The organism is Sphingobium sp. OAS761, assembly GCF_024168485.1.
GTDB lineage: Bacteria > Pseudomonadota > Alphaproteobacteria > Sphingomonadales > Sphingomonadaceae > Sphingobium.
Genome location: NZ_JALJVY010000006.1, coordinates 1 through 57,671, shown reverse-complemented (window position 1 = coordinate 57,671; position 57,671 = coordinate 1). Strand labels below are relative to the sequence as shown.

The following is a 57,671-nucleotide window of genomic DNA, read 5'->3' as shown; positions in this document are numbered from 1 at the left end:
GTTGCAGCGAGCGATCATGACAGATGCATCTGTAGAGAAGCCGGGCCACATCTTTAGCAGCCCGGCTTCCGCCACAATTCAGATCAGTGGTTGAGGAATCTCGAAGTTGAAGAACTTCGCAGCGTTCAAGCCGAGGATCTTGGCCCGCGTATCTTCCCGCAGATGGGCGAAGTCGCGTTCGATCGCAGCGCCCGAATGCGGCCAGGTGCCCTCATGATGGGGATAGTCGTTGGACCAGCAGAAGTTGTTTTCGAGGCCGTACGGCTCGACCAGCAGCGTGCCGGCCCGATCTTCCTGGAAGGAGCCGATGGCGTTCGAGCGGAAATATTCGCTCGGCAGCCCTTGCTTGAGCTTGGGGAAGCACCAGAAATGATGCTTCTTGTAAGTCTCGTCCATCAGGTCGAGCAGCGCCGGAATCCAGCCCACGCCGCCCTCCACGCAGGCGAAGCGCAGCTTGGGGAATTTGTCCAGCACGCCCGCGCTGCAGAATGCCGCGATCGGGTGGACCATCATCTCGTGCGAATAGGCCCGGTTCATGATCGCCCCGCCCGGCCCGCGCACCCGGCGGGGGTCGTCGCCCGTCGCCACATGCATGGCGATCGGGATGCCCGCTTCCTCGATGACCGCCCAGAGCGGATCATAATCCTTGTGATTATATTGCGGCTTGTCCCGGCCCGCGTCTGTCGGCAGCGCGATGATGTCGAGACCCATCTTGACGATGCGCTCGACCTCCGCGATGGCCGCTGGGATATCGGACGTGACGGCGGTCGGCACAACCTTGCAGCGCTTGCCGTATTTGGCGGTCACTTCGGCGGCCCAGTCATTATAGATGCGAAACGCCGCCATCGCCACTTCGCTCGGCGCGGCATATGCGGCCAGCGCAGGGCCGTTCGGGAAGCAGATTTCGGCGTCGATGCCGTCATAATCCATGTCGGTGAGCCGCACCTGCATGCCCGCGTCGGTATCATGCGTCATCACCGCAGCCTTGGCGCGGTACATGTCCTCGCCCTGGAAATCGGCCGATATGACCTTGAAGGGCTTGCGCCCTTCGGCAATCATATACTGGCCATCCTCGCGATTTTCCATGCGCGGCAGATAGCCGCGATATTTCTCGTCGATCCGACTCGGAATGAGATCCATCGGCGGGGTAATGTGCGAATCGACCGAGCAGATGAAATATTTCTGCTTATTCGCGTTGGGACGAGGCGTGCGCGCCCAACCCACCGGATGGGGGGTTTCCAGACGCCATTTGTTTTCGGCGTTCACTTCAAGGGTTTCGGCTGCGCTCGCCATTTCGTCTCTCCTTCTGTCCCGCTTCTCGTGCAGCGAGGACCTTCATGGAGAGCTTCACAAATTTTAGTTGACGAGTCAATCATTTTGACATGCGGACCCGCTCATTCGATCGCCTTCTCGAAACGGTGCAGCAGGTCACTCAGCATTTTCCATTCCTCCAGCGTGAACGTCTGCTCCAGCGCGTGACTGCGATGATCCGCATCCTTGAGCAGAAATTGGGCCAGATCGACGCCGGCCGGGGTCAGGCGTACCAACAGGGCGCGACCATCCTCCGGGTCCGGCAGGCGTTCGACCAGCCCCTCCCGAACCATCGCATCCAGTCGGCGGGTTATTCCGCCGGCCGTGAAGCCCAAGCCCCGTTGCAGTTCGCGCACCTTGATGAGGTGCGCCTCATTGACGCGATAGGCCAGCACCGTGATCAGGTGGGAAGTGGGATGTTGTCCCGTCAGGTCGGCGGAACTCTTGCTGCGCGAGCGTGTGAGCGCTGCAATGGCTTGCAACTGGCCGAGAACCTTGCGCCTGTAGGTCTGCGGACTGTCGTCGGGGACCGACATGCTGAGCAAAGCCGAATAGAAACGCCCTGCACTGTCGTCATCGGTGTCAGTCTTGTTCTTCGGTCTCTTAGCCATCGGTGACCGGGCTCGTTCATTCTTCATGCCGACGGCCTGCGCCGATCGACTTAAATCTGCAAGCCGCAATTGGAGTGCGGCGCATGCTGCCGGCCCCTCCTCGGCTTCAAATCTCGCGGAGCCGCCCAGCGAAGTCGGCGATCAGCGCGGCGACGTCCGCCGGCTTTTCCATCATGGGGAAATGACCCGCTTTTGGAACAACATGGATGGCGGCATGCTCGACCGTACGTGCCAGATAGTCGAGATAGGGCGACCGCTCCTCCGCCCGCGTTAAGGAGTAGCGGGACGTCACGCGATCATGATAGGTACTCTGAATAACGAGCATGGGCATGCGGGCGGCAGCCATACTGGAATAGACCTCTTGTGCTCGCGCACCGTCCCAGGATTTAAGGTCATCGGCGATCTCCTCGAACAAGGACCGCGACCGGCGGGAGATGCTCGCTCGGATCTCCGCGCGGATGTCGGCGTCGGCATAGGGACCCACGAGCAGGTCGAAGCTGGTGATGGCACGCGGCGCGGAGGAGGCCTCCTCCACCTCTGCGTACGTCAGGCGGCTGCCATCGACCAGCACGACGCCCGCGACCCTGTCGGGTGCGCGCGCCGCCGCTTCGGCCACGACGCGCGCGCCCAGGCTGTGCCCCACCAGCACGACTTTCCCCAGGTCCAGCCTTTCGACAAGCGTGTTGATGTCGTCTGCCCACTGTCCCATCGAACAGTCGTCCGCCGATCCGGGCGACTGTCCGTGGCCGCGCATATCCATGCGCACGATAGTAAAGCGCTCCACCAGATGCGGCGCGAGCCGATCCCAATTATGATGGTCGCACATCGCCCCGTGCACCATCAGCAGCACCGGTTTGCTCCGCCCTTCGATCACATGATGAACAGGGCCGAGCCGCCCCATCATTTGCTGTTCGAAGGCGCACCGTCCAGGATAAGCGTCTTGGTCTCCAGATAGGGATAAAGCCCTTCCACCCCGCCTTCACGACCGATGCCCGACTGCTTGAACCCGCCGAACGCGATCGAGGGGTCAAGAAAGAAACCGTTGTGACCAACCGAGCCGGAGCGCAATTGGCGCGCGACCCAATAGGCACGGTCGTTGTCATGGGTGAAGACCGCCGCGTTGAGGCCGAATACCGTGTCATTGGCAATGTCGATGGCATGCTGCTCGTTATCGGCCGGGATGACGCTGGCGACGGGCCCGAAAATCTCCTCGCGCGCAATCACCATGTCGTTGCTGACGTCGGCAAAGACGGTCGGCTCGACGAAGAAACCGCGGTTGAGATGCGCCGGGCGACCACCGCCCGCGGCGATCCGTGCGCCGGCCTGACGGCCTTGTTCGATGTAGCTTTCCACACGGTCGCGCTGGCGGCGCATGGCGAGCGGACCCATCTCTGTTCCTTCGGCGAACGGGTCGCCCACCCGGATCGCGGAATAGGTGGCAGCCATCGCCTCTACCAACTCGTCGTGGCGATGGCGCGGCACGACGATGCGGGTGAGTGAGGCGCACACCTGCCCCGTCAAGTTGACAGACTGCTGCGCCAGCGCCTTCGCAGCCGCACCCAGATCATAATCGTCGAGAATCACGGCGGCCGACTTGCCGCCCAGTTCCAGCGTGTAGCGTGCGATCCGCTCGCCGCAGATCGACGCGATCGTCTTGCCCGCCGCGCTCGACCCGGTGAAGCTGACCTTGTCCACGGCCGGGTTGCGTACCAGATGCTCGGACGCGGCTCGGTCGGAGGTCAACACGTTGACCACGCCGGCGGGCAGGCCAACCTTCTCACAGATCTCGGCGAGGATCAGCCCCTCGCCCGGTGCTTCGGGAGACAGCTTCACGACGATGGTGCAGCCGGCCAGCAGCGCAGGAGCGACCTTGTTGGAGGTTAGCGCGACCGGCCCGTTCCACGGAATGATCGCCGCAACCACTCCTACCGGCTCCCGCACCAGCATGCCGGTCTTGCCCGGATTCATGCTGGGCCGCACCTCCTCGAAGACAAAGCTATCCGCCAGATCGGCATAAAAATTATAGTTGAAGGCAGCATGATGAATCATGCCATCCGCCTGCGCCCGCAGTCCGCCCATCTGGCTGGTCCACACGTCACCGATATCGCCCATGCGCGCGCTGATCTCCTGAGCGATCGCGCGCAGATAATGGGCGCGCTCGGCTGGCGTCATGCGCGGCCATGGACCCTTGTCGAACGCCCGACGCGCCGCATCGACGGCGCGGTCGATGTCGGCGTTCTGCGCCTCCGCCACGGTCAGGAAGACTTCTTCCGTGGTCGGGTTGATGACATCGATCGTCGCACTGCTTGACGGGGCCACCCACTGGCCGTCGATGAAGAATCTGTCAGGGTGGGCAACGGGCGACCGCTGGAGGGTGGCTACGCTCATCAGGCTCTCCTTAGATATGATGGGGTAGTGCGCCTTTGACGCATGATTCCTCCCCGGGCGAAAATATCATACTATTAGACGGTCAGTATATTCAACCCGCAATGGCAGATACCGGTAACTCTTTTCGGCCTGCGATCGCCGGCAGCAGGATGCTAGCGGACGGGCTCATTGCCCGCGGGCTCCAGGGGAGTGGGACGGGAGCGCTGAGATAACGCTTTACCCCCTTCAGGCCAGGATGCTGAGCAGCAACGGTCCGATCCGCGCAGGAGCCGGCGAACCGGTGGCTTCGATCACGGCGCGTAACCGCAATGACTGCCCGGCATCCAGCCGCTCGCGTCGCAGATGACGGCGGCAGGTTTCGATCACCGCCGCCGGGTCGGGCGAGATGACCCGCAGCCCGCTGCGCCCGCCGCGTCCCATTTCGATCACGCCAAGCTGCTCAAGCGAGCGCAGTGCTTCACGCAGGACCGATCGTCCCACGCCGAACCGCGCGCCCAGTTCGGCTTCAGAGCCAAGATTACGGCCGACCGGCCAGCCCTGCGCAAATATCAGATCGCGTATGGCCTGCTCGACCCGCTCGGCCTTCTTGAGCGGCTTGGCTCGGGGCAGGAAGTCATAGGCACGCTGGGTGGCACCCTCGTCGAGCGGCTGCCGGTCGGCCAAGGAGGACGCCTCGAACAGCGCGGCGCAGCCTTGGACATACGCCTCGCTTATCGCGAAGGCCTTGTCGCGGTCGCCATCCAATATGGCGGTCAGCTTATCCACCAATAGATTGACCAGCCTGTGCGGCATTTCGACCCATTGTTCATCGCTCAAGGTCGAGAAGATGGACGCGTCGAGCATCATCCTGTTGAGCACGCGGACGAACAGCGTCAACGCGGGATTGCCCACGCCGTCCAGCAGCGCATGATGCAAATCCTCCGCAGCGGGAATCTGCTCCGGCGCGGAAAGGATGGAAAGGTCCGAGATCTGCCGCCGCAGCGTCACGATCTGCGCCTGCGACAGTACCGCCATCGCCTGGTCGATAACAAAATGCGTCAGCGCACGATGGATTGCGCTGAGTTCATCGACATCCACTTGAACGAACTCGAGATAGTTGCTGAAGGTCTTGCAGGCGAAATTACAGGCGTCCGCGGCGACGAACAGCCCGCCATTCTTGCCCTTGCGGGATTCCACGAGGCCTGACACCTCAAGGATGCGCACCGCTTCCCGCAAAGTGTGACGACACACGCCCATGTCCACTGCCAGCCCGGCCTCGCTCCCTATGCGATGACCAACCGGCCAGCCTTCCGCGACGACGCGATCCTCCATCTGCCGCGCGATCCGGACCGGCAGTTTCACGGCCGGGCGAAGTCGCCGACCTTCCCCGGCGGGGCCAGCCGTATCTCGGCCAGGCGCAGGGTTCGTGGCTTTCGAAGTCATTGCGTCGCGCAAAAATTCAGTCCCTTGCCCCGGCGTCAGCCGGCCGGAATCGCGATCTAGCGTCGCCTTACCCGCGGCGCAACGCCACGATCATCGGCACCAAGGAAACATGGCGCAGGCAGTCCAGTCGAGCAGGCAGGCCCTGACCATCGCCCGGGCCTCGGCATCCCCACCGCGCGCGCTGCGTTCGGCGGCGTCCAATATGTTTTCGGTATGCGCAACGTTCTCATCGATAGTCCGACTGCCGAGCATCATCTTCTCCGCTAGCTGCCGTCGCCCCGGCGCGGGTTTGCCGGGTTCGCGTCTAGTCGACCGCTTCTGCCCCCCTTGCACGGACATGACGACCTATACCCAGCACGGGCAAGGAGCTTTCCTCGTCGCGGACGACGTCTATCACCAGCTTCTGCCGCTCCGGCGGGATCAGCGTGTGTTGCAGCAGCACGCACTCGTCTTCTTCCGTTCGGACGACGCGGGTCAGATCAATCAGCGGCGTGCCGACCTCGATCTGCAACATGCCGGCGTCAGCCGCGTCGGCAATAACGGCGCCGATCGTCACCACTGCGTGTTGCCCCACGGCCCCCAGCGTGGCCAAAGCATCCACGACCATCTTCTGCCCCAGCATGTCGGGTTTAAGACATTCACCGAGTTGGCGAGGCATATAATGACTGGTGACCCGGACCGGCAATCCGTTGTGACTGCGCAAGCGAACGATACGCAGCACCGTTGTCTCGGACGGCAGGCCCAATTGGGCAGCAACGTCAGACGGCGCCGTGATGAATTCGAAGCTCTGCGTGGCGAGTTCCCCGACATCGATATCGCCGAAGTCCAGGCCGGTCGAAACGGCGGGAGTCAGTTCTTTCGACAACAGAACCCGAGTACCCACTCCGGGACACCGCTCGATCATGCCGCGCGCATGTAGCGTCTGCATGGCCCGGCGGACGGTCGCGCGGGAAACATTGTAATTTTCCGCAAGCCACTCCTCGCTCGGCAGCAGATCCCCGACGGCGTAGCGTCCAGACAAAATGCCCGTGCGCAATATCGAGAACAGCTGATGGTGCAGCGCAGCTCCTTCCTTGCGGGTAAGGCCAGTCATCCAGTTTCCTTGTTCACTTCGTGTCATATACTTACCGATGCCAGCCAAGGGCACAAGCTGGCGATTTGTTGGCTTTCCGCGTCCCGCCAACGTACCGTACTTTACATTGTACGTACATACGGATACCTCACGAGGATAGACTATAGCGCACCAGCGTCGGCGGCTCTGCTCTGCAGAAGAGGTTCAGCATGGCGAGCAACGGCCTTCCCACCTCTTATGGTCCGCCGACCCATCAAGTTTTGTGCTTCTCGATTGCCTCAGTTCGAAGAACGGGAAGGTGAATATGCTGGAAACAGGCGGAAATGTGATCGGTGGCAAAATCGTGCCGGCGGCTTCCGACGAACGGATCGACGTCTTCTCACCCGCTACCGGCGAAAAATGCGGCACGGTGGTGCGCTCAACGGCGGCCGATGTCGATGCGGCGGTGCGCGCCGCCGCTGCTGCCCAGCCGGCCTGGGCCGCGCTTCGCCCGATCGAGCGCGCCCGCGTGATGATGCGCATCGCCGATTATATCCGCGCCCATGTCAACGAATTCGCCGAGATCGAGCGGCGCGAGACCGGCAAACCGGCCTGGATGGCCCCATTTGAGATTCAGGGCTGTGCGGATTATTTTGAAATATATGCCGGCTTTTGCAATCTGCCGGCTGGCGAACGCATCGACATAGGCGAAGGCTATCACTGTTATACGCGCCATGAGCCCTATGGCGTCGTTGGTATCATCACACCCTGGAACGGGCCAATGAACCAGTTGAGCCGCGGCTTGGCTCCGGCATTGGTGGTCGGCAACGGCATAGTGTCCAAGCCGTCCGAATTCACCTCCGGCACGGCCCTCAAGCTCGCCAAGGCGGCGGTCGAGGAGTGCGGCCTGCCCGCCGGCCTCTTCAACGTTGTAACCGGCCTCGGCCACGAGGCGGGCGCGGCGCTCGTCCGCCATCCCCTCATCCGCAAGGTAGCCTTCACCGGCAGCGTAAGGGCGGGGCGGGAGATAGGCCATATCGCGGCCGACCGGATCATTCCGCTGACGCTGGAACTGGGCGGCAAGTCGCCCAACATCGTCTTTGAGGACGCCGATTTCGACGCCGCCGTCCAGGGCGCGATCCGCACCGCGTCGGCTAATGCAGGGCAGGTCTGCTCGGCCGGCATGCGCCTGCTCGTCCAGCGCTCCATCCAGGAAGAATTCGTGGAGGCGCTGGTCGCCGCCGCCGCCAAGGTCAAGATCGGCCCGGAACCCGACGCTTTAATGGGGCCGATCATGACCCGCGCCCAATATGACAAGGTTCAGGCCTTTTTCGACATCGCGGCGCAGGATGGGGCGCGGCTGGTCGCGGGTGGCCCTAATGTGCGGCAGGACAATTGGGGCGGCGGCTGGTTTCTGCCACTGACCATCTATGCCGACGTTCGCAATGACATGCGCATCGCACGGGAAGAGATATTCGGGCCGGTCCTGTCCGTGATCCCTTTCGCCACGGAGGAGGAGGCGATCGCGATCGCTAACGATACCGACTATGGCCTGAATTCCGGGATATGGACACGGGACATTTCCCGAGCCCATCGCGTCGCGGCGCGGCTGGAGGCGGGCACCGTGGGGATTAACGACTGGGGCGGCGCCGACATCGAATTGCCCTTCGGCGGATACAAGAATAGCGGCTACGGCCGCGAGAAGGGCATGGCGGCCCTGCATTATTACACCCACACAAAGTCGGTGCGCGTGAAGCTCTAGGCGGCCAAACCTCTTCTGCAAATCCCGAAATCGGAGCGCGTCATGCAAACCGACTATGACTATATCATCATCGGGTCCGGATCAGCGGGCGCGGTAATCGCCAACCGACTGACCGCGTCGGGCAAACATAATGTGCTGTTGCTCGAGGCGGGGCGCAAGGACCGATATTTCTGGATGAACGTCCCGATGGCGTTCATGCGCACCCTGCAACATGGCGGTTTCGCCTGGTACGATCCGATCCTGGCGACGCAGAGCACGGGCGGGCGCGACATGATCCTGATCCAGGGTAAGACGCTGGGCGGCGGCAGTTCGGTCAACGGGATGATCTATATTCGCGGCCAGAAGGAGGATTTCAACGGCTGGCGCGATGACGCAGGCTGCACCGGCTGGGGCTGGAACGACGTGTTGCCTTACTTCAAGAAATCGGAAAATCTCGGCCGGGGCGGCAGCGACGAATTTCACGGCCGCACCGGCGAACTCAAGCTCAGCTGGATCGACGACCTGCCGCTCACTTCGCGTAGGGCAATGGAGGCGATGCAGCAATTCGGCCTGCCCTTCAACGAGGATGTAAACAGCGGCCATCAGGACGGCGTGGGCTATCAGCTCGCCACCATCCATCGCGGTCGACGGCAATCGTCCGCGCGCGCCTTCCTCCAGCCCATCCGCCGCAGGCGCCAGAACCTCACCATTCTGACCGACGCACATGTCCGCCGCATCCTTATCGAGAACGGCCGCGCAACGGGGGTGGAGGTTGCCTTGCCCGGCGGGACCGGCCCCTTCCGCGCCAGGCGGGAGGTCGTGCTGTCTGCTGGCGCGGTCGGCTCGCCCCATATCCTCCAGCATTCCGGCATCGGCGACGCTCAGCATCTGAAAGCCATCGGCGTCGAGCCCTTGGTCCACAGCCCGATGGTCGGTGAGAATTTGCAGGATCATATGTTCGCGCATGTAAAGTTCGGCGTCGCGGGCCGCCGCTACAGCCTCAATCACAAGCTGCGCTCAACGCCGCGCATGGCCGTGGAGCTGGCCAAATGGATCGTCACGGGCGGCGGCCTGCTCGGCGCATCGAGCGCGCATTTCTGCGCATTCATCAAATCGAATGACAGCTTGCCGCGCGCCGATCTTCAGCTGGCGATGCGGCCCTTTTCATTGCTGCCCATGCCCGGCTATGTGACGACCGACACTTTCCCGGGCATGATGATATCGGCGATCCAGACGCGCCCTTACAGCCGCGGCAATGTACGCATCCAGTCGAATGATCCAGCCAAGCGCGCGCGGGTCGACATGAACTATCTGTCCGACGAACGCGACATGCAGATATTGATCGGAGGGCTACGGCAGATCCGGAAGATCGCGGCGATGCCGGCGCTGGAAGGGATCGTCACGGGTGAACTGGAACCGGGCTCCGGCAGGATCAGCGATGAGGATCTGGCCGCCTATATCCGCGACACCACCTCTACCGTCGCGCATCCGGTCGGCACCGTCCGCATGGGCGGCAATGCGCAGGATCCGCTGACCCCGCGCCTCAAGCTGCGGGGGGTGGAGGGCCTGCGCGTCGCGGACGCGTCGGTGATGCCTCGCATCACTTCGGGCAATACCAATGCCCCCGCGATCATGATCGGCGAAAAGGCGGCCGACATGATATTGGAAGACGCGGCCTGAGCACAGGAGGAGGAGCAGGAGATGAGCGGGCAGAAGGACGGATTCCAGCGCTGGCAGGTCGGCGACGTGCGTGTCACCAGCATCATCGAGATGGAAACGACGGTTTCCTGCATCCCGGAAAACGGCCTAATCCCGTCCGCGACGCCCGAAGGGTTGCGCCGGCATGCCTGGCTTTACCCCCATTTCGTCAATCAGGCGGACGAGCTGCTCTTCGCCATCCAGGCGCTGATCGTCGAAGCGCCGGGCAAGACGCTGGTCGTGGACACCTGCATCGGCAATGACAAGAATCGGGCGGCGCTGGGCACGATGCTCGCCACCTCCTTTCTCCAGGATATCGAGCGCGCAGGCTTCGCGCGCGATCGGATCGACGCAGTGATCTGCACCCATCTGCATTTCGACCATATCGGCTGGAACACTATGCTGGTCGAAGGCCGGTGGGTCCCGACCTTCCCCCAGGCGCGTTATCTGTTCGGGCGGCTGGAATATGACCATTGGACCGCGCATGGCGACGAGCATGATCGTGTACATTTCGCTGACTCGGTACTGCCGGTGGTGGAGGCGGGCCTTGTCGACCTGGTGGAGATGGATCACTGCATCTGCGACGAAATACGGCTGGTGCCCACGCCCGGGCACACGCCAGGCCATGTCAGCGTAATGATCGAATCACGGGGGCAGCGCGCCGTAATCACCGGGGACATGGCCCATCACCCCTGCCAGATGGCGGAACCCGACTGGTACACGCCGTTCGATTTCGACCCGGAAGCAGCGGCCAGCACCCGCCGCACGACATTCGAACAATGGGCGCGCGAGGAGATGCTCGTCATCGGCACCCATTTCGCCGCGCCGACCGTCGGCCGGATCCGGCATGAGGGGCAGGCCTTCCGGCTCGATCCGCCCGTGAGATGACCGGGAGCTACGGCTGAGCCTGCACTTCGTCCAGGACCTTCCAAAAGAAATCAACGATCGGCGTGGGGCCGCCCTCCGCGCGGCCGAGGTCGCGCAGCATAGCCGCGACGGGCATCAGATGCCGGCGCCGCACGCGCTCCCGACGCAATTGCCGACAGCAGGCCTGCGCGACCATGGCGGGATCGGGTGCCACGACCCGCAGGCCGCTGCGCCAGCCCCAACCCATCTCCACCACGCCCAACTGCTCAAGCGAGCGAAGCGCCTCCCGCAGCACCCATCGCCCTACCCGGAATCGATCCAGCAGATCAGCTTCCGAACCAAGGCCGGCGCCGGGGGGCAGGGTCTGCCCGAAGATCATCTCGCGGATCGCGCGCTCGACATGGTCGGCCTTTTTCGTCGGGCGGGAGGGCGGAAAAAAGCCATAGGCCCGGTCGGTCGCCGTTTCGGTGATCGACTTGCGCAGGTGCAGCTGACTGTTTTCGAACAGCAAGACATACTGCTCCATCACCCTGTCGTTGGCAGCATGGGCGCTCGTCAGGTCGCCGTCCAGCGCGGATCGCCCCAGGCTTTTCGTCGCGTCGATCACTGTCGCGAAAGCGCCATACCACTCCGCATCGTCCAGGTCCGAATAGATCGCCGCGTTGGAGGTGATCCGCATCAGCGCGCCAAGGAACAGGGCGAGAACCGGGTTGTCCGACCCGTCGATCAGGGCCCGGTGGATCGCGCCGGCCTCCTCCAGCTGGCGCGCGAGCGGGAGAGCCGCGATGGCATCCAGCCTTGCTTGGATATCCTGACGGCCGGCTGCCGTGAGTTGGGCAACCGATAGGTCGAGCGCCTGCCGCGCCAGTGCGGCCGTCACGGCAGCGAACTCGTCGCGACCGACATGGATGAACTCGAAATAATTGCTGACCATCTTGCACACGAAATCATGCGCGCTCGACGCAACGAACAGGCCTCCTCCCCCGCCCTTGCGCGTTTCAACGAAGCCCGAGGCCTCGAGAATCCGCACGGCTTCGCGCAACGTCCAGCGCGACACGCCGAAATCGATCGCCAGTTCAGCTTCCCGGCCGATCTGGAACCCGATCGGCCATTGCCCCGCCAAAATCCGATCCTCGATCGTCCGGGCGACATGCGCCGCGAGACGGGGACGGCGCAGTGGCCGCTTCGCCTCCTCTGATGCTCCGCGTCTCTCGACCTGCAACTTAGTTGCCATCTATTCTCCGATACGCAGCCTGCAAAGCGCGGCGGGATGCATTGCACAAGGTTTGAGCGCCTTCGCTAACGGATGAGGACCGCCGACGCCAGCGATGAGAGGCGGGACGCCTCCAGGATGCCGACTCTCACAGCTCGAGCGGCCGAGGCGAAACATCGCGCGCGCTCGATGAAAAGCGGATTTTGTGGGTAGCGCGCGACATAATTCATGACCGTCCGGCACTTTCGCGCCGGCATCTCGATATTCGCGAAGCCCTTTGACACGTCGTGCGGAACCGAGAGCGTGCCGACTTCCGATCAACGGGCCGCTGTCCCCTCGCCGACGGTTTCTAGAATCAGGTCGCGCAGCCAGCGGTTGCCCGGATCGTTGGTCTGCGTTTCGTCCCAGATCAGCGACGGGTCCGACGTAACGACCGGCGTGAACTGGGTCAGGACGGCAGTGCCGAATTCCTGACCGCCTATCACGGCCAGGCGCTCCGGCATGAGGGCCAGCAGGTCCGTCTTGCCCACGACGTCAAGCGCCACGCGCCATTGATGGAGATAGAGCCGGGGCACTGGCGATGCGCGATGCGGCGCGGCCGCTGGCAGCATCGACTGCACGTCGGCGGCTGCGCGGCGCCGGATGCCGCCTTCCTGCCACAAACCCTTGGCGCTGACCGGGCCCTCGCCTGCGTCCAGTTCCACGCGCGGCAGCGCAAGCACCTCCTCGATCGACCGCAGAGAAAAGGCTGTCGGATGCTCGCGCCGCGCGTACCAGACGTAGGGATGGCCGAACAGGCGGTGCGAACGCACACGTTTGGGCAGATGCTCGAACGTGCCGATCGCCATGTCGATCATGCCATTTTCAAGCCATTCCCCCACATTGCTGCTCATGTTCCATACGCGCAAGCCGATGTTCGCGGCACGGTGCGTAAGGGACGCGATGATCGGCGGCAGCACCATTTCGCCGATATAGGATCCCGCCACGATCCGGAACTCACGCGTGCTGGTCGCTGGATCGAAAAGCGGCGGACGGCAGGCAGCGCGCCATTGCGACAGCAACGCGTGCATCGATGCCGCCAACTGCTGCGCCCGCGCAGTCGGCACCAGCCCTTCGGACGAACGCAGGAACAACTGGTCGTTGAGCGCGTGGCGCAGCCGGCCCAGCGCCTGGCTGACGGCAGACTGGGTCAGCCCCAAGCGCACGGCGGCGCGGCCCACCCGCCGCTCCTCATACAGCGCCTCGAACACAGGCATCAGGTTGAAGTCAATATCCGACATTAGTCACACTGAATTCCATTTTCAGAAATATTAATTCGATTAATGCTCTGCTTCAAGGCATCTTCCGTCAGCGATACAGAATTGCACGCGAGGAGAGGCGATATGGCGAAGGTCGAGATGCTCCCTGAGCGGGTGGTCGCGGGCGCATACCGCACCGACTCGATGGAGGGGCAGGTATCGCCCGGGGAATGGGCGTTGCGGCAGGAACTGGCAGCGCTGTACCGGCTGGCTGCGATGCACGGCTGGGACGATCTCATCTTCACTCATTTTTCCGCGCGGGTGCCGGGCGCGGATGATCATTTCCTCATCAACCCCTATGGCTGGATGTTCGAGGAAATCACCGCTTCCAGCCTGGTGAAGGTCGACGTGCAGGGCAACAAGGTCGATGACAATCCCGCGCCGGTCAATCCGGCCGGTTTCGCCATCCATAGCGCCATCCACATGGCTTTGCCCGACGCGCATTGCATCATGCACCTGCATACCGATGACGGCACCGGCGTATCCGCGCAGGACGACGGCTTGTTGCCGATCACCCAGCAGGCGATGATCGTGGTGAATGACCTTGCCTATTATGAATATGGCGGTCCAGGGCAGCATGCCGACGAAGGCAAGGAGATGGCCGCCGCGATCGGCGGGAAGCATTTCGCGATCCTGCGCAATCACGGCACGCTGACGGTCGGGCGAACGTGCGCCGACGCCTTCATGCGCATGTATTTTCTGGAACGCGCCTGCTCGATGCAGATCCGGGCGCAGGCAGGAGGAAAAGTGCGCAGCGTCAATCAGGGGATCGTCGGACTGATGGGGAACACGCGGGCTACGTTCGACGGGCCGCTCGGCCAACTCGCCTGGCCCGGGCTGCTACGCAAGCTTGACCGGATCGATCCCAGCTACCGGCGATGAAACGGTGGTGTGACAGGAGGCGTTGATGGCAAAAATAGCGGTAAGGCAGCTTCCCGAAATTCCGGCCGAACCGGCGGTCGTGCTGAGCGACGAACGGCCCGGCCGCGGCGTCCTCACCCGAACGGCCTTTCCGGATAGCGCCCCCATTCAGCTGCGGATGCACATGATGCCGGGCGACGCGATGTTCCGGTGGGAGAACAGCGCGCGCGGCCACCTCGCCTATATCTGGTCCGGATCGGTGCAAGCGGGTGCCCGGAAATTGGGTGCGGGCAGCGTGCTGCTGATCGAACATCGCGCTTCGGCGGAGATAAAGGCGGAGAAAGAAGGCGCGGAAATTATCGTTTTCAATGTCAATCCCGACAGCGAACCAATGCCGGAGCGAGCCGGCGGCCACGTCCACATATTAGGAGCGGGTCAGGAGCCGCGCGTCGAGCGGATGAGGGGCAATGAGAGCGTCGGCGCGGCCCTGTTCGCAGATTCGCGCTGCCCGACCTGCGAGCTTTGGCTGCATGAAAACAGTTTACACGCGCCCGGCTATCCGGTGCATCCTCACTATCATTCCGAAAATGAGGTCATCATGGTGACGGCAGGGGAGATTGTGCTCGGCCGCCGTCGCTATGGTCGGGGAACCGCGATCGCGGTCGAGCGGGAGGCAGTCTATAGTTTTCACGCCGGCCAGAACGGGCTGCGCTTTATCAATTTCCGCGCCGGGCGCCCCTCCTATGCACGGGCGGGAGATGAACATCCGGTCGATGAGTTGGCCTTCTATACCGAGCTTGCCCGGCCGGACTATCAGGACGTCTGAAGCGATATTCGAGGCATTGGGAGAGAATGAAATGGCTACGATAGCAGAGCAGCCCGCGCCGGCGGCGATGCGCGATACCGATTATCTGACCACCCGCATGGCCGTAGAGGTGCCTGAATTAGGCGGGGATGTGCGCTGCTGGACCGGCGGTTCCGACGTGCCGCCGCTCTTCATCGAGCGGCAGGGCGAGGCGCTGAATGCGCTCGACGTCTTTCTTGACTGGGTACGCGATCATCGGGCCACGCTCGACGCGCTGATGATCGAGCATGGCGGCGTTATGCTGCGCGGCTTTCCCGTCGGCTCGGCAGATGATTTCAACCGTCTTATGGCGCTCTTTCCGCGTTATGAGCCCGGCTATGTTGCCGGCATGTCGCCGCGCAAGACGGTGACGGGGCAGGTGCTGGAATCGACACGCTTGGACGAAAAGTTCAAGATCAATTTGCACAGTGAGATGGCCTATATGAAGCGCTATCCGCCGCGCATCGCGCTGTTCAGCAAGACGACCGCGCCAGTCGGCGGCGAGACGATCATTGGATCGATGCGGCTGTTCATGCGCCGCTTCCCCGACTGGCTGATGCAACGGCTGGAAGGGCGCAAAGTGCACATCGTGCGCAACTATGCCCCTGCCGGCAGCACCAAGAATGCCGCATCGGTCGACCATCCCGACAAGATCGGTTGGGACGACGCCTTCTTCACCGAAAGCCGGGAAGAGGTGGAGGCGCATTGCGCGAAGCTGGGCATGGAACCGATCTGGCACGCGGACGGCAGTCTGACCCTCCGCGAGGAAACAGATGTTTTCACCGTTCATCCGATAACCGGCGAGCGCATCTATCGGACCAATCTCCACACCAACACCAATTTCGATCGTAACCCCGCCTTCGCCGGCATCGTCGCCGCCGTGCGCGCCGCGCAGAAATATCCCTCCGGCCATTATCTCGATACGGGCGAAAAATTCACCGAGGAGGAGATCGAAGCGGTTTTCAAACTCTATGACGATGTCGAACTCGCCTGGCCTTGGCAGGATGGCGATGTCGCAATCCTCGACAACCTGCTCTGCGCACATGGCCGCAATCCCTTTTCGGGGCCGCGCGAGGTGATGGTTTCGTTGCTGGATCGCTGAAAAACTGCCAAATCGACGGCTATTGATCCCCGTCCGGGAGGGTGGGGATTTTTCTTGCGCCGACGATGAATATGATACACATGCAGAAAGAGTATCATATTTGGCGCCAAAAGAGCGCTGGCGTATTTATAGGCAGATGGAGGGGTGCGGTGATCAAGCTCGTCATGTTGGTTCGGCGTAAGCAGGGCATGGACGTTCAGGCTTTTCGCGATCATTATGAGAATGTTCACGCGCCGCTCGCCCAATCGCTTTTCCCCAGCCTGCGGGCCTATGTTCGCAATTATCCCGAGTCCACGCTTGCCGGGGAAGCACCGGCCTTCGATGCGATCACCGAGTTGTGGTTCGATGATGAGGCCGGCTGGCAGGCATCGATCGCGGTGGCCCAGTCGGAACAGGGCAAGCTGCTGCAAGCAGATGAAGAGAGCTTCATGGATCGCGCGACCGTTACTGCCATGCTGGTCAAGGAGCACATCTCGGACATCACCTCGTTGTAAAGCCTGTTCCGAATTCGAATTTAATTCATCATCCTTCTGACGGAGAGAGCCGGATGGAAATCAACAGCGAGACCGTGGCGGTCGTCACCGGCGGCGCCAACGGCATCGGGCTGGCGCTGGGTGAAGCATTGATCGGTCGGGGCGCCCGCGTGGCGCTGGCGGACATCAATGGCGAGCGGGCGAAGAGTGTCGCCGCTGCGCTGGGAGAGCGGGCAGGCGGTTATGCCTGCGACGTAACGGATCCGGCGTCGCTCGCCACACTGGCCGATGCTGTGGTCGGGGATTTCGGTGGCGTCGACCTGCTATTCGTCAATGCCGGCATCGCCCTGGGGGGTACGGTGATCGACATTGCGCCCGAGGAGGTTCAGTGGCTCTACGATGTCAACGTGATCGGCGCCGTCTCCACCGTGCGCGCCTTTTATCCGGCTCTGGAGGCGCGATCGGCGGAGAAGGGCGCCGCCCGCATCGTTTTTACCGGATCGGAAAATTCGGTTGGCCTGCCTGCGCTGGGCCCTGCATCCGTTTATACATCGACCAAGCATGCGATCCTCGGCATCGCTGATGCGCTGCGCCGTGATTTGCAGGAGACGAAGGTCACGGTCGCCATCTTCTGCCCCGGCCTGACGGCGACTCGTTTGTGGGATGCGCGTGCGCTGCGACACGATCGCTACGGCGGGCCGGTCAAGATGCCCGAAGAAGAAGGCGCTGCAATGGACGCGCACCTCAAGGCCGCCGGACAAGACCCGGCGCTCACCGCGCGCATCTGCCTTGACGGTGTTGCGCAGGATGAGTTCATGATCATCACCGATCCGGTGATCCGGACCTTTGCCGAACGCCGGCATGGCGAAGTCGGCGAGGCGCTGGACCGGCTCGACACGCGGCTTGCCGACTATGGCATCGCTTCAGCAGACGGAAATTGATCCCATGGATTATACCAAACTCGGCACCACCGGTCTTACCGTTTCGCGCATCTGCCTTGGCTGCATGAGCTTCGGCAAGGGGCAGTTCCATTCTGGTTGGACGCTGGACGAGGAACAGAGCCTCCCCTTCTTCCAGCGCGCGTTCGAGGGGGGCGTCAACTTCATCGACACGTCCGACGGCTATGCCGAGGGGCAGAGCGAAATCGTCGTAGGCAAGGCCATCAAAGAGTTCGGCCGGCGCGAGGATCTGGTACTCGCCACCAAATTCTTCGCGCCGACAGGCCCCGGCCGCAATGAATGGGGCGCGTCACGCAAGCATATCATGCAGGCGGTAGAGGGCAGCCTGAAACGGCTGGGCACGGACTATATCGACCTCTACCAACAGCATGCCTGGGATGGCACGACGCCCCTGGACGAAACGCTGCGCGCGTTCGAGGATCTGGTGCGGTCGGGCAAAGTCCTGCACATCGGCGCGTCCAACTACAAGGCATGGCAGCTTGCCAAGGCCTTGCAGATCCAGGCGCTTAACGGCTGGACGCGCTATTCGACCATGCAGGTGCAATATAATCTCGTCTATCGCGAGGAAGAGCGGGAGATGATCCCGCTCTGCCAGGATCAGGGGCTGGGCGTGCTCGCCTGGTCGGCGCTGGCACGCGGCTTCCTTGCCGGCAACCGCAAGCGCGAGGGCGGCGGTGAAACGGCGCGTGCGCAGGCCGACAAGACGGCAGAGCAGATTTACTTTCGTGAGGAAGATTTCGCATTGCAGGCGCTGCTGGCCGAGATCGCGCAGACGCATGGCGTATCGCCGATGCAGATCGCGCTCGCCTGGTTCGCGACCCGGCAGAGCGGCGTGATCCCCATCATCGGCGTGACCAAGATGGCGCAACTCGAGGAATCGCTCGCTGCCGTCGCCATCAGGCTGACCGATGCCGAGCGCGACCTGCTGGACGCCGCCTATGCGACGCGGCCGGTCTTCACCTTCGGGCAGTAGGAGCGGCGGACCATGGGAATTGAGCTGCTTCGCTTCACTTGCGGGTCCTTTCAGGCGCCGCTGACCTTTTTCCTGGGTGGCGAGGATCAAAGTTTGCTGACCTCGCCCGTTCCAGCCTATCTGATCCGTCATCCCGACAAGGGGATGGCGATCTTCGACACGGGCCTTCATCACCGCTTCCGGAGGGAGATTGACGCGCAGCTCGGGCCGGAGGAGGTCGGCTTCGATTTCCGGGAGGGCGACGAATTGGCCGCCCGTCTGCGCGCGGCCGGCATCGATCCGGCCGACATCCGCTGGGTCATCAACTCGCATCTCCACGCCGACCATTGCGGCGGCAACGGCGCCTTTCCCAACGCGACCATCGTCATCCAGCGGAAGGAGCTGGATTTCGCACGGGCGCATATCGACGGCATGCTCTACGCTGACGACGACTTCGAGACGGGGCAATCTTTCCTGGCGGTCGATGGCGAGTATGACCTGTGGGGCGACGGATCGCTGATCCTTTTCCCCACCTACGGCCATACGCCCGGTCATCAGTCGGCGCGGGTGCGTTTGGCGGACGGTGATGTCGTGCTGACGTCAGACTGCTGCTATCTCGCCCGGAACCTGGACGAGCTCGTCATATCTCCCGGCAATTTCGACCGGGAGATGAGCCTCGACGTGCTGCGGCGTCTCCGCTCGATGCGCGAGCGGGGAACGCGCATGCTGTTCGGCCATGATCCCGACCAATGGCAGGGAGTCTCCCAGGGCACGGTCCTCCGGTGAGTATCCGCGCTTTTGTGTTCGGTTTTGCCCCCCATATACTCCGAATGCCTGTCAAACTCTGCTTGCATGGCCAACCGAAATGCGGCAGGTGAAAACGAAGAGTAATATATTAAAAAGACCGCAGCCCTTTCAACAGAACACGGTGGTTCACGCGCTCCCTCTACGCCCGGCGGATGGCCGCGCGAGCGCCGTGCGAGCTGCTGGCGTTGAGGAGAAGAGACTATCATGACGAAAATCTGTTTTAAGGAATATGACGGCACCGAGCATGTCGTTGATGCGAAGGATGGCGAGTCCGTGATGCGCGTCGCGATCGAAAATGGCGTACCGGGGCTTCAGGCCGAATGCGGCGGCAATCTCTCCTGCTCGACCTGTCACGGCTATCTGGACCAAAAATTCTACGACCTGCTGCCCAAGCCGGACGAGAATGAGGAGATGCTGCTGGACGGGACGATCGCTCCCGAGCCGACCAGCCGCCTGACCTGCCAGATCATCGTAACGCCGGAACTTGATGGCATGACCGTTCGCTGGCCCGAGTCGCAATATTGATCCTGGCATTACCGATCGCGACGATCGCAGAGCGGCTATGGCCGTGAGGGCGTCCGCATCGGCCTGCGCCTAAAAATGTCCATCCGCCACTGCAAGATAGCGAGATCGGTTGGAGGATGGCGGCAACGTCATTCTCCCAGGCATCTATTCCACCGAGGTCGAGCATCATGACATTGCAAACCCTGCCCCCCTATCGCGACCGCGCCCTGATCGGCGGCGAATGGATCAGCGGTACCGCCACAACCGATGTTCACGACCCCGCGACCGGCGCAATCATTGCACAGGTGCCGGCGCTGGGCGCCGAGGAGGCCGATCGCGCCATCGCAGCGGCGGAGCGAGCGCAGATCGCGTGGCGCGCGCGCCCGGCGATCGAGCGGGCGGACCTGCTGCATGCCTGGCATGCACTGGTCCTATGCCACAAGGACGCGCTCGCCGCGATATTGACAGCCGAGCAGGGCAAACCACTGGCGGAGGCAGCGGGCGAGATCGCCTATGCCGCCAGCTTCGTGCGCTGGTTCGCGGAAGAGGCGCGCCGCATCGACGGGGAGATCATCCCCGCCCCCCGCTCCAATCAGCGCGTGCTGGTCTGGAAAGAGCCGGTCGGCGTCGTTGCCGCGATTACTCCGTGGAATTTCCCCGCCGCCATGGTCACGCGCAAAGTTGCGCCGGCCCTTGCGGCGGGCTGCGCAGTCATCCTGAAGCCGGCTCCCGAAACCCCGCTGACCGCGCTCGCGCTGGCTGGGCTGGCCGAAGAAGCGGGCATCCCGGCCGGCCTGTTCAACGTCGTGACAGGCGATGCACAGGCGATCGGCGGCGCCTTCATGAAAAGCCCCGTGGTGCGCAAACTATCCTTCACCGGTTCGACCGCGGTCGGGCAGATGCTCTATGCGCAGGCGGCGCCCACGCTCAAGCGTCTATCGCTGGAACTGGGCGGCAACGCCCCCTTCCTGGTGTTCGAGGATGCTGACATCGAAGCTGCGGCGGATGGCGCTATTCTCGGCAAGTTCCGCAATGCCGGCCAGACCTGCGTCTGCGTCAACCGCTTCCTGGTCCATGACAAGGTACATGACGCGTTCGTCGAGGCGCTGGCGGCACGCATGGACCGGCTGGTCGTTGGCCCCGGGACCCATCCCCAATCCACCATCGGCCCGCTGATCAACCAGCGCGCCGTGACGAAGGTGGAGCAGCATGTGGCCGATGCGGTCGCCCGCGGCGGTAAGCTCGTCACCGGCGGCGCGCTCGACCATGATCTTTTCTTCACGCCCACGCTGATCGCCGATGTCCCCGCCGACGCCATCATCGCGCGGGAAGAGACGTTCGGTCCGGTCGCCGGCATCATCCGCTTTTCGGACGAAGCCGACGCGATCCGCATGGCGAACGACACCGAGTTTGGCCTCGCCGCCTATGTCTACACCCGCGACATCGGGCGGGCGATGCGCGTCTCGGGGGCTCTGGAATATGGCATGATTGGACTTAATGAGGCCGCCATTTCCACAGAGGTCGCTCCGTTCGGCGGCATCAAGGCTTCCGGCCAGGGTCGGGAGGGTTCACGGCACGGCATCCAGGAATATCTGGAACTCAAATATGTGATGATGGGTGGATTGTGAACCGGCCAGCGCGCGTCGCGCGGGCTTGCGCCACAAGTCACATAATTCTATTAAAAGTGCTATATTAAGACATCGGACCGGCGATGGGCAAACGGTCAGCATGTCCGCTTCCGGGTTTGTTCTGTTTCCTGCAACGCATGACAGTCTGCCGCAAATCACAAGAATTCTATCTTAGAGAGGATCCTACCAGTGCCGACAATCGACACATTCCGGGCCGAAGCCACCGGTGACAAGGAACTGACCTACAAGCTGCGCGGTCTCGACGCGACCGTGCGGATCGGCCCCGATGCCGAAGCCTTCGATCTGGAGATCGTGGGCGGTGAGATCAAGGATGTGCGCCCCGCGTCAGGCGATGCAGACGTTGTCATCTCCGCACCTGATGCCTTCTGGGCGCAGGCGCTGTCCAAGCCGCTCGCCGAGCCAGGTTATGAGACGGTGACGATGAGCTTTTCGCATGGGCTCAAGATTGAGGGCAACTTTGCGGCGCACGTTGCCGCTTATCAGGCCGCATGGCAGCGTCTTTACCTCGTCTTCCGCAAGGCGGTCTGCGGCCTCAACGAGCGCCGCGCGGAACCCGCTCCCTTCCGCGACACCGACACCGCAGTTGGCCGTTATGGCTATATCCAGGCGAACGGCGTGGAAGCTCGCGTCTATTATGAGACCGCTGGCACCGGCCCGACGCCGCTGCTGCTTCAGCACACTGCGGGCGCAGATAGCCGCCAATATCGTTACCTGCTCGCCCATCCCGAGATGCAGAAGCGCTTCACCATGATCGCCTATGACCTGCCCTATCATGGCAAGTCGCTGCCGCCGATCGGCGTGCGCTGGTGGGAGCAGCCCTACAAGACGACGCGCGAGGAGCTGATGAACTGGGTCGTCGCCCTCGCCGATTATCTCAAGCTCGACCAACCCTTCTTCGCCGGCTGCTCGGTCGGCGGGCAACTCGCGCTCGATCTTGCCGCCTATCACAAGGACCGCTTCGGCGCTTTCATCTCGCTCAACGGCTGGTACGACAATCCGATCCCGCCCGACGCGATCAACAATGACATCTTTCGCACGCCGTCCGTCTCGGAAGATTATCCGATGTCGATCATCCTGGGGGGCACGACCCCCGTCGCGCCCGAGGCGCTGGCGCAGGAAGTTTATTGGATCTACCGCAGCAATTTCCCGGGCGTCTATGCCGGCGACAACGACTATTTCATGCATGGGCATGATCTGAAGCAATGCGGCCACATGATCGACGCGCATGCCAAGCCGCTGGTGGTGATCGAGGGTCAATATGACTCCGCTGCCTATGACGAGGTGCACGGCGGCCCGGCGATCGAGCGCAACGTCCCCGGGTCCGAAGTGATCGTCGCCCACGGCCTGGGCCACTTCGCTCCCTCCGACGATCCGGTGGCCTTCGCCGACATGCTGATCCCGGTGCTCGACCGGGTGCTGGCACGCGTTCAAAGCAAGTAACACAGGGCAAGTGAGGCAGGAACATGACGGACCGGTCGCCGACATTCGATTTCGATCATCAGTCGATCGACTTCAAGGACAATTGGATTGACACTGCCCGCCGGTTGCACGCCATGGATTATCCCATGGCGTGGACCGACGCCCATGACGGCTATTGGGTACTCGCCGACTGGGAAGAGGCGAAGCGCGTCACGACGGATTATGAGAATTTTTCGTCCGACAATGATGTGCACAAGGAACGCGAAGGTTATCGCGGCGTCTCCATCCCGCAGCAGACCTTCCCACTGATGCTGAGCGAGAGCGACCCGCCCTTGTCTACCGCGCGGCGGCGACTGGAAATGCCCTTCTTCACGCCCAAGTCGCTGCGTACCTGGGGGGCGAAGGCAGAGGAATTCTTCAGGGAGGCCCTGAAGAACTGCGAGGGGCGCGACGAGGTCGATCTGGTCAATGACATCGTCATCCCGACAACTGCGCGCACCACGCTCAACCTTGTCGGATTTGAGGCGGACAATTGGCAGGACGCGGCGATGTCTTCGCACCGCGCCATCTATCTGCCGCCCGATCATCCCGACTATCCGCATACGGAAATAGCCAATACGCGGGTGATGTTCTCCCGCTATCTTGCTGACCGGCGCGCGAACCCGACGGGCGACATCATTTCCGCTCTTGCCCATGGGCATGTGAACGGACAACCGCTCAGCGACCCCGAAGCGGAAAGCATGATGTACGCCCTCGTCTTCGCCGGCTTCGACACCACGACCAGCGCGGTCGTGAACGCCCTGATCTGGCTGGCGAGCCGGCCCGGCGCCCGCGAAACGCTGATCACCAGTCCGCAGGCCATGTCGCTGGGCATCGAGGAATTTCTCCGCTTTTTCCCGCCGACGCCCGGTGTCGGGCGCAATGCGCGGCATGATGTGGAAATCGGCGGGCGCAAGGTGCGCGCGGGTGATCGCATCTTTTGCTGGCTGGGCGGAGCCAACCGCGACCCCAAGAAATTCTCCGATCCCGACACGCTCGATCTGACGCGCGCCAATGCGGGCGACCATCTGTCCTTCAGCGCCGGCCCGCACCGCTGCCTGGGCGCGCCGCTGGCCAAGCTGGAGATCACCGCCATGCTGGGGACCTTCATCCGCGAAATGCCCGACTATACCATCGACGAGGATCGCGCCGTCCGCTTCCCGCGAACGGGAACCATCCTGGGTTATTCCAGCGTGCCGGTCCGACTGAATGCGGGAGTGGCGGCATGAGCGTCGTTGCCGCTGCGCAGCGCTTGCGGGCGTCGCGAGACCGCGCCCGCGACTGGCTGCTCGAAAGGGTCTGCTCCAACGGCCGCCCGGCCGACGCCGACAAGGGCAATGGCTGGTCGCGCTTTCCCTGGACCTTCGCTCTGCTGGGCGAAACCGCAGCGGGCGCCTCCGTGCTGGAATGGGCCAATCGTGAAGGCCTTGGGGAGAATGGCGATTTCTCCGCCGGCGTCGCTTATGGCCAGGGGCGGTTCAGCGCCTATCCGATCGGCCACCTCACCATGGGCGCGCTGTTGCTGGAACGGCACGACGTCGCCGCGCGGCTGTTCAACCGGATTGGCGCGCTGGAGCAGAATGGCGGCATGCCCGTCGATGTGCCCGGCGGCCCCTATGCCGACCTCACCGATCTGCTCTCGACCGCGCAGGTGGGCATGGCGGCAATATTGGGCGGACGCATGGATCTGGCGAAGCGCATCCGCGACTGGACGCTCGCCTGCCTGGCCGAACAGCCAGCGCTTCCTAACATCCTCTATACGCTGCGCTCGCCCCAAGGGCTTGTGACTGAGCCCCCGGCCGATCTCGGCTGGGTCGCCGCAGTTAAGTTCCAGGAAGCGCGACAGGCTTATTTCTACCCCGGCATTGCTGCCGGCTTCCTCGGGCTCTATGCGATGCGCACGGGCGACAAGGACGCGTTGGCCGGCGGCCACGCCTATCTCGGCATCAACCTTGCCGGCACACAGGCGCAGTTTGACGATCTCGCATCGGTGCAGGCGTGTAAGTTCGGCTGGGGCGTGGCGCTGATGCAGATCGCCGATCCGACGCACGACTATTCCGATACACTCGTGCAGATGGCCGACTGGTTCATCGCCCGCCAGCGTTCCGACGGCAGTTGGGGGCCCTCCACCTTCGTGTCGCCCGAACCCTCGCAGGTCGAGCTGATGACCAAGACGGCCGAGCATGCGATGGAGGTGACGGCGATTCTTGCGGCGCTCGCCGTTGTAGACGCCCGCGCGTAGCCGACAGGGAAGCGAGCATGAAGGCCTTACCGTAATCAAGCCGGAAACCGACTTCGCGGGCGCGGGATGAGGATGGCGGCCGGGTCTGCGCATCCGCCATTGCAAGGCTGACTGTGGCCCTTTTCCATGTTGCGCTGGACCGCGCCACAGTCAGCCTTGCAAATGCCCCGCGACTTCACCGAGCAAGTCGAAGGTCTCGTCCAGAGTTTTTCCGAAATTTCCCCGGCCGCTCATGTTGTTCTTCAACGAAGCCACTCTGAAGGCGGCATAGCCGGCGGCAGCCACCAGCCGCGCAACCGGATCGCCGTGCGGCTTGCCGAGCCTGTCGGCCAGTCTGTCGGCAATCTCCGCCTCCCACCGCTCTTGCCGCAGGAGCATCAGGCCTCGTAGAGCGGGCGTCTCCGCGATCAGCCAGCCGAGCAATTCCATCCGGCGGCGTTGCGCCGTATCCTGGACGTCCAGCGTCCTGAAACCGTTGCGCAAGGCCAGCATCGGCCCCTCGCTCTTGGGCCGACACCGGATCTCGTCGAAAATGATCGTACCCATTTCCTCGAACTGGGAGAGGATCAGTTCTTCCTTTGTCGGGAAGTAGCGGAAAAAAGTGCGCCGCGAGACGCCGGCGTCTCGCGCGATGTCCTCTATGGTCGTTGCTTCGAACCCATCCTTGACGAAACGCGCCATGCCCGCATCCTGCAAGGCTTGCGCCGTCTCGCGCTTCTGCTGCGAACGGGTCCGAGGCACCCCCGCTATCTTCCTGTTCGCCGGTCTGGCTGGGATCCCCGGGGAAAGTTGCTCGGCTTGGCTGGACATGGGATCACTGTAGAGCGGTCATTGGTAAAATATCAAATGACACCCTGCTTCAGGTGGGCGAGCGACCTTGTTTGACGCAGGGTTGACTCGCATCATTTGTCCAGCATCAATATCTGCCGGACAAGTGGCAGCAATGTCGTCAGTTCCGCTTCGCCGCCGTTCGGTCGTCCTCTGCGCATTTCTGCTTCGGCAATGGCATCCAACATCTCATGGGCCTCATCCGGCTGGAGATTTTCGCGCTCCAGGTGCCGACGGCAGGCAGAGATGATTTCATCTGGATCGGGGGACGCGACTTTCACCCCACCCCCGATTCCCCTCTCGACCCTGATAGCGCCCATACGCTCCAGACCTCTCAGCGCTTCCCGCAATACCGGGCGCCCGACATCGAAACGCTCCATCAGTTCGGGAAGAGTGCCCAGTTGCGCGCCCACCGGCCACCCCGCATCCAGAATCATCTCCCGCAAGTGGCGCGCGACGCTCTCCGCTTTCTTCATCGGCCTGCCCGCCGGAAAAAGTTCGTACGCGCGAACCGCTGCCTGCGTATGTCCCGGCAAACGGAGCGAGTTCGCCGAGGCCCGGAACAGCTTTTCGCATGCGGACACGAAAAGGGTCGAGGCGACATGGGCATCCGCAACCGCCGCCCCCACCAGTGCCGTCGCGATATCCCGCTCGGCGATAGCGACCGGAATGAAGGCTTCCCGATACGCCTCATCCGCCAGCGTTGAATACCAGCACGCTTGCATCGTGGCCAAGGTCACCGAACCCGATATCAACTTGAGGGCGGAATTGCCTGCCACCCGCAACAACAAAGGACGGATGGGTGCGAGCGACCTGATGGTTTCTGGCCTTACCGGCGATTCCACGCTGGCGAGAATTTCCTTCAACTCCCGGCGATCTGCTGCCTTCATGCGGGATGCCGCGCGGTCGATCATGACCTTGTCGGACGCGGCCAGCAGGATCGACAACTCGGCGGCGGGCGCACCCATGAAGTCAATATAGTTGCTGAGACGTGTTATCACCATGGTGGACGGCAGGGAGGCGACGAACATCCCGCCGCCATTTCCACGCCGGGATTCGATAAGACCACCTTCCTCCAGAAGGCACAGCGCCTCCCGCATGGCCCATCGCCCTACTCCGGCCGATGTGGCAAGATCGGCTTCGCGACCGATGGGATGACCCACCGGCCAGCCTTCGGAGATGATCCGCTCCTCAAGATTTCGCGCGACTGTTTCTGCGAGTTTCGACGTCCTGGAGGACCTCGCGCCTCCATGATCCGGTTTCCGAATCTTGTCGATTGACGTCACCAAACTTCCTCGCTCCCGCACGCAAAGAGGCTGAGCTTAGGCATTGTCCGCGATTTCTCCAAGCTCAACGAAAGGCCAGGGCAAGCCGCTTGACATCCTACCTCCTCAAATATAATCCCATTTATATAAGTACCGATCGGGAGGGGTGTCCACGATGAACAACCATCCGGCCATTGCACCGGGTCGGGCCGCGGTCATCACCGGCGGCGCGAACGGCATCGGTCTCGCCGTGGCCTTGCGCTGTGCCGCTGCGGGTATGCGCTTGTGCCTGGCCGATATCAGCGAAGGGCTGGCGGACGCGGCCGATGCAGTCGCCAGGGCAGGTGCGCCTGATGTCATGTATCGGACGATCGACGTCGCGGACGTCGCTCAGGTCTGTGACCTCCGCGATGCCGTGTTCGAGCGGTTCGGGGAAGTCGGACTGCTGATGAACAACGCGGCCATCGGCGTCGGCGGCGACCTGTTCTCCGGCCCCGGCAGCTGGGACGGGATCCTCGGCGTCAATCTCAACGGCGTTCTCAACGGCGTGCAGGCCTTCGTGCAGCCCATGGTGGACCAGGGCACGCCCGCCGCCATCGTGAACACCGGATCAAAACAGGGCTTCACCTCGCCGCCGGGCAACACGGCCTACAACGTCACCAAGGCCGCGGTCAGGACATTGACGGAGGGACTGGCCCACAGTTTGCGCCAGATCGAAGGATGCCGGGTCTCGGCCCACCTCCTCGTGCCCGGCTTCACCTACTCCGCCATGATGTCCCGCCATTTCGCGGAAAAGCCCGCCGCCGCATGGACCTGCGATCAGGTTGCCGAAGCCCTGTTGGCAGGTCTGGCGCAGCGCGATTTTTACATCTGGTGCCAGGACAATGAAACGTCCCGCGCGATCGATGAGCGCCGCCTGCAATGGGCGCAGGACGACGTCATCCGCAATCGCCCGGCGCTCTCGCGCTGGCACCCCGATTTCCAGGAAGAATTTGAGGCATTCTGCGCAAGCGGCGGATCGCCTGAGTAGGAGAGAATGAATGGATACGATCACTGAGCTCGATCTTCTCGACCCGGCAAGTTTCGTGCGCGGTCCGCCGCACGACTATTTCGACCATCTTCGGCGCAACGATCCGTGCCATGAACTTCGTGCGCCCTATGGGGACCGTTTCTGGGCGCTGACCCGCGCGGCCGACATTCGTGCGGTCAGCATGGATACCGAGCGGTTCACGTCTGGCCTCGGCTTCCTCTACCCGGCTGCCCTCGCTTCTTCTCTCCGGGCGGCAGGGCAGGACAATGAACATTTCCGGGGCCAGCTGGTCAACAACCTGATGTGGCATGACGGGGCGCATCACGCGCGGCTGCGCGGCTTCCTTGCCAGCGCTTTCTCGCCACGCGTCGTGGCGCGGTTCGAGCACTGGATCCGCGAGATCTGCGTCCGGATCGTCCGGGAAGTGCAGGACAAGCAGACCTTCGATGCGATCCCCCAGATTGCGGCGGAACTGCCCGCGCAGGTCGTGGCCAGCGTCCTCGGCGTACCCGAAGAAGACCGTCACCTGATCGTCTCCTGGGCGAACGACATGTTTGGCCGGATGGATCCCGAGATCGGGTTCGAAAAGGGCGCGCTGGCTCACCAGGGCGTCATCGACTATCTCCACAAGCTGCGGGAGATCAAACTGGCCGAACCCGCCGCCGACATGGCTACGGAGCTTCTCTCCGCCCATCATCAGGGCGATCCCATCACGCTGGACGAATATGTCGAATCGGGGCTCATGATCCTGATCGCCGGATTTGAAACGACGCACACCCTTATCGCTCAGTCCCTCCTGCTGATGGCCACCGACGAGGATGCCCGGCAGCAAGTGGAGACCGGGCCGCTGAAGATCGTCGTCGAGGAACTGCTGCGCATCGCGTCGCCGGTGATGCACATGGGGCGTACCGCGCGCCAGGATGTCGAACTTCACGGCAAGACGATCCGCGAGGGCGAGTTCGTCATGCTGTGGTACACCGCCGGCAACCGCGATCCCGAAGTGTACGAGAACCCGCACAAATTCGACATCTCCCGGCGCCGCGCGGGTCATTCCGCCTTTGGCGCGGGCGGTCCGCACTATTGCATCGGATCGCATCTCGCCAAGCTGGAGGTAGAGATCCTCTTCGAGGAATTCCGCAAGGTCGGGCTGCGGCTCGATCTCAACGGAGAGTGGAAGCACGCCATCACCGTCTCGATCAACGCGATCAGCCGACTTCCCATGAAAGTCGTCTGACGTTCTGCCGACGCCCGCCGATCGAGGAGCGGGCGTCGGCTCAGGCTTAGCTTATCGCACCTGGCCGCATCGGAACTTCCAGATACCCCGCCACCGCCCCGTAGGTCGGAAAACGGGTGACCCTGTCGAGATCGATCCGATAGTCCGGCATGCGCGTCAGCACGGCGCGGATCATGGTGCGCAGCTCGATCTTGGCGAGCGGCGCACCCAGGCAGCGATGCCCACCACCACTGAATGCGAGATGATCGGACGCCTTGGGACGGTCGAGTTGAACCGTCTCAGGATCGGGAAATTTCGCCGGATCGCGGTTGGCGCCTGCGAACCAGATAAAGATGCGTTCGCCCGCGCGGAGTTGGCGGCCGCCAATCTCCATGTCGCGCATCACCGTCCGTCCAATCCCCTGCGCAGGCGGCCAGACGCGCAGCCATTCCTCAATGGCATTGTCGAGAAGCTTGGGATCGTCGAGGAGTTGCCGGCGGATTTCGGGACGATCCTGCAGCCAGATCAGGGCGTTGATGACCGACGCGGTCGTCGTGTCGAACCCTCCGAAGACGAGTGCGGTCATCATGCTCTCGGCCTCTTCGAACGACAGCGGCTGGCCCAGCACCTCGCCCTGCGCCAGCGCCGATGCGATATCGTCTTTCGGCTCGGCGCGGCGCTCGGCTACCATCGTGCGGAACCCGGCCTGTATGCGCTGGATCATCTCGATGGGATAACCGGGGTCCGTCTCCTTTGTATGTGACACCAGGTGCACCGAATAGGCTACTTCGCTCCAACTCTCGCGATAGCCGACCAGGTGAAAGGTCGCGCGGGCAGTGATCGGCAGGATCACATCCCGCAGCATGTCCGCCTCTTCCTTCGCTCGAATTCCCTTCAGCGCTTCATCCATGAAGCGATCGATCATCGGACCATATTCGCGCAATGCCTTGGGCGTGAAAAACGGCATCTCGATCCGACGACGCGCCGTGTGAAAGGGTGGATCGGACTCGCTGAGCATCAACGGATAGGAATGCTGCGGAATGCGTGATCCCTTGCCGCCGCGACGTTCATGCTTGACATCATTATCCGCCGAAAAAGCCTCCCAATCCTCCAGCGCCTTCTTCGCTTCAGCCCATGCACCCAGAATCCAGTAGCCGCCATTGGCCTCCGACCAGGCCAGCGGGAAGTCCATTGCGTGTAATTCTCGGACCAGATCTTCCCAGTTTTGCGCGTAGCGCGACCCATGATGGTCGAAATTCCAAAGGGGGCGTTCCACGAACGTCATCTCTCACTCTCCATGGGGCATCACCCGGCAGACGATCCACCGGCCACTTATTATTTGACACGGTGTGCCATAAACTGACCTTCGTCAACGCCCTGATACTGATTTAGGCGTCAATGCGTGGATATACGGAATCCTAGACGAGGCCAGCACGCACCGGTTCGCCAGATTGCCATGCTCTCGAAAAATTGACTGCTCGCATCGCTCGTATTTCCATGCATCCACTCCATCCGCGCCAGACGCCTGCGATCTCAATCCTCTGTACGAAGGACGGGCGGTAGGTTCGCCCTAATCCGATCAGCAGTGGCAAGGCGGCAGCGCGTCGGCCCGTTCCCGGATCGCGTGCGGATCGGCCTCGGACATGATCTCGATAGCCTTCCGCAGCGTGCAGCTGCTATTTGATATAGAGATGGATGAATTCATCGGAGCTGATGCGGACGAGCGCGGGATAATTGATGATCGTATCGCACCGGGCGTCGTTCGGGTTCGATGCTGCGAACAGGCACTTTCCCCTCCCCCTCCGCGCAGCCGCGAGACCGGGCAGTTCCAGAATTCGAACGACATCGCGAAAAATCTAGGTCGACAATGATATTGCACCTTGCGCCAATTGAGATTACTGTAAGAGGAGCATAATATCAGACGAGGCGGGAGAGGTGTTTAGGATTGGGCGGCCCGTTCTATGGGCGCCGAGCTATGCTTCCGAAGGTCAACCTACTCCACGCCACCCGGCGGTTGCTTGCCTGTGCCGATGCGGGCGGGATGCAGTTGTCTGTGTCGCTCAACTCAGAATGTTAAAATGTCGAAAGGGAGGAAAATATGAAGAAAAAAGTTCTTAAGGTCCGGTCCAGCCTGCTGACCATCGCGATGTGCGGCGTTGCCTTTCCGGCCTTCGCCCAAGACGAAGCTGCCCTTCCCCAGCAACCTTCCTCCCAAGAGGCTCGGTCCTCGGTCGGCCTCGATGAGATCGTTGTCACAGCGCGGCGGCGCGAGGAGTCAATTCAGACTGCGCCGGTGGCCGTCACCGCATTGAGCGGCGATACCCTGAAGCAAAAGAACGTGGTCAACTTGGCCGATCTTGCCGGGAGTACGCCCAGCGTTTCCATCCGCAGGCAGTCAAACAATCCGGATTCGGCGATCATCACGATCCGCGGCCAGCAGCAGAACGAAACCAACATCACCGTCGATCCCGCTGTGGGCGTGTACATCGGCGACATGTACGTCGCGCGCGCTTACGGCGTCCTCGGCGACCTGCTCGATGTCGAGCGGGTCGAAGTCCTGAGGGGGCCGCAAGGTTCGCTGTTCGGTCGCAACACCATCGGCGGCGCGATCAAGATCACGGCGGTCAAGCCCGACGTCAGCGGAGGGTACACAGGTTTCGTGAATGCCGGCGTCGGCAATTACAACGCGGCATCCATCTCTGGCGCGGTAACCATACCCATCATCGAGGATAAGCTCGCCCTCCGCTACGCCGGTTCATACCGCAAGCGCAACGGCTATACGACCGGCTATCTGGTCGCGGAACCCAATCTCACCCCGATCGACTCGTTTGACATGAACGATTACAGCCGCCAGACGCACCGGCTCTCGCTCGCGTGGCGGCCGGTGGACGGGCTTCGCGTTGACGTTAGCGGGTTCCTTTATAGGGGCACCAGCAACGGGGCGCTGGTTGCGAATCTGAGCGGCGATATCGCCACGCTCGACCTGAGTACTTTCGCAACCTCGTTCCGCAACTCGCCGCAGCGGGCTGCCGACTTCTACTCAGCGCTTATTCCGGTTACCATTCGTAACGGCGGTGTGCCTTCGACGGAGGCGCTGACCAAATATGTCCAGGGGACAATCGAGTACGATCTTTCCGACGAAATCACCGCGAAGCTGGCCGTTTCGTACGCCAAGTCGCATGCGACCACGAACAACAACAACACCAGCGGCATCGTCACGGATTCCCTGGCCCTGTTCCAGTTCACGCCGACCACATTGCAGGCGCAGAACCAGCGGTCGGCGGAGTTCCAACTGCTCGGTACGAGCTTCGACTCGCGCCTCAACTGGATCTTGGGTGCCTATTATTTCAAGGAAAAGGGCTTTGAAACCAATACCGGCATCACCAAGGTTTTCGGCGATCCCGGCGGCTCGGTCACCTTCGACGCAAACAGCGTGAACTCGTCAAAGTCGCTCTTCGGTTATGCCGAGTTTGCCGTTACCGATGCGCTTTCGATCAATGCCGGCGGTCGGTACACTTGGGATACCAAGTCGCTGCAGGGGCGTAACCGATGGAGCTTCGCCACGGCGGGCAATCCGCTCATCGGCTTGGCTCCTCACCTCGAGCGCTCGTGCATCTACTCGCCGGGCCCCGACATCACCACTTCGACCACGACCGACGGACCGTGCCTGCTCGATCGGACCGACAAGTTCGATTACTTCACCTATGATGTCGGCATCAACTACAAGATCTCGTCGGATATCTTCTTCTACGCCAAGACCAACAACGGCGTTCGCAGTGGCGGCCAGCAGGCCCGCGCGGTGAACTTCAATTCGGCGACCGCCTTCTTCCCGGACAAGGTCAAGAACTACGAAGCCGGTATCAAGGCGGACCTGTTCAACCGCACGTTCCGCACGAATGCTGCGGTGTTCCATGTCGACTACACCAACGTTCAGCAGCAGGTCATCCTGGCGCCACCGGTCGTCCCGACCACGACGACCCAGGTGATCAACAACCCGGGCAAGGCGAAGGTTGACGGTTTCGAAGTCGAAAGCACGGCCCGCCCGATCGACGGGCTGACGCTTCGCGGGTCGGTATCCTACGTGAAGACCAAGTTCCCCAATCCGAACCGCGTGCAGTTCTTCACTCCTGAGTGGCAGTACGCGCTCGGAGCGACCTACGACCTGGCCATAGGGGAATCGAACACGCTTCGTCTCAATGCCGACTACAGCCATGTGAGCAGCTTCTACATGTCCCCGAACAAGGCGGATCGGAAGCTGCCCGGTTATGGAACGCTGAGCCTGCGGGCCAGCTACCTGATCGGCGAGCATCTGGACATTTCGCTGTTCGCGACGAACGTGACCGACAAGAAGTACTATGCTGCCGGTATCATCAGCGGAAACCTGGCCCCGGCAACGATCGGGGAGCCGCGGATGTACGGCGCCGAGGCAACCTACCGCTTCTGATCCCAGTGTAATTGAACGGCGCGTCTGTCCTGGCGACGGGCGCGCCGTTTCCCTTTTGTATTTACCCGGCATTATGGAGCAAGAGCACCAAGGGAGACGGCATGTGTTTAGCGCGCTGCTCGGGGTGGCGACGGGGCTAAGCGAGCACTTCCATTTACCGCTCGCCAAATCCGCTGAGGGGTGGCTCACTGGCTCCGGGCAGTGGGAGCGAGCGTTGCGGCAATCCGGGCTTTTCGGGTTATCGGACCATATGAAGCGGCGGACGGCGATCCGCTGCAGGTGTTGGCACGGGTGGTGGATTTCGAGGCGTTTCGTCCAACGCTGGTTGCCGCGTGAACCTATGCGGACGGAAGCAAGGGCGGCCGCCCACCCTACGTTCCGGTGGTGATGCTGAAAGTGCTTGGGCTGGCAGCGCAGAACAACGTCTTCGATGCGAACATGATCAGGACCTTCCGGGCGCGGCTCACCAATGCCGGCGCGCTCGACCCACTATTTGCCGATTTTGACCGCAAGTTGAAGGCGCGGGGTTATGCCTGCCCCATCGAGGCGCCGGTCAGGCCGGAGCCGACTGCGGCCCCGGCCTGAAGGTAGCGGGAAGCCGCGCCCGGCCATGGACTGGCGCCGCAGCATATGGCTAAAGCTGGCCGCATTTTCGTTGAGCAGCTGGGCGAAGCGGTAGAGAATATCGCGGCGAACGTCAGCCGTGACCTTGCGCCATGCGGGGAAGGCTCGCTTGGTCGACTGCACCGCCTCGCCGATTTCTTGCGTACCGCCCGAAGCGGTCGATCGCCACTCACCATTGATCAGGATCGTGTCACGAGACAACCCGCCTTCGGTTACCACCGCCATGGCGATGTCGGCGACCGAATGGCGCTGCATCGCCACGTCGGTCCAGGTAACGTTGACATCGGGCGCCTTCATCAGCGCGCTTGCCGGGAATTTCGCCGTTGCGATGAACTTCGTCCGCGCGATCTTCAAACGTCCGAATGCGGCGCATTCGGCGATATATTTCAAGAAGCGTGTCCCGTGAAATATTTCGCCGCACGAATATCTCTCCGCTCAAACAATTAACGCTTTACCCCGCGCTGCGCGTGCGCACCCTCCCTGTCAAGAAGGTGGATTTTCTGTCAAGTGAATGGATCGAGAGCCCGTCAGACGACAGGTCAGTAGTTGGTCGCTGGCGTTCTGCAACGGTGCGAACCTATCGGCCATGGCCGGAAAAATATTCCGTGCGAACTCCAGCGCCGCTGCCCGAGCAATGCCCGAACGTGCGTCAGTTCAGTATGACTTTATCATTGAAGCCGATGCTGCTTATTCATCCGTATCTCGGCCCGCCTTGACCGTCGTCTCCTGTTTCGGTCCCAGTCGCTGCTGTCTTTTTCGAGGGCTTTACCCCTCCCCATATATGGCGCTGGCGATATGATCGCTGACGACGGGAGCGGCGATCACCTTTTCGGCGGTCAAGCGTTCGATGTCGGCGGTGCCATAGCCCAGCTCGGCCAGCAGTTCTTCATTATGCTCGCCCAGTTCCGGCGCCTGTGTGAAGGATGTTGGCGCCTGGCCGTTCACGATCGCGGGCTGAACGACGTAGGTGAAGGGCTTGCCGTCCGCTTCCCCTTCGACGAACATCGGCCGGCTGGCGATTTGCGGGTCGTTGCGCACCTCTTCTATGCCGTTGTTGATCGGCCCGATGGGGATACGATGTTCGATCGCCATGGCCAACCAGTCGGCCTGGTCGCGCGTCCACATGACCTTTTGAAGTTCGCGCCGCAGCGATTCGCCACGTTCCTGATCCTTGAGATCTGGACGATCGACGAGATCGCAGAAGAGATGCCAGAACTTCTTCTCCTCCGGGCAGATCAGCACATATTTGCCGTCGCGCGTCTGATAGGCCTGATACCGAGCGATCGGACGCATATTGTCAGGATTCTGCCACCAGCCGATGCGCGCTGGCCGATTATTTTCCACAGTGGCGCCCGCCCAGGCGCTGGCGACGACGGCATGGGCCGACGACACATCGATATAGCAGCCTTCGCCGGTGCGTTCGCGGTGAGCAAGACCCGCCGCGATGTGGAACGCAGCATAGATTGCTCCCATCGTCGTGCCCTCGCCGCCCCCCGCCATCGAATTGACGCGCCGCAGATATGTCTCATCCGGCCAGACCAGTCCGTCGTCGCACATCTTCATCGGGATGGCTCCACCCATTGCGTCCATCATCTGCCCGTGGCTAGGCACCTCTCGGAATGGGCCGGTCGCGCCGAAACCGGTATTCTGGCAATAGACGATGTCAGGCTTGAGCGCTTTCAACTGGGCATAGCCAAGGCCCAGCTTGTCGTTGCGGTCGGCGACCGCGTTTGTAACGAAGGCGTCAGCCGTCGCCAGCAGACGGCGGAACACCTCTCGCCCCGCTTCCTGCTTCATGTCCAGCGCCAGGCTGCGCTTGCCCTTGCTCGCCTGGAGGTGAAGGTGTCGCGTATCCGGCAGGCGCAGATAGTCCCCCAGGAAAGGACTTTCTATTTTGATGACGTCCGCGCCCAGGTCTACCAGCATCATGCCGGTCGCAGCCCCGTTCAGCAGCATGGACGATTCGATGATCCGGTAACCCGAAAGCAGCATGTCCAACCCTTCTTCTTGTCTTGTGCCGCCCGGAGCGACGAAATTCAATGCGGCAGACGAATAGCTGCCGCCCACCGGCCCTGCACGGTTTTAGGTATCTCTATTGATTTGTCCATCGGATTGAGGAAGGAGGAGTGCGGCAGACTGGAAGGAGCAAAAATAATGGCGATCTTGGAGGGAAAGACAATCCTCGTCACCGGCGGCGGTCGCGGCATCGGCCGTGAATGCGCGCTCGCCGCGGCGAAATATGGCGCGAAGGTGCTGGTGAACGATCTGGGCGGCGGCATGGCCAGCACGGAAGATGGTTCGATCGGCCCGGCGGAGGAAGTTGTCAACGAAATCCGCGCCGCCGGCGGCACTGCTGCGGCGAATGGCGGCAATGTTGCGAAGATCGAGGATGTGGCTCAAATGGTCGAGCAGGCCAAGGATGAGCTGGGCGGCCTGCATGGCGTCATCAACCCCGCCGGCATCCTGCGCGATCTGACGCTACACAAGATGACCGAGGCGGACTGGGATTCCGTTCTCGCCGTCCACCTGCGCGGCTCGTTCAACATCGTGAAGACCACGATCGAGCATTTTCGCGAGCAGCGCGAGGGCAGCTATGTGCTGTTCGGTTCTACCGCAGGCCTGATCGGCAATGTGGCGCAGGCCAACTACGCCGCTGCCAAAATGGGCATTGTCGGCCTGTCGCGGGTTGTCGCGATCGAGGGCCAGTCGCGCAATATCCGCAGCAACGTGCTCGCCCCCTTCGCCTGGACCCGCATGATGGACAGCGTCGTGCCCCAGAATGACGAACAGGCCGCGCGCCTCGACCGCATGAAGAAGACGATGCGCGCCGACCAGGTCGCCGAATTCGCGGTCGCGCTCTGCGCGCCGGGTGCGGACATTTCCGGCCAGATCTACGCCGTGCGCGGCGACGAGATACTGCTCTTCAGCCAGCCCCGCCCGATCCGCTCGGTATCGCGCATCGGCGGCTGGGATGTGAACTCGATCCTGGAAGCGGGCCTGCCCTCGCTCAAACCCTCGAACATCGAACTGTGCGTGCCGGCGGCGGTCTTCCCCTACGACCCGATCGGCTGATCGCCAGTCCGTCGGGGGAAGCCGGGAAGGGCGCCGTCGATGCGGCGCCCTTTTCATTGGCCGCTTATTCGGCGTTCACCCGGATTACGACCTTACCCACCGCGTCCTGCTGCTGCATCGATGCGAAGGCGGAGCGCCAGTCGTCAAAGTCGAACGAGGCGTGGACGTGCGGCTGAATCGCCTTTTCCTCAGCGAACCGCTTCAATTCCTGGCTGACCAATCGGCGCCGGTCGGGGAAGCGTCGGCCATATTCACCCGCGCGCACGCCCACGACCGAGAAGCATTTGATCATGGTGAGGTTAGTAGGCAGGCTGGTGATCCGATTACCCACGAAACCGACGACCAGAATACGGCCGCAGAAGTTAATACAGCGCACGCTTTCATCGAACACGTCGCCATTCACCGGATCGAAGATCACGTCCGCGCCGGCGCCGCCGGTCGCTTCCTTCACCCTGTCTTTGAAGCCGTCGCGGCTGTTGATGAGCAGGCTGGGCGTATAAAGCTCATCCACCTTGGCGAGCTTGTGATCCTCGATGCCGGTGGCTATCACGCGGGCACCCAGCGCCCGCGCCAAGTCCGTCGCGGCCAGGCCCATGCCACCCGCGGCACCGTGGATCAACGCGGTCTCGCCCGCCTGGATGCGCGCCCGTTCCACCAGCGCCACATAGGCGGTCAGATAAGCCGCGCCAAAGGCCGCCGCTTCATCGTTGGAAAGACCCGCGGGCATGGGATCTACGGTCGCCTCGGGAAGCACGACATAGTCGGCGAACGCGCCCACGCCGATGCCCGTCACCCTATCCCCCACCTTGATTCGCGACACGCCCTCGCCCACGGCCGCGACCTCGCCCGAACAATCGCCGCCCAAGGTAAAGGGCATGTCCGGCTTCATCTGATAGAGGCCGCGCGTCATCAGCAGATCCGGAAAGTTGAGACTTGCCGAAAAGACGCGGATCAGCACCTGCCCCGCCCCGGGCTCCGGCACCGCCACTTCGTTGATTCCCACGCCGGACAGATCGTCCGACAAACTGTTTACCTGCAGAGCCTTCATCGCACCCTTCTTTCTGTGCTTGCTGTTCTGGCTACGCGCTTTCCGCACGCGAAGCTATTGACCTCTATTCAGATACCTTTATCGTCCTTGTGCGAAGGTGCAATGGCCAGATTTTCAGCGGCCAGATTCGAGCGGGATGACTGAGAGACATGCGTTGCTATGATTTGACCGACCCGGAAAGCCGTGTCGTAGGGAAAGTGCTGCGAGATCAGGCGGCACATATCGGGGATGTTGTCTGGCTGCATTCGGATGACCGCAAGGTTACGTTTGCGCAGGCCGAGGCCATCGTGAACCAATATGCGCGCGGGCTGATCGCGGCCGGTGTCGAGAAGGGCGAATCAGTCGCCATGCTGGTCGATCCGTCGATCGAAGCGATGCTGCTGGCGATGGCGGTGACGCGGACCGGCGCGCTCTTCACGACGATCAACACCGACTTCCATACCGGCTTTCTGGAGGATGCGCTTCGCGAGGCGCTGTCGACCAAGCTGATCGTCGACCCGCAATATCTGCCGCGCCTCGACAAGCTGCCGACGCTCGCAGGCCTGGAAAAGGTCTTCACCATCGGCGCGGCCCCCGCGATCGAGGTGATCGAGCACACGAATATCGAAGACTGGCTCTCCCTCAGCAGCGACCCGGTCGAGGAACAGTCGGGCTGGCTCGATCCGGTGCAATGCTGGTGGTCGTCGGGCACGACCGGCAAGCCCAAGGGCATCCTGCACAGCCACAGTTCGGTGCTGGTGCAGTGCACCGCCTACAACCGCGAATATCTCGACGGCGAGGTGCTCTACGCCTGCACGCCGCTCTATCTGGGCAGCGCCTGGTCCGGCTCGCTATGGACCTCGCTGGTCTATGGCGTCACCGCCGCGATCGACGCGCGCTTCTCGGTCAGCCGCTTCTGGGACCGCATCCGCCATTACAAGGCGACGCAGGCCTTCACGCTGGGCGCGATGCACATCCTGCTCTACAAGCAGCCGCCCACGCCGGGCGACACCGACCACAGTCTGCGCCGCTTCGTCGCCATCCCCATGCCCAGCGATCTGATCCCGAAGTTCAAGAAGCGTTTCGGCATCGCCGCCATGTCGCAGGGCTATGGCACCAGCGAGACCTTCCGCGTGTTCGATTCGCCGGACGACAATAGTGACAAGACCGGTGCCCTCATCGGGACGCCCGTCCCTCGCTACGAAGTTGCGCTGCTCGACGCCAACGACCTGCCCGTGCCGGCCGGCACCGGCGGCGAGATCTGCGTGCGGCCGAAAGAGCCGGGCCACCTGTTCCTGGGCTATTTCAACGATCCGCAGCGTACGCTCGATAGCTGGACCAACCTGTGGCACCACACCGGCGACATGGCGGTGCTGAACGAGGACGGCCAATATTATTTTGCCGACCGCAAGAAGGATTATATCCGCTATAAGGGCCGCAGTCTGTCCATGTTCGAGATCGAGCAGGTGGTGGACAAGCATGAGGAAGTGGCGGACGTGGCCGCCTATGGTATCCAGTCCGAGGAACTGGAGTCAGAGGCAGAACTGATGATCGCCGTCGTCCGCCGCCCCGGCGCAAGCGTGACAGTCGAGCAGTTGGCCCGCTTCATCAATGATGAAGCACCCTATTTCTACGTGCCCCGCTTCATCCGCTTCATCGACGAGCTGCCACGCAACGCGCATGGCCGCATCCAGAAGAACGAATTGCGCGACGAGGGCGTGACCGCGGATAGCTGGGACCGCGAATCGACCGACTTCGTCGTCACCCGCGGTTGAGTGGAGCCGCGACGATGGACCATGAACTCGTACGGAACTTCGCTTCCGAAATCGTGACGCAGACCTATGGCGAGAAGGACGCCATGCTCTATGCCCTTGGCGTGGGTGCCGGCGCCGATCCCGCCGACCGCCCCTTCGTCTATGAAAAGGGGCTGAAGGCGCTGCCGACCTTTGCGGTGACGCTCGGGCGCGAAAAGCCTTGGCTGACGGACGCCAAATATGGCCTCAACATCGTCAAGATGCTGGCCGCCGAACAGAGTACGGAAATCCACCGTCCTCTGGAGGCGGCCGCGACGATCAAGAGCCAGATGACGGTCGAGATGCTGCACGACAAGGGCGAAGGTCGCGGCGCGTTGATGACGATGAAGCGCGCCTTGTCCGACGCGGAGACGGGCGAGCCGATCGCGGACGTGCGCATCACCGTGTTCCTGCGCGGCGACGGCGGCTATGGCGGCCCATCGGACCCGGCGCCCGCGCCGCACAAGCTGCCGGATCGCTCACCTGACTTCATCGATGCCTATCAGACGTCCGTCGACCAGGCGGTGGTCTATCGCCTGGCTTCGGGCGACTATAACCCGATCCACATCGACGAGGGCGTTGCTGCCGCCGCCGGCTTGCCCGGTCCGATCCTGCATGGTCTCTGCAGCTATGGCATCGCCTGCCGACATGTGTTGCGCGCGGCCTGCGACAATGATCCGGCGGCGATCCAGCGTTTCGACGCGCGCTTTACCAGCCCGGTCTACCCCGGTGACCTGATCGTGACGGAGATGTGGAAAGAGGAAGACCATGTCTCCTTCCGCTGCCGCGTCCCCAAGCGGAACGCAATCGTGCTGAACAACGGCTCTGCCAAACTGCGCTGAGTCGGCTGCCGAGGCAAACGGCCGCCCAAAGGCGGCCCCCGCCTTCACCATTCTAGCGGCAGATAATCGACGCCGAAAACCGATCCGCCATAAGTCACGGCCCTGTCGCCCTGTGCGATGCGGAAGGGAGGCAGATTGTCGAGCCATGCATCCAGCACAATCTTCAGTTCGCGCCGCGCAAGGTGCGAACCCAGGCAATTATGCGCGCCCGACCCGAAGGCGATATGCCGCATTACATCGCGACGCTCAAAGTCGACCTTCGTCGGATCCGCGAACTGGTTGGGATCGCGGTTACCGAACATAGTCGGAAGCGACACATAATCACCCTTGCGCATCTGGACGCCGTGGAATTCGACATCCTTCGTCACGAAGCGGCCCGACACTACCATGGAATTGGCGCGCAGCATTTCTTCCATCGCCTTGGGCCGCAGGTCCGGATTCGCGCGCAACTCCTCCTGACGATCGGGATTTTCCGCCAAAAACTTGAAGAAGAAGCCAAGGCCAGCCGCAACCGTATCGAGGCCCGCACCATATAGCACATAGGCCATGCCCAACTGCTCCTGGTCGGTCAGCGCACGGCCCTCAAATTCCGAATTGGCGATATAGCTCACCACATCATCCTTCGGATCTGCCTTCCGCGCCTTCAACGTGTCGACCAGATAGTCCTTGATCGCCCGCGCCGCGTTCGCCCGTTCCTCAATCACCGTACCGTGCAGAAGCTGCTTTTCCCATTCCAGAAACAGCGGCGCGTCTTCCAGCGGCAGGCCCATCAGACGCAGGAACACGGTGGTCGGCACCGGCAATGCAACGGCTTCCTGGAAATCGCATTTGCCCAGCGGCTTCACCTTCTCCACCATATCGGCGACGAATTCGGTGATGCCTTCCTCCAGCATGCTCATCCGGCTGGGCGAGAAAACCTTGTTCAGAAACATGCGATAGGGGCGGTGCAGCGGCGGATCGACCTCCAGCGGTAACATCGGCCAATCTTCGCCCAGCAGCTGGGAAAAGCCCGAATAGCGATCGCTGGAAAAGATTTCCGGCGTCTGGAAGGCTTCGACGATCAGCGGATAGCTTTTGACGACCCACGTACCCCGACCGCGACGACCGCGCGGCGCATAGATGATCGGCCGTTCGTCCCGGGTCCCATCCATCGCCTGAGGCGGATTGCTGGTCACGCCTTCGATCGAATCGAAAGCCCAGTCCTGCACCAGATCGGCCGGGACATGATCGGGTATCTGGGTGGAAGTCGCGACGTTCATTGCCATCTCCGAATTATTGAGTTTACTCTAAGTCTTCTGCGCTTCAGCTGCAACCTGTCATCACGAACCCAGCATGGTTCGTCCGCCATCGACCGCGAAAGTCTGGCCGGTCATATAACGGCCACCCGGCCCGGCGAGCAGGCGCACCAGCGGCAGCAGATCACGCTCTACATTGCCCAGCCGCCCACCCAGTGGTGAGAAACGCTTCCTGTCCTCTTCCAGTTTCCGGCGTTCCTTCGGATCGAGCTGCGCCAGATAGCGCTCAGCCACGTCCGTGCCCATGGTCGGGGCAATAGCATTGACTGTGATATCGTAAGGCCCCCATGCGGCGGCGACGGCCCGGGTCCAGGCGAGCACGGCGCCCTTGGCCGCGGAATAAGCGGGGCGATCGGCCATGCCGCGAATCCCCGCGAAAGAGCCTAAATTGATGATGGCGCCGCCATTGTTCTTCATCAGGCGGAAGGCGGCTTGATTGGTGAGGAAAGTGCCCTTCGCATTCACCGATAGAACCAGATCCCAAACCTCCTCGGGCAGGTCCTCGGGTGTGTAGCCCGGCTTGTCCATCCCGGCAGAATGGACCAGTGCGTCCAGCCCGCCCATCCAGTCCGCCCCGCCCTTGAAAGCGGCGGCGACCTGCGCGGCGTCGGTGACATCACATCGGCGGTAGCGCGCCTGGCCGGACGGCAGTGCGGCGACGAGCGCCTTACCAAGATCGTCGCGTTTATCCAACACCAGCACCTGTGCTCCGGCTTCGACGAAGCCCTGCGCCACGACCGCACCGATGCCGCGTGCCCCGCCGGTCACTATGGTGCAATATCCCGCCAGCTCTCCGCTCATATCCTCTCCAGCCAAGCACGCGCATTGCCTCTATTCGCCCGATCCGAAAGTCTCTAATTGAACTTACTCAAATGGCAAGTGTCGCCGGGCACCGCCGCAGGCATGAAGGAGAGACATATGAAAAAAACGACGGCCCTGATCTGCGGCGCGGGCGGCGGCGGCATCGGCATCGCCACCTCCTTGACGCTGGCGCGCGAGGGGGTGGACGTCGTCGCGGTGGATCATAGCCAGGCGTTGGTGGACGAAACGATCCGTCAGGTAACCGCGGTGGGCGCTACGTGCCACGGCATCGTCGCGGACCTGCGCGACCCTGCCCAGCGCAGCACGATCATCGCGCGGGCGGTGGAGATGGCAGGGACCATCCACGCCGTGGCCAATATCGCGGGCGGAATGGCGCCGACGCAATGGGGCCGGTTCGAAGGTACGCCGGACGAGGTGTGGCGCACGGTGATGGCACTCAATCTCGATTATGTGTTCACCATCTGCCGCGATGCCGCAGCTCATATGATCGAGCGGAAGATCGCCGGCGCCTTCGTCAACATCGCCTCGGTCAGCGCCCTTCCCTCTGCCACCTTCCACGCGCCATATGGCGCAGCGAAGGCCGGAGTCGTCGCGCTCACCCGCTCCATGGCGGCGGAACTGGGCAAATATGGCATTCGCGCCAATGTCGTAGCGCCCGGCGCCACCAAGACATCTCGCGCCGTCGGCCTGCTCGGCGAGCAGATGGAGGCGCGCTATAGTGAGTGGAATCCGCTCGGCCGCATCACATCTCCTCAGGAAGTGGCGGAGAGCATCGCCTTTCTTCTGTCGAGCAAGGCGACTGGCATCACCGGGGCGTTGCTGACAGTCGACAGCGGCATGACATCCCGCTGCGCGTTGGGCGGCGTCGAATATTTCGACGGCCGCTCCAACTGGTAGCCCCCTGCCAGCGTGAACGCATCTGCGCGCCTTCCGGTACGGCCGATTGATAGCGCACGGGATGCTGATGACCGCGACGGGGCAATCTAGCCGGCTCCGCGCGAGCCGGAATCCAGGTCCCAGTCGGCACACAATGGCGTGCAAGAACCTTAATTTATCAATGAACTAAGTTGTGAAAAAGGCGCGGGCCGAGAGGCCCGCGCCTTTACGCTGATGCTTGGCTAGCCGGCCCGCCCGTTACTCTGCTGTGACGGCGTAGATGGAGCCGTCTGGGTGGTGATATTCACCGGTGGAGTAGGATTTGCCCATGATGGACATGAGCAGTTCGTTGCCACGGAACGCCAGCATGGTGGAGGCACCCTGGAAATTGTCGGCGAACACGTGGGTCTTGCCGTCCTTGTCGGTGCGCAGCAGGCGCGCCTTGTAGGGCACCGGCTCGTCCCAGGTGGTGACATGGTTGAGGTCGACCCCGCCCTCGTCCACCCAGAAGAGGTCGCCTGCGAACCTGCCGAAGCTTTCGGGCGCCTTGACTGCGTCGATCAGCGCGGGAACCTTGTCGAGCGGGATCGGGGTGGGATCGATCTTGCCGTTGCGATCCATGAGATAATGGAGCCACTGGGGCTTTTCGGTCGCCTTGAAGTCGACATCGTCGATATAGGAGGCGCCCATCTTGCCCAGCACGATATATTCTCCGGCATATTCGCCCCACCAGGCCGGCGCGACCTGGATGTCGAGCGGCATCATCGGCGCGGGCGTTACCGGCGGTGTCAGCGTCACCCAGGGTTCAATGTGCCCCTTGTTGTCCACCGTGTAGATGGTGCAGTTCATCATCGACATGCAGAAAAACTTGCCCTCCTGCGGGCTGCCATAGGGGCCAAAGCCGCCGGTCAGACCGGCGCCGGGAATGCCGTCATTGAGCGTACCGGCATGGGGGATCTCGGCGAACACCTCCATCTTGCTGTCGCCCTGGGCATATTTGAACACATAATGCTGGTTGCGCGCGCCGACGCGGCCTGGCCCCGCCTGGCCGACCAGCATCACCTGATCCTTGTACGCCCCGAACTCAGGGGGAATGCGGATCGGACAGAGCGGCATATAGGTGCCCATATTCTCAGGCCGCACCAGATATTCCACGCTGTTGTCGGCGTGCAGCTTCATGATCGAGCCATGACCCTTGGTTTCGTCCCAGCCATAGGTCTGCTGGCCGCCGATGTCGCCATAGATGATCGAGCCGTCGGGCTCCAACCAGTCCTGGTTGGGGCAGAAGATCAGCTGCGGGTCATAGGTCTGCTCGCCAACAGGCACGATCTCGCGCGCGCTGTAGCCCGCTTCCTTGACGTCCATCTTGAACGCACGTTCTTCCTTCAGCCAGCCATAGTCCACCGTCTCAGCCATTCTTGCTCTCCCTATGAAGATATCGGTTCGAAATTGGTCAGCCGGCCCCATTCAGCCGGTGCGGGCGGCCAGCCCCTCGGGAAATAGCCCGGCCAGCGTTCCCGCTTCCCAGCTCTCGTCGTCCTGCCCGGTGCGCTGCGCGATCAGCGCGAAGCCGTCACCCGTGCCGTCCAGCCGGAGCGGCGGACGTCCCGCGTCGATCGCGTCGGCAATGCGCGACGCCACCTGCTGCGCTGTCGCCGGTGCCTTGCGGCTCGCCGCGATCCGCGCGCGCGCACGCTCCTCCAGCAAGGCATAGGCGTCCATCGAGACGTCGGTGCGATTGTCCCCGAAACTGCTTTCCACCGCGCCCAGCACGACGGTGCAGGCCGCGATGCCCAGCGGCGCCAGCTCGATCCGCAGCGCGTCGGTATAGGCATCGAGCGCCGCCTTGGTCGCCGCATAATGGCCGAGCAATCCGGTCGAGCGCTTCGCCGCGGCCGAGGAGATATTGTAGATCGCCCCGCGCCCTCGCGCCCGCATGCCCGGCAGCAGCGCCTTGGCCATACGGATCGGGCCCAGCACATTGGTCGAGAAGAGCCGTTCGAGGTCGGCGATCGCCGGCGCCTCCACCGCCCCCCAGATGCTGAAGCCCGCATTGTTGATGAGGATATCGACATCGCCCGCCACCTGCGCCGCCGCCGCGACCGAGGCATCGTCGGTCACGTCGAGCGACAGGGCAAGCGCGACCGGCAGGTCGGCCAGCGTTTCCGCCCGCCGCGCGGTCGCGACCACATCATGGCCGCGCTGGCTCAGTTCCATGACCAGCGCCCGACCGATCCCGCTGGAACATCCGGTGACGAGAATGCGCGCCACGGCTTCAATCCTTCACATAGAGAGTGACGACACCGGCAGAGCCCATGCCGATATTGTGCTGAAGCGCGACGCGCGCGCCCTCGACCTGCCGAGCGCCGGCCTCGCCGCGCAGCTGCTGCACCAGCTCCGTGCACTGTGCCAGACCCGTCGCACCCAGAGGATGGCCCTTGGACATCAGCCCCCCCGACGGATTGACGACGACCTTGCCGCCATAGCTGTTGTCCCCGTCCGCGATGAACCTCGACGCCTCGCCCTCGCCGCACAGGCCAAGCGCCTCATAGTTGATGACCTCGTTGGTCGTGAAACAGTCGTGCAGCTCCACCACGTCCACATCCTGCGGACCCACGCCCGCCTGCGCGAAGGCGCTCGCGGCCGCCCGCTGCGTGATGCCGCGGCCCACAAGATCGATCGCGCTGTCGAACGCCTCGGGTCCGTCCGTCCCCATCGCCTGCCCCGCAATCCGCACCATACGGGTCAGACCCCGTTCGCGCGCAAACCTCTCGCTTACCACGATAGCCGCCGCCGCGCCGCAGGTCGGCGGGCATGCCATCAGCCGCGTCAGATAGTCGCCCCAGATCACCGGCGATTCCATGACCTCTTCCACCGTGATCGGCTTGGTGAACAGCGCCATCGGATTGTTCGCCGCATGGGTCCGCGTCTTGACCGCCACCTTCGCGAAGATATCCGCTTTCGCGTCGTACCTGCTGAGATATTCCTGACCCGCAGCCCCGAAGAAACCCGGCGCCGACATCGCCTCGTCCACAGGATAGCCCAGCTCATTGAACCGCGCCACGATCCGGTCCACCGGCGACACCCGGAAATCCTCGTTCACCAGCGCCCCCGGCTTCATCTCCTCAAAACCAAAGGCCAGCGCCACGTCCACCGCGCCAGACGCCACCGCCTGGTTCGCCAGCAGCAACGCAGACGACCCCGTCGCGCACGCATTGCGCACATTGATCACTGGTATGCCCGTCATCCCCACTTCATACAGCGCCCGCTGCCCGCAGGTCGTCGCCCCGTAACAATAGCCCGCATAAGCCTGCGCAACATCCTCAAGACCGAGGCCCGCGTCCCTCAACGCCACACGGATCGCCTCCGACGCCATCACAGGATAGGCCTCCTGAGCCCCAGGCTTGCTGAAACGCACCATCCCCACTCCAGCCACCAATGCAGACATCGCTCACTCCTGCTCCGAATTTTGCCGCGATATAGCTATCTCTATTGCTTGCGTCCAGTAAGACCATGCAATTCGTGTCTGGTCGCACACGCGCCTCCATATGGATGTTGATCGACCGCAAACCAGTTTCCCGCCTAAAAGAGATCACTTTTTTCTTGATCGCGCTTCCGATGCGCGACATGGCAAGACGCAGGAAGGTGGAGGGAGCCCGAATGGAAAAGCTGGTTCTGGAGAATCAAGGCGCGACTATCGTCGGCGATTTCCTGCCACGCCCTGGCGCCCCGCTCATTATCTTCTCCCATGGCGGCGGGCAGACGCGCCACAGCTGGCGCGGCGCCGCCGAGTCGCTGTGGGCCAGGGGGTTCGAGACCATTTCGCTGGACCTGCGCGGCCATGGCGAGAGCAGCTGGCCGGACGAGGCCCATTACGGGTTGGACCTGTTTGCCGATGACATTGTCCAGATTGCACGCCTTTATGGCGAGGGCCGACCGGTGGGGCTGGTCGGCGCCTCGTTCGGCGGCATGATGTCGCTGCTGGCGGGCGCGGCACCCGATTCGCCGGTCGGCGCGGTCGCCATGGTCGATGTCGTGCCGCGCGTCGAGCCGAACGGCGCGTCGCGCATCCGCGGCTTCATGCTGGCCCATGCCGAAGGATTCGAATCGCTGGAGCAGGCGGCAGTGGCAATCGCCAACTATAAGGGCGAGCCAGCGCCCACGGACACGGCGGGGCTGGAGAAGAATCTGCGCCAGCGTGACGATGGCCGCTGGTACTGGCACTGGGACCCGAAATTCCTGACCAGCATTCCGCGAGGCGAACAGCGCATTATCGACCTGGAATGCGCCGCCGCATCCTTCGGCAAGCCGCTGCTGCTGGTCCACGGCCTGCAAAGTGATGTCGTCGGGGAAGCGGGGGTGGAGGCGCTGCGCGCGCTCGCGCCGCAACTCGAATATGTGGACGTGGCGCATGCGGGGCATATGGTGGTGAACGACCGCAACGACGCCTTCATCGAGGCGATATCCGTATTTTTGTCTGCCCATTTCAATGCGGTAACAGGATATACTATATGAGCGAGACAGTTTCCGCACCCTGGTTCGAGGCAGCGGCGGGCGAACGGCTGGGGCGATGGCTGGCCGCGCGCTTCCCCGAGGCCGACGCCGACAGGGCTACGCTGGTGTCGCTGGCCGGCGGTACGAGCGGATCGGTGATGCTGGTCACGGCGGGCGCCTGGAAGGCCGTGCTGCGCACGGTAGCCTGGCCGGCGCGGCCCGACAGTCTCAACGCCCTGCGGCGGGAGGCGCGCGTGCTGGAGGCGCTCAAAGGGTCGACCGTGCCGCACCCCGCCTTCCTTGGCTATTGCGACGATGAAGGCGTGATCGGCGCGCCCTTCTGTCTCACCGGCTTCGTCGAAGGCTGGATGGGATCGGGCGATCCCCCTGCCGGTCAGGGCTGGACCGAGGAGGAGCGGCACAAGACGGCCTATGCGATGATCGAGGGGCTAGCCGCCCTGTCGAAGGTGGATGTCGCGGCGGTCGGCCTCACCGATTTCGGTAAGCCCGACAATTTCCTGGAGCGCCAGGTCGACCGCTGGCAGGCACAGATGGAAAAGCACCGCGCCCATCCCGACTATGGCGACCGGCAGCTGCCCGGTTGGGACGAGCTGGCGCAATGGCTGCGCGACAATCGACCGGAAACCCAGCGCATCACCATCATCCATGGCGATCTCAGCTTCTCCAACGTGATGTTCGCCAACGACCTGCCGCCGCGCCTCGCGGCGATGATCGACTGGGAGATCGCGACGATCGGCGATCCACTGCTCGATCTCGGCCGGGCGCTTTATCCCTTCCCGTCGGAAAGCGGCGCGCCGGGCTACAGCCTCGCGGTCGATCTTTCCGCCTATCCGACCCGCGAAAGCCTGGCGCGGCGTTATGCGGAATTGAGCGGGCTCAATGTGCAGGATCTGCGCTATTATATGGCCTTGTCCATGTTCAAGCTCGCCGCCCTGATCGAATTCAACCACGTCAAGAGCCTGCACGAGGAGGCCGGGTCCATGGCCCATCGCCTCGCCGCGTTCATCCCGCGCCTGGTGGCAGGCGCGCTGGAAATCACGCGACAGGCTTGAAACCCATTTCCAAGGAGATAGCAGATGATTGATTTCTCGCTCGAACCGGAGTTCGAGGAAACGCTTGAGTGGATCAGGACCTTCGTCAGGAACGAGGTCGAGCCGATGGACGTGGTGCACGGCTACAGCACCAACGCGCCGTATGTGACGACCAACACCGGGTCGATGAAGCTCCTCAAGATCCTGCAGCAGAAGGTCCGCGACAAGGGCATCTGGGCGCCGCATCTGACACCGGAGATGGGCGGCCAGGGCTTCGGCCAGGCCAAGCTGTGCTTCATCAACGAGATTCTGGGCCGCTCCAACTGGGCCCCGCGCGTGTTCGGCGCCAATGCGCCCGACAGCGGCAATGGCGAGATCCTGGCCCATTTCGGCACGCCCGAGCAGAAGGAGCGGTTCCTGAAACCCCTGCTCAACGGCGAGATCATCAGCTGCTATTCGATGACAGAGCCCGATGGCGGTTCCGACCCGACCAATTTCAAGACGCGCGCGGTGCGTGACGGCGACGACTGGGTCATCAACGGCTATAAGTGGTTCTCCTCCAACGCCCGCTATGCCAGCTTCCTGATCGTCCCGGTCATCACCGATCCAGATGCCGAGCCGCACAAGCGCATGACCATGTTCCTGGTCCCCGGCGACACGCCCGGCATCGACTTCGTGCGCAATGTCGGCCTGTGGGGCGAGACGGGCGACATGTGCACCCATGGCTATATCCACTATAATAACGTCCGCGTGCCCAACAATTGCGTGCTGGGCAATCCGGGCGAAGGCTTCAAGGTCGCCCAGTCGCGCCTGGGCGGCGGCCGCATCCACCATGCGATGCGAACGGTGGGCCTGTGCCAGAAAGCGCTGGAAATGGCGTGCGAACGCGCCGTCAGCCGCGAGGTGAAGGAAGGCCGTCTCGCCGATCTCGGCGTCGTGCGCGACCAGATCGGCGGCTGGTGGGCCGAGCTTCAGCAGTTCCGCCTGCTGGTGCTGCACACCGCCTGGCTGTACGATCAGGGGCCGGCCAAGCAGCGCGAGGCCTATATCCAGACCGCGGCGGTCAAGGTGAAGACCGCCGAAGTGTGCGAGAAGATCATCTGGGGCGTCGCGCACCTTCACGGCTCTTGGGGTGCGTCGAACGAGACCCGCTTCGGCCCGATGATCGGCGCGGCCTTTCGTATGGGCATTGTCGACGGTCCGACCGAGGTGCATCGCGCCGTTCTCGGCAAGCAGATCCTCAAGCGCGTCCAGCCGGTCGAGGGCCTCCTGCCGTCAGATCATGTGCCGACGCTGCTCAAGGCGGCCTATGAGAAGTACGGCGAATATTTCGCCGAAGATCCGGTTCGCTGAAGGGATTGCCGTCGCGTTGACGAAGGTTGACGCGGAAGAATATCGTGGCCGGAACCAAAATGGGGCGGATCAGTCGATCCGCCCCTTCCTGCTTTCAGGCCCCATGCGACGGGGCACTTCGCTGCCACCAGCTCATTTCTGGGTTGAGGGCCCGCCATCGAGCACGATTGTCGTCCCGTTCTGATAGGCGGAGGCGCCGTTCGCGAAATAGCTATGAAAATCTACCTGAGGATAAATTTACCTGAAAGGCTGCAAAGGAAAGACACGGGATTGCATCATGGGGCCGCCACGGCGTCGCCCCGGACTTGTCAGGACGCGCTGTCAGACCGGCTCGGGCGCAAACTGACTCTCACCAAGTCGCGCCTGCCTACCATGGCGGCGGCATGGCGCTGTTGCTGATGGTGGCCGCCATCCGGCTGCTGTCCTGAGCATCATCGCGGTCGCAGATGGCGGAACGGCAGCGAAGCGACCAACGATCCCCCGCTCTCCGCGCTTGCCAATTAGCCGACGAAGGCGCGTTCCATCACATAAGTGCCTGGTTCGGAGTTCGACCCTTCGACAAGCCCGTTGGATTCGAGCAGCGCGCCCATGTCCTTGTTGAACGCCATCGACCCGCACAGCATGAAGCGGAAGGAACCACGGTCTTCCTCCACCACGCCCACCTCGTTGCGAAAGATGCCGTCGCGGATCAAATCCGTGATTCGGCCCTTGCGATGGAATTCGCCCCGCGTGACGGTAGGATAGTAAGTAAAGCGGTCCTTCAGCATCTCGCCGAAAATCTCGTCCGCACGGATTTCCTCCTCCAGGAATTGGCGATAGGCGAGTTCCTCGGCTTGGCGCACCGTATGCGTGACGATGATCTTCTCGAACTTCTCGTGCGTCTCGGGATCGCGCAGCACCGAGAGGAAGGGTGCGAGACCCGTGCCCGTGCCCACCATGCAGAGCGTCTTGCCGGGCAGCAGTGCGTCCAGCACCAGCGTACCGGTCGGCTTCTTGCCCAGGAAGATATGATCACCTTCCTTGAGATGTTGGAGGCGGGAAGTCAGCGCGCCCTCCTCCACCTTGACAGAGAAGAATTCCAGATGCTCTTCCCAGCTAGGGCTGGCAATCGAATAGGCGCGCATCAACGGGCGGCCGTTCGCGCCCAGCAGGCCGATCATGATGAATTCACCGGAGCGGAAGCGGAAGGTCGACGGCCGCTCGATGCGGAAACTAAACAGGCCGGCGGTCCAGTGATGGACCCATGTCACCTTGGCGAGGTGCAGCCCCTTGTCGTCGGCAACGGCCTGAAGGCCGGCCTGATCCATATCATGCAGTTCGTTGCTCATCGTGACCTCGGTAGATTGAGAACGCGGTCGGCGATGATCTCCTTCTGGATTTCCGTCGCCCCGCCGGCGATGGTCAGCACCCATGACCACATATGATCGAACGTCCATTCGTTGCTGTGACGCGTGCCGTCATAGTCGAGGAAGGGCTGGCCGGAGAGGTCCGCCACGACTTCCATCAGTTGCTTGTTCACCTGGCTGACGAGCAACTTGACCATCGACCCTTCTGGGCCCGGCTGGCCTTTGCGATCGATGTTGGACACGTTCATGATCGCCATGGCGCGCAAGCCCATCGCGTCGGCCTTGAGATCGGCGAGCTTGCGGGCGATCTCCTTGTCCTCGATCGCGCGATTGCCGTCAGCGGTGACCGTCTTGCGCGCCAGTTCGATCGCGCGTTCCACCTTGCCGGCCATGGAAATCTGATCGCGCAGAAAGGTGTTGCCGCGTTCGAAGGCGAGGGTCGACATGGCGACCGACCAGCCGCCACCTACTTCGCCCACGACATTCTTCAGCGGAATGCGGACATTGTCATAGAAAGTGGCGTTGATGTCGCTCTCACCCATCATGGTCGAGATCGGCTGGACAGTGATGCCCGGCGTCGACATGTCGCAGATGATCCAGGTCAGGCCCTTATGCCGTTCCGACCCCGGCTCGGTGCGGATCAACAGTTCCTGAAACTCCGCCGTCGCGGCGCCCGAAGTCCACGTCTTCTGGCCGTTCACGACCAGATAGTCGCCGTCGATCTCGCCCCGCGTCTTGAGCGCGGCAAGGTCGGACCCCGCGCCCGGCTCGGAAAAGCCCTGGCACCAGATGGTCTCGCCTTTAAGGATATTCTCCAGATAGGCGGCCTTATGCTCTTCGGTACCGCGCGTGATGATCGTCGGGCCGGCGTGGGTCAAGGCGATGGTGAAGCGTTCATAACCGGGCGCGCGAGCGCGTTCGCATTCCTCCCACCAGATGAGCGTGCGGACGCCGTTGAGGCCGAGCCCCCCATATTCCTTCGGCCAGTTCACCCCGGCCCAGCCACCGTCATAGAGGCGGCGCTGCCATGCCTTGTCGAAGGCGGCGCCGGCCTGCACTTCGGCCGGGCGCGGTTCGGTAGGAACGTTCGCGGCCAGCCAGGCGCGCGCGGCCCTGCGGAACTCCAGGTCCTCGGGTGTATAATCCAGATCCATGGTCAGTCCTTCAGATCGTCAGCAGCGGTTCGTCGAGCAGGGCGTCGAGCAACGGTTTGCGGCCGCCGAACCAGGGAGCCAGCATCAGCGCCCGCTTCATAAAATGGTGGGCGGGCAGATCGTTCGTGATGCCGATGCCGCCGTGCAACTGGATGTTGATATCCGCGTTGCGGGTGGCGGCGCGGTGCGCGACGACCTTCGCCGAGGAAAGTTGCAGCGCCACATCGTCACGCCCATCGCGCAGAGCCAGCGCGGCGACATAAAGCAGGGACTTGGCATGCTCGCTGCGCGCCGCGCCCTCAGCAATCGGGTGACGAACCGCCTGGTAAGCGCCGATCTTGCGTCCGAACGTCTCACGGATGCCGGCATATTCCTGCACCATGGCGACGGCGCCTTCGGCAAGCCCGGTCAGATAGGCGGCGGTCAACAGAAGGCCGTTATGCACCGTCGCTGCGGCCGGAACGCGGGCGAGCACCGATAGCCCAGCCAGATCGCGCCGGGCGACCGGCGTAAAGGCGTCGAGCCAGGGCAGCTCTTGAAGACCGGCGGCGGATGCGTCGAGCAACAGCGCCTCATCGCCGACAATGGCGAGCACGGCCTGCGCGTCCTGCACGTTGTAGATGCGTGCTGTCCCGTTCACTCCATCGGCCGTAGCGCTCAGCGGTGCTTCCGCGACAGCCAGTGCTGCGCCCCCTTCGCCCGAAAGGAGGGCATCGCGAAGACCATTCAGGCCCGCCTCGTGGGCGAGCTTGGCCGCCAGGATCGCAGGGATGATCGCCGTCGGACCGATCACCCTGCCGATCTCGCGGAGAATGAACGCTTCCTCGACCACTGTCATGCCGACGCCGCCACCATCCTCTGCAAGGCCAATGCCCATCCAGCCAAGCTGCGCCATCGACTGCCGCTGAAGGCGAGCCTTGTCGGCATCATAATGAGCGTCGAACAGCCGGGACAAAGGCAGTTCGTTGATGATGAAGTCGGCAGCCAGATCGATGATCTGCTGCTGGTCGTCAGTCGGGATCAAATCCATTAAGCCGGTCCTGCTCCTATCGCCGCCCCGCGCCTTGCCGCACAGGCATGGCCGCCTTCCGGACGGCATGCGATTAAGTCCCTATAGGCTGTCGGGACTGAATTCAATATACTCTTTTGACTTGCCGCTTGGCAGGACAATGATAGTAAGCGGGCGCAGACAAATTGCAGGACCAGGAGATCGCGATGTCCGAAACGCCGCCTTTGCTCGTCGAACGGCATGGATATGTGCTGAAGCTGACGTTGAACCGGCCCGATCGGCTCAACGCGCTGAACCGCCCGATGCAATATGCGCTGGAAGAACAATATGCATTGGCCGCGTCAGACCCGGGCGTGCGCGTCATCGTCATCACCGGAGGGGGACGTGCCTTCTGTTCCGGCGCGGATGTAGGCGGGCTCAAGGAAGCGGCCGAGACGACCAATGATCCATCCAAGGTGATCGTTCCCAAATTCACCAGCCGGATGGCCGGAATCTGGAAGCCGGTGATCGTGGCGGTGAACGGCGTTTGTGCGGGAGCGGGCCTGCATTTCGTGGCGGACGGCGACATCGTGATCGCGTCCGAGTCGTCGAGCTTCGTCGACTCCCATGTCAATGTAGGCCAGGTGACTGCGCTGGAGCCGATCGGCCTGCTGCGCAAGATGAGCGCGAGCGCAGTGTTGCGCATGGTCATATTGGGCAAGGCCGAAAGGCTGAACGCGCAGCAGGCGCTGGCAGCCGGCCTGGTATCGGAAGTGGTGCCTGCCGATCAGTTGATCGACCGGGCGATGGCCCTTGCGGAAATCGTTGCGGGGGTGTCACCCGCAGCTGTCCAGGGATCGCTCAAGGCGGTTTGGGAATCCTACGAGAAGCCCCTGGCCGAAGCCTATGCCAACGGCTTCGACATATTGATTCGTCACCGCAGCCATCCCGACGCGGTCGAGGGCACGGCGGCCTTCCTTGAAAAGCGCCAGCCCTCATGGACGGTACTCGGCGAAAACAGGGAAAGCTGAAGCAGGGGCGCCATCAACCTAAACGAAGAGAAGCGGCGGTCCGTCAGTGCGAAACGATAGCCAAAGCTAGAAAGACTGAAACAACCATGACCTATGTCGTGACCGACAACTGCATCCGTTGCAAATATATGGACTGCGTAGAGGTATGTCCGGTGGACTGTTTCTATGAGGGCGAGAACATGCTGGTCATCAACCCCAGCGAGTGCATCGACTGCGGCGTGTGCGAACCCGAGTGTCCTGCAGAAGCGATCATGCCTGATACCGAAAGCGGTCTGGAGGCTTGGCTGGCGCTGAACGCCACATATTCCACCGAATGGCCCAACATCACTGCCAAAGGCAGCGCGCCTGCTGATGCCGATGAAATGAACGGTGTGGATGACAAGCTGAAGAAGTTTTTTTCGACAGAGCCTGGTAACGCCTGAGTGCTGAAATTGCGCTCATAAGGGCGCGGTACCAGAGATTGTGCCGGTTCCCGCACCAAGCTTCGTTCGCATGACCAGCATGCGCTTCTTGACGTGCCCGAAACCCTCTCGTTACAGTGAGCGGTTAAAGGAGTAACAATGGCATCGATCTCTTCCACCGTCCGACGTGTCGCACAGCAAATCCGCGGGGACATATTGGCCGTACCGCCCGAGCATATGCTGGGGTCCGAGGATGATCTGCTGGCCCGCTATCGGGTAAGCCGGCCGACGCTGCGCCAAGCGGCATCGCTGCTCGCACAGGAGCAATTGCTGACCGTCAAGCGCGGCGTTGGCGGCGGCTATTTTTCGCGCAGACCTGACACCAGCGGTGTGGCACATTCGGCGGCCGTTTATTTGATGGCGCACTCCACGTCGATGCGCGAAATTCTGCAAGCGGTTAGCCCGATCAAGGCAGAGCTCGCCATTCTGGCCAGTCGTAATCGTGATCCGGAACTGCATGCCGCTCTGCGGGAATTTGCGGAGCAGGACATTCCCGACGACGGCAATCTCTATAAGGCGTTCTTGCGCTCCGAACGGAGTTTCAGTCAAATTCTCTCGGTTATGGCTGGCAACAAGGTGCTCGCCCTGTTCCTCGACACGCTTTATGATTTTTGCGCGGAAATGCCGCCTGAACAGGATGTGTATCGCAATCATCCGTCTCGCATTCGGCAATATTGGACCACGCGGGCGGAAATGGTCCGCGCCATCTTGGCCGGGGATGAAGAGATTGCTGCCGTGTTTGCGAAGCGCTGTGCGGAGATGGTGACCCGTTGGACCCCCGAAGACTCAGGTAATACGGACGTGGTGCCCCTCTTCCCTGGTGTGCTTGCCCCGCAGCTTACAGAATAATCATGCTGAGGAGCCGGCCCGACGCGTCCGTTTAAGGCGCTGACCAGCCTTTCTATCTCTGCCGTGTCAGCAAGTTCTGGCGCGCCACTGTCGATAGACGAAGACCCAGCAGTTCGGCGTGGGGGCCGATCACGACGGCACATGCGCGATCCTATGCTTCGCACCACCTCGGGGTCGGCAACGACTTTCTGGAGAAAAGGCATAGACGCGTCCGTCGTGCAGGCCGCCAGCGCGCCCTCCAGAATTGATGCGCCTTGACGTGCTCCCCTGAAATGTGACCGATTTTGAGTAGAGTCCGACGCGAAGGAGTCGGACGGATATGAAGCGGAGCAGGTTCAGCGAAGAGCAGATCATTGCGATC

At 62.5% G+C, this 57,671-nt stretch carries 51 protein-coding genes; 29 read left to right on the top strand and 22 right to left on the bottom strand.

All coding sequences use genetic code 11. The features are described from left to right. Positions 1 to 78 precede the first annotated feature (78 nt). From J3E64_RS09440 to J3E64_RS09415, 6 genes are all read right to left on the bottom strand, one after another. Positions 79 to 1,293 carry an amidohydrolase family protein gene (locus tag J3E64_RS09440; protein WP_253342446.1) on the bottom strand — a complete coding sequence of 405 codons (1,215 nt, stop codon included), beginning with the start codon at positions 1,291 to 1,293 and terminating at the stop codon, positions 79 to 81. 101 nt (positions 1,294 to 1,394) lie between these two features. Then, positions 1,395 to 1,922: a MarR family winged helix-turn-helix transcriptional regulator gene (locus J3E64_RS20660; RefSeq protein WP_301287213.1), complete on the bottom strand. Its 528-nt coding sequence runs from the start codon at positions 1,920 to 1,922 to the stop codon at positions 1,395 to 1,397. Positions 1,923 to 2,028: 106 nt separating this feature from the next. Next, positions 2,029 to 2,826 (bottom strand): alpha/beta fold hydrolase, encoded by a 798-nt coding sequence (locus J3E64_RS09430; protein WP_253342444.1) that lies wholly within the window; start codon positions 2,824 to 2,826, stop codon positions 2,029 to 2,031. Next, the gene (locus tag J3E64_RS09425) at positions 2,823 to 4,310 is read right to left on the bottom strand and encodes an aldehyde dehydrogenase (protein ID WP_253342442.1); all 1,488 of its coding nucleotides are present in this window, start codon (positions 4,308 to 4,310) and stop codon (positions 2,823 to 2,825) included. Before J3E64_RS09425 ends, J3E64_RS09430 begins: the two co-directional genes overlap by 4 nt. A gap of 225 nt (positions 4,311 to 4,535) precedes the next feature. After that, a complete protein-coding gene (locus J3E64_RS09420; RefSeq protein WP_253342440.1) occupies positions 4,536 to 5,651 on the bottom strand; it encodes a GntR family transcriptional regulator in 1,116 nt (371 codons plus the stop codon). A gap of 385 nt (positions 5,652 to 6,036) precedes the next feature. After that, the gene (locus J3E64_RS09415; protein WP_253342438.1) at positions 6,037 to 6,873 is read right to left on the bottom strand and encodes a GntR family transcriptional regulator; all 837 of its coding nucleotides are present in this window, start codon (positions 6,871 to 6,873) and stop codon (positions 6,037 to 6,039) included. A 235-nt stretch (positions 6,874 to 7,108) separates the two neighbouring features. Here J3E64_RS09415 and J3E64_RS09410 point away from each other — a divergent pair, with 235 nt between their 5' ends. The 3 genes from J3E64_RS09410 to J3E64_RS09400 are packed head-to-tail and all read left to right on the top strand — an operon-like array spanning position 7,109 to position 11,110. Further along, positions 7,109 to 8,545: an aldehyde dehydrogenase gene (locus J3E64_RS09410; protein WP_253342436.1), complete on the top strand. Its 1,437-nt coding sequence runs from the start codon at positions 7,109 to 7,111 to the stop codon at positions 8,543 to 8,545. Between the two features lie 42 nt (positions 8,546 to 8,587). Next, positions 8,588 to 10,204 carry a GMC family oxidoreductase gene (locus J3E64_RS09405; RefSeq protein ID WP_253342434.1) on the top strand — a complete coding sequence of 539 codons (1,617 nt, stop codon included), beginning with the start codon at positions 8,588 to 8,590 and terminating at the stop codon, positions 10,202 to 10,204. A gap of 21 nt (positions 10,205 to 10,225) precedes the next feature. Beyond that, a complete protein-coding gene (locus J3E64_RS09400; protein ID WP_253342433.1) occupies positions 10,226 to 11,110 on the top strand; it encodes an MBL fold metallo-hydrolase in 885 nt (294 codons plus the stop codon). A 7-nt stretch (positions 11,111 to 11,117) separates the two neighbouring features. On the opposite strand, the gene J3E64_RS09395 is transcribed toward J3E64_RS09400, so the two are convergent. Continuing rightward, complete coding sequence (locus tag J3E64_RS09395) at positions 11,118 to 12,323, bottom strand: FadR/GntR family transcriptional regulator (RefSeq protein WP_253342431.1); 1,206 nt, start codon at positions 12,321 to 12,323, stop codon at positions 11,118 to 11,120. A gap of 296 nt (positions 12,324 to 12,619) precedes the next feature. Next, positions 12,620 to 13,582, bottom strand: coding sequence for a LysR family transcriptional regulator (locus J3E64_RS09390; RefSeq protein ID WP_253342429.1), 963 nt, complete (start codon positions 13,580 to 13,582; stop codon positions 12,620 to 12,622). A gap of 102 nt (positions 13,583 to 13,684) precedes the next feature. On the opposite strand from J3E64_RS09390, the gene J3E64_RS09385 reads away from it, so the two are divergent. From J3E64_RS09385 to J3E64_RS09330, 12 genes are all read left to right on the top strand, one after another. Continuing rightward, a complete protein-coding gene (locus J3E64_RS09385; RefSeq protein WP_253342427.1) occupies positions 13,685 to 14,482 on the top strand; it encodes a class II aldolase/adducin family protein in 798 nt (265 codons plus the stop codon). A 25-nt stretch (positions 14,483 to 14,507) separates the two neighbouring features. Next, positions 14,508 to 15,287, top strand: a complete 780-nt coding sequence (locus J3E64_RS09380) for a hypothetical protein (protein ID WP_253342425.1) — start codon at positions 14,508 to 14,510, stop codon at positions 15,285 to 15,287. Positions 15,288 to 15,318: 31 nt separating this feature from the next. Beyond that, on the top strand, positions 15,319 to 16,407 hold the full coding sequence (locus tag J3E64_RS09375; RefSeq protein ID WP_253342423.1) for a TauD/TfdA family dioxygenase: 1,089 nt from the start codon (positions 15,319 to 15,321) through the stop codon (positions 16,405 to 16,407). A 149-nt stretch (positions 16,408 to 16,556) separates the two neighbouring features. Further along, positions 16,557 to 16,901, top strand: coding sequence for an EthD domain-containing protein (locus J3E64_RS09370; protein WP_253342421.1), 345 nt, complete (start codon positions 16,557 to 16,559; stop codon positions 16,899 to 16,901). A 53-nt stretch (positions 16,902 to 16,954) separates the two neighbouring features. Next, positions 16,955 to 17,821, top strand: coding sequence for an SDR family oxidoreductase (locus J3E64_RS09365; protein WP_253342419.1), 867 nt, complete (start codon positions 16,955 to 16,957; stop codon positions 17,819 to 17,821). A 4-nt stretch (positions 17,822 to 17,825) separates the two neighbouring features. After that, the gene (locus J3E64_RS09360) at positions 17,826 to 18,812 is read left to right on the top strand and encodes an aldo/keto reductase (protein WP_253342417.1); all 987 of its coding nucleotides are present in this window, start codon (positions 17,826 to 17,828) and stop codon (positions 18,810 to 18,812) included. Between the two features lie 12 nt (positions 18,813 to 18,824). Further along, positions 18,825 to 19,577, top strand: a complete 753-nt coding sequence (locus J3E64_RS09355; RefSeq protein ID WP_253342415.1) for an N-acyl homoserine lactonase family protein — start codon at positions 18,825 to 18,827, stop codon at positions 19,575 to 19,577. A gap of 225 nt (positions 19,578 to 19,802) precedes the next feature. Continuing rightward, the gene (locus J3E64_RS09350; RefSeq protein ID WP_253342413.1) at positions 19,803 to 20,123 is read left to right on the top strand and encodes a 2Fe-2S iron-sulfur cluster-binding protein; all 321 of its coding nucleotides are present in this window, start codon (positions 19,803 to 19,805) and stop codon (positions 20,121 to 20,123) included. A gap of 167 nt (positions 20,124 to 20,290) precedes the next feature. Further along, positions 20,291 to 21,730 (top strand): NAD-dependent succinate-semialdehyde dehydrogenase, encoded by a 1,440-nt coding sequence (locus J3E64_RS09345; RefSeq protein ID WP_253342411.1) that lies wholly within the window; start codon positions 20,291 to 20,293, stop codon positions 21,728 to 21,730. A 189-nt stretch (positions 21,731 to 21,919) separates the two neighbouring features. Continuing rightward, the gene (locus J3E64_RS09340; RefSeq protein WP_253342409.1) at positions 21,920 to 23,191 is read left to right on the top strand and encodes an alpha/beta fold hydrolase; all 1,272 of its coding nucleotides are present in this window, start codon (positions 21,920 to 21,922) and stop codon (positions 23,189 to 23,191) included. 23 nt (positions 23,192 to 23,214) lie between these two features. Then, on the top strand, positions 23,215 to 24,438 hold the full coding sequence (locus tag J3E64_RS09335) for a cytochrome P450 (RefSeq protein WP_253342407.1): 1,224 nt from the start codon (positions 23,215 to 23,217) through the stop codon (positions 24,436 to 24,438). Then, positions 24,435 to 25,451 carry a hypothetical protein gene (locus J3E64_RS09330; protein ID WP_253342405.1) on the top strand — a complete coding sequence of 339 codons (1,017 nt, stop codon included), beginning with the start codon at positions 24,435 to 24,437 and terminating at the stop codon, positions 25,449 to 25,451. The genes J3E64_RS09335 and J3E64_RS09330 overlap by 4 nt, the downstream gene beginning before the upstream one ends. 150 nt (positions 25,452 to 25,601) lie before the next feature. Here J3E64_RS09330 and J3E64_RS09325 read toward each other — a convergent pair whose 3' ends face one another. Both J3E64_RS09325 and J3E64_RS09320 read right to left on the bottom strand, forming a co-directional pair. Continuing rightward, entirely contained in the window at positions 25,602 to 26,192 is a 591-nt protein-coding gene (locus J3E64_RS09325) for a TetR family transcriptional regulator (protein WP_253342403.1), read from the bottom strand. A gap of 161 nt (positions 26,193 to 26,353) precedes the next feature. Beyond that, entirely contained in the window at positions 26,354 to 27,565 is a 1,212-nt protein-coding gene (locus J3E64_RS09320) for a FadR/GntR family transcriptional regulator (RefSeq protein WP_367398616.1), read from the bottom strand. Positions 27,566 to 27,719: 154 nt separating this feature from the next. On the opposite strand from J3E64_RS09320, the gene J3E64_RS09315 reads away from it, so the two are divergent. Continuing rightward, a complete protein-coding gene (locus J3E64_RS09315) occupies positions 27,720 to 28,574 on the top strand; it encodes an SDR family NAD(P)-dependent oxidoreductase (protein WP_253342399.1) in 855 nt (284 codons plus the stop codon). 10 nt (positions 28,575 to 28,584) lie between these two features. Further along, positions 28,585 to 29,808: a cytochrome P450 gene (locus J3E64_RS09310; protein ID WP_253342397.1), complete on the top strand. Its 1,224-nt coding sequence runs from the start codon at positions 28,585 to 28,587 to the stop codon at positions 29,806 to 29,808. 46 nt (positions 29,809 to 29,854) lie between these two features. Here the strand turns inward: J3E64_RS09310 and J3E64_RS09305 are convergent, their stop codons facing one another. Next, complete coding sequence (locus J3E64_RS09305; protein ID WP_253342395.1) at positions 29,855 to 31,072, bottom strand: cytochrome P450; 1,218 nt, start codon at positions 31,070 to 31,072, stop codon at positions 29,855 to 29,857. A 358-nt stretch (positions 31,073 to 31,430) separates the two neighbouring features. On the opposite strand from J3E64_RS09305, the gene J3E64_RS09300 reads away from it, so the two are divergent. Beyond that, positions 31,431 to 31,658 (top strand): hypothetical protein, encoded by a 228-nt coding sequence (locus tag J3E64_RS09300; RefSeq protein WP_253342393.1) that lies wholly within the window; start codon positions 31,431 to 31,433, stop codon positions 31,656 to 31,658. Positions 31,659 to 31,885: 227 nt separating this feature from the next. After that, positions 31,886 to 34,231 (top strand): TonB-dependent receptor, encoded by a 2,346-nt coding sequence (locus J3E64_RS09295; RefSeq protein ID WP_253342391.1) that lies wholly within the window; start codon positions 31,886 to 31,888, stop codon positions 34,229 to 34,231. 489 nt (positions 34,232 to 34,720) lie between these two features. Here the strand turns inward: J3E64_RS09295 and J3E64_RS09290 are convergent, their stop codons facing one another. Next, complete coding sequence (locus tag J3E64_RS09290; protein WP_253342389.1) at positions 34,721 to 35,245, bottom strand: aldehyde dehydrogenase family protein; 525 nt, start codon at positions 35,243 to 35,245, stop codon at positions 34,721 to 34,723. Positions 35,246 to 35,620: 375 nt separating this feature from the next. Next, positions 35,621 to 36,847, bottom strand: a complete 1,227-nt coding sequence (locus J3E64_RS09285) for a CaiB/BaiF CoA-transferase family protein (RefSeq protein ID WP_253342387.1) — start codon at positions 36,845 to 36,847, stop codon at positions 35,621 to 35,623. A gap of 162 nt (positions 36,848 to 37,009) precedes the next feature. Here J3E64_RS09285 and J3E64_RS09280 point away from each other — a divergent pair, with 162 nt between their 5' ends. Then, positions 37,010 to 37,927 carry an SDR family NAD(P)-dependent oxidoreductase gene (locus J3E64_RS09280; RefSeq protein WP_253342385.1) on the top strand — a complete coding sequence of 306 codons (918 nt, stop codon included), beginning with the start codon at positions 37,010 to 37,012 and terminating at the stop codon, positions 37,925 to 37,927. A gap of 64 nt (positions 37,928 to 37,991) precedes the next feature. On the opposite strand, the gene J3E64_RS09275 is transcribed toward J3E64_RS09280, so the two are convergent. Beyond that, positions 37,992 to 38,975: an NADPH:quinone oxidoreductase family protein gene (locus tag J3E64_RS09275; RefSeq protein ID WP_253342383.1), complete on the bottom strand. Its 984-nt coding sequence runs from the start codon at positions 38,973 to 38,975 to the stop codon at positions 37,992 to 37,994. 149 nt (positions 38,976 to 39,124) lie between these two features. Between J3E64_RS09275 and J3E64_RS09270 the strand changes: the two genes are divergently transcribed. Beyond that, complete coding sequence (locus J3E64_RS09270; protein ID WP_253342381.1) at positions 39,125 to 40,729, top strand: AMP-binding protein; 1,605 nt, start codon at positions 39,125 to 39,127, stop codon at positions 40,727 to 40,729. Between the two features lie 14 nt (positions 40,730 to 40,743). Next, positions 40,744 to 41,589: a MaoC/PaaZ C-terminal domain-containing protein gene (locus tag J3E64_RS09265; protein WP_253342379.1), complete on the top strand. Its 846-nt coding sequence runs from the start codon at positions 40,744 to 40,746 to the stop codon at positions 41,587 to 41,589. A gap of 44 nt (positions 41,590 to 41,633) precedes the next feature. Here J3E64_RS09265 and J3E64_RS09260 read toward each other — a convergent pair whose 3' ends face one another. Both J3E64_RS09260 and J3E64_RS09255 read right to left on the bottom strand, forming a co-directional pair. After that, on the bottom strand, positions 41,634 to 42,848 hold the full coding sequence (locus J3E64_RS09260; RefSeq protein ID WP_253342377.1) for a cytochrome P450: 1,215 nt from the start codon (positions 42,846 to 42,848) through the stop codon (positions 41,634 to 41,636). A gap of 60 nt (positions 42,849 to 42,908) precedes the next feature. Beyond that, entirely contained in the window at positions 42,909 to 43,685 is a 777-nt protein-coding gene (locus J3E64_RS09255; RefSeq protein WP_253342375.1) for an SDR family NAD(P)-dependent oxidoreductase, read from the bottom strand. Positions 43,686 to 43,802: 117 nt separating this feature from the next. Between J3E64_RS09255 and J3E64_RS09250 the strand changes: the two genes are divergently transcribed. Further along, positions 43,803 to 44,603, top strand: coding sequence for an SDR family NAD(P)-dependent oxidoreductase (locus J3E64_RS09250; RefSeq protein WP_253342374.1), 801 nt, complete (start codon positions 43,803 to 43,805; stop codon positions 44,601 to 44,603). Positions 44,604 to 44,840: 237 nt separating this feature from the next. Here J3E64_RS09250 and J3E64_RS09245 read toward each other — a convergent pair whose 3' ends face one another. Genes J3E64_RS09245 through J3E64_RS09235 form a run of 3 tightly spaced genes read right to left on the bottom strand, consistent with a single transcriptional unit; the run spans position 44,841 to position 48,030 of the window. Further along, positions 44,841 to 45,998, bottom strand: coding sequence for a hypothetical protein (locus J3E64_RS09245; protein ID WP_253342371.1), 1,158 nt, complete (start codon positions 45,996 to 45,998; stop codon positions 44,841 to 44,843). Positions 45,999 to 46,049: 51 nt separating this feature from the next. Next, entirely contained in the window at positions 46,050 to 46,853 is an 804-nt protein-coding gene (locus tag J3E64_RS09240) for an SDR family NAD(P)-dependent oxidoreductase (RefSeq protein WP_253342370.1), read from the bottom strand. Between the two features lie 4 nt (positions 46,854 to 46,857). Next, complete coding sequence (locus tag J3E64_RS09235; RefSeq protein ID WP_253342368.1) at positions 46,858 to 48,030, bottom strand: lipid-transfer protein; 1,173 nt, start codon at positions 48,028 to 48,030, stop codon at positions 46,858 to 46,860. A 212-nt stretch (positions 48,031 to 48,242) separates the two neighbouring features. On the opposite strand from J3E64_RS09235, the gene J3E64_RS09230 reads away from it, so the two are divergent. From J3E64_RS09230 to J3E64_RS09220, 3 genes are read left to right on the top strand one after another with little or no spacing between them, the layout of a single operon-like run. Further along, positions 48,243 to 49,097, top strand: coding sequence for an alpha/beta fold hydrolase (locus J3E64_RS09230; RefSeq protein ID WP_253342366.1), 855 nt, complete (start codon positions 48,243 to 48,245; stop codon positions 49,095 to 49,097). Further along, the gene (locus J3E64_RS09225; protein WP_253342364.1) at positions 49,094 to 50,149 is read left to right on the top strand and encodes a phosphotransferase family protein; all 1,056 of its coding nucleotides are present in this window, start codon (positions 49,094 to 49,096) and stop codon (positions 50,147 to 50,149) included. Before J3E64_RS09230 ends, J3E64_RS09225 begins: the two co-directional genes overlap by 4 nt. A 24-nt stretch (positions 50,150 to 50,173) precedes the next feature. Then, entirely contained in the window at positions 50,174 to 51,481 is a 1,308-nt protein-coding gene (locus J3E64_RS09220; RefSeq protein ID WP_253342362.1) for an acyl-CoA dehydrogenase family protein, read from the top strand. A gap of 500 nt (positions 51,482 to 51,981) precedes the next feature. Here the strand turns inward: J3E64_RS09220 and J3E64_RS09215 are convergent, their stop codons facing one another. The 3 genes from J3E64_RS09215 to J3E64_RS09205 are packed head-to-tail and all read right to left on the bottom strand — an operon-like array spanning position 51,982 to position 55,011. Continuing rightward, on the bottom strand, positions 51,982 to 52,788 hold the full coding sequence (locus tag J3E64_RS09215) for a ferredoxin--NADP reductase (RefSeq protein ID WP_192668176.1): 807 nt from the start codon (positions 52,786 to 52,788) through the stop codon (positions 51,982 to 51,984). A 17-nt stretch (positions 52,789 to 52,805) separates the two neighbouring features. Then, entirely contained in the window at positions 52,806 to 53,981 is a 1,176-nt protein-coding gene (locus tag J3E64_RS09210) for an acyl-CoA dehydrogenase family protein (protein WP_253342360.1), read from the bottom strand. A gap of 10 nt (positions 53,982 to 53,991) precedes the next feature. Further along, complete coding sequence (locus J3E64_RS09205) at positions 53,992 to 55,011, bottom strand: acyl-CoA dehydrogenase family protein (RefSeq protein WP_253342358.1); 1,020 nt, start codon at positions 55,009 to 55,011, stop codon at positions 53,992 to 53,994. A gap of 185 nt (positions 55,012 to 55,196) precedes the next feature. On the opposite strand from J3E64_RS09205, the gene J3E64_RS09200 reads away from it, so the two are divergent. The 3 genes from J3E64_RS09200 to J3E64_RS09190 all read left to right on the top strand — a co-directional run bounded on the left by J3E64_RS09200 (position 55,197) and on the right by J3E64_RS09190 (position 57,310). Next, complete coding sequence (locus tag J3E64_RS09200; RefSeq protein WP_253342356.1) at positions 55,197 to 56,000, top strand: enoyl-CoA hydratase/isomerase family protein; 804 nt, start codon at positions 55,197 to 55,199, stop codon at positions 55,998 to 56,000. An 86-nt stretch (positions 56,001 to 56,086) separates the two neighbouring features. Then, the gene (fdxA, locus tag J3E64_RS09195) at positions 56,087 to 56,422 is read left to right on the top strand and encodes a ferredoxin FdxA (protein WP_253342355.1); all 336 of its coding nucleotides are present in this window, start codon (positions 56,087 to 56,089) and stop codon (positions 56,420 to 56,422) included. A gap of 138 nt (positions 56,423 to 56,560) precedes the next feature. Beyond that, the gene (locus J3E64_RS09190) at positions 56,561 to 57,310 is read left to right on the top strand and encodes a FadR/GntR family transcriptional regulator (RefSeq protein ID WP_253342353.1); all 750 of its coding nucleotides are present in this window, start codon (positions 56,561 to 56,563) and stop codon (positions 57,308 to 57,310) included. The last annotated feature ends 361 nt before the right edge of the window (positions 57,311 to 57,671 follow it).

Bases quoted from the DNA above. Each gene is read 5' to 3' on its own strand.
- J3E64_RS09440 (WP_253342446.1), bottom strand. From the start codon at position 1,293: ATGGCGAGCGCAGCCGAAACCCTTGAAGTGAACGCCGAAAACAAATGG.
- J3E64_RS20660 (WP_301287213.1), bottom strand. From the start codon at position 1,922: ATGGCTAAGAGACCGAAGAACAAGACTGACACCGATGACGACAGTGCA.
- J3E64_RS09430 (WP_253342444.1), bottom strand. From the start codon at position 2,826: ATGATGGGGCGGCTCGGCCCTGTTCATCATGTGATCGAAGGGCGGAGC.
- J3E64_RS09425 (WP_253342442.1), bottom strand. From the start codon at position 4,310: ATGAGCGTAGCCACCCTCCAGCGGTCGCCCGTTGCCCACCCTGACAGA.
- J3E64_RS09410 (WP_253342436.1), top strand. From the start codon at position 7,109: ATGCTGGAAACAGGCGGAAATGTGATCGGTGGCAAAATCGTGCCGGCG.
- J3E64_RS09405 (WP_253342434.1), top strand. From the start codon at position 8,588: ATGCAAACCGACTATGACTATATCATCATCGGGTCCGGATCAGCGGGC.
- J3E64_RS09400 (WP_253342433.1), top strand. From the start codon at position 10,226: ATGAGCGGGCAGAAGGACGGATTCCAGCGCTGGCAGGTCGGCGACGTG.
- J3E64_RS09395 (WP_253342431.1), bottom strand. From the start codon at position 12,323: ATGGCAACTAAGTTGCAGGTCGAGAGACGCGGAGCATCAGAGGAGGCG.
- J3E64_RS09390 (WP_253342429.1), bottom strand. From the start codon at position 13,582: ATGTCGGATATTGACTTCAACCTGATGCCTGTGTTCGAGGCGCTGTAT.
- J3E64_RS09385 (WP_253342427.1), top strand. From the start codon at position 13,685: ATGGCGAAGGTCGAGATGCTCCCTGAGCGGGTGGTCGCGGGCGCATAC.
- J3E64_RS09380 (WP_253342425.1), top strand. From the start codon at position 14,508: ATGGCAAAAATAGCGGTAAGGCAGCTTCCCGAAATTCCGGCCGAACCG.
- J3E64_RS09375 (WP_253342423.1), top strand. From the start codon at position 15,319: ATGGCTACGATAGCAGAGCAGCCCGCGCCGGCGGCGATGCGCGATACC.
- J3E64_RS09365 (WP_253342419.1), top strand. From the start codon at position 16,955: ATGGAAATCAACAGCGAGACCGTGGCGGTCGTCACCGGCGGCGCCAAC.
- J3E64_RS09360 (WP_253342417.1), top strand. From the start codon at position 17,826: ATGGATTATACCAAACTCGGCACCACCGGTCTTACCGTTTCGCGCATC.
- J3E64_RS09355 (WP_253342415.1), top strand. From the start codon at position 18,825: ATGGGAATTGAGCTGCTTCGCTTCACTTGCGGGTCCTTTCAGGCGCCG.
- J3E64_RS09350 (WP_253342413.1), top strand. From the start codon at position 19,803: ATGACGAAAATCTGTTTTAAGGAATATGACGGCACCGAGCATGTCGTT.
- J3E64_RS09345 (WP_253342411.1), top strand. From the start codon at position 20,291: ATGACATTGCAAACCCTGCCCCCCTATCGCGACCGCGCCCTGATCGGC.
- J3E64_RS09335 (WP_253342407.1), top strand. From the start codon at position 23,215: ATGACGGACCGGTCGCCGACATTCGATTTCGATCATCAGTCGATCGAC.
- J3E64_RS09330 (WP_253342405.1), top strand. From the start codon at position 24,435: ATGAGCGTCGTTGCCGCTGCGCAGCGCTTGCGGGCGTCGCGAGACCGC.
- J3E64_RS09315 (WP_253342399.1), top strand. From the start codon at position 27,720: ATGAACAACCATCCGGCCATTGCACCGGGTCGGGCCGCGGTCATCACC.
- J3E64_RS09310 (WP_253342397.1), top strand. From the start codon at position 28,585: ATGGATACGATCACTGAGCTCGATCTTCTCGACCCGGCAAGTTTCGTG.
- J3E64_RS09305 (WP_253342395.1), bottom strand. From the start codon at position 31,072: ATGACGTTCGTGGAACGCCCCCTTTGGAATTTCGACCATCATGGGTCG.
- J3E64_RS09300 (WP_253342393.1), top strand. From the start codon at position 31,431: ATGATCTCGATAGCCTTCCGCAGCGTGCAGCTGCTATTTGATATAGAG.
- J3E64_RS09295 (WP_253342391.1), top strand. From the start codon at position 31,886: ATGAAGAAAAAAGTTCTTAAGGTCCGGTCCAGCCTGCTGACCATCGCG.
- J3E64_RS09285 (WP_253342387.1), bottom strand. From the start codon at position 36,847: ATGCTGCTTTCGGGTTACCGGATCATCGAATCGTCCATGCTGCTGAAC.
- J3E64_RS09280 (WP_253342385.1), top strand. From the start codon at position 37,010: ATGGCGATCTTGGAGGGAAAGACAATCCTCGTCACCGGCGGCGGTCGC.
- J3E64_RS09275 (WP_253342383.1), bottom strand. From the start codon at position 38,975: ATGAAGGCTCTGCAGGTAAACAGTTTGTCGGACGATCTGTCCGGCGTG.
- J3E64_RS09270 (WP_253342381.1), top strand. From the start codon at position 39,125: ATGCGTTGCTATGATTTGACCGACCCGGAAAGCCGTGTCGTAGGGAAA.
- J3E64_RS09265 (WP_253342379.1), top strand. From the start codon at position 40,744: ATGGACCATGAACTCGTACGGAACTTCGCTTCCGAAATCGTGACGCAG.
- J3E64_RS09260 (WP_253342377.1), bottom strand. From the start codon at position 42,848: ATGAACGTCGCGACTTCCACCCAGATACCCGATCATGTCCCGGCCGAT.
- J3E64_RS09255 (WP_253342375.1), bottom strand. From the start codon at position 43,685: ATGAGCGGAGAGCTGGCGGGATATTGCACCATAGTGACCGGCGGGGCA.
- J3E64_RS09250 (WP_253342374.1), top strand. From the start codon at position 43,803: ATGAAAAAAACGACGGCCCTGATCTGCGGCGCGGGCGGCGGCGGCATC.
- J3E64_RS09245 (WP_253342371.1), bottom strand. From the start codon at position 45,998: ATGGCTGAGACGGTGGACTATGGCTGGCTGAAGGAAGAACGTGCGTTC.
- J3E64_RS09235 (WP_253342368.1), bottom strand. From the start codon at position 48,030: ATGTCTGCATTGGTGGCTGGAGTGGGGATGGTGCGTTTCAGCAAGCCT.
- J3E64_RS09230 (WP_253342366.1), top strand. From the start codon at position 48,243: ATGGAAAAGCTGGTTCTGGAGAATCAAGGCGCGACTATCGTCGGCGAT.
- J3E64_RS09225 (WP_253342364.1), top strand. From the start codon at position 49,094: ATGAGCGAGACAGTTTCCGCACCCTGGTTCGAGGCAGCGGCGGGCGAA.
- J3E64_RS09220 (WP_253342362.1), top strand. From the start codon at position 50,174: ATGATTGATTTCTCGCTCGAACCGGAGTTCGAGGAAACGCTTGAGTGG.
- J3E64_RS09215 (WP_192668176.1), bottom strand. From the start codon at position 52,788: ATGGATCAGGCCGGCCTTCAGGCCGTTGCCGACGACAAGGGGCTGCAC.
- J3E64_RS09210 (WP_253342360.1), bottom strand. From the start codon at position 53,981: ATGGATCTGGATTATACACCCGAGGACCTGGAGTTCCGCAGGGCCGCG.
- J3E64_RS09205 (WP_253342358.1), bottom strand. From the start codon at position 55,011: ATGGATTTGATCCCGACTGACGACCAGCAGCAGATCATCGATCTGGCT.
- J3E64_RS09200 (WP_253342356.1), top strand. From the start codon at position 55,197: ATGTCCGAAACGCCGCCTTTGCTCGTCGAACGGCATGGATATGTGCTG.
- fdxA (WP_253342355.1), top strand. From the start codon at position 56,087: ATGACCTATGTCGTGACCGACAACTGCATCCGTTGCAAATATATGGAC.
- J3E64_RS09190 (WP_253342353.1), top strand. From the start codon at position 56,561: ATGGCATCGATCTCTTCCACCGTCCGACGTGTCGCACAGCAAATCCGC.